Origin of the sequence: Aporhodopirellula rubra (genome assembly GCF_014192335.1) — a bacterium.
GTDB lineage: Bacteria > Planctomycetota > Planctomycetia > Pirellulales > Pirellulaceae > Rhodopirellula > Rhodopirellula rubra.
The window spans coordinates 1-57,671 of the sequence record NZ_JACHXU010000036.1 but is presented as its reverse complement, the minus strand read 5'-3'; the positions used below and the strand labels follow the sequence as shown (position 1 = coordinate 57,671).

General features: G+C 55.4%; 46 protein-coding genes (1 of these 46 running past the window's edge). 26 read left to right on the top strand and 20 right to left on the bottom strand.

Features of this window, described 5'->3' with window-relative positions; all coding sequences use genetic code 11:
• Window positions 1–662 carry the 3' portion of a Gfo/Idh/MocA family oxidoreductase gene (locus FHS27_RS29080; protein ID WP_184309658.1) on the top strand. The gene continues 769 nt to the left of window position 1, outside the view, so 662 of the gene's 1,431 nt are visible here — the last part of the coding sequence; the start codon falls outside the window, past its left edge; the stop codon is at window positions 660–662.
• 95 nt (window positions 663–757) lie between these two features.
• Complete coding sequence (locus tag FHS27_RS29075; RefSeq protein WP_184309656.1) at window positions 758–1,678, top strand: sugar phosphate isomerase/epimerase family protein; 921 nt, start codon at window positions 758–760, stop codon at window positions 1,676–1,678.
• Between the two features lie 158 nt (window positions 1,679–1,836).
• Here the strand turns inward: FHS27_RS29075 and FHS27_RS29070 are convergent, their stop codons facing one another.
• From FHS27_RS29070 to FHS27_RS29060, 3 genes are read right to left on the bottom strand one after another with little or no spacing between them, the layout of a single operon-like run.
• Entirely contained in the window at window positions 1,837–2,901 is a 1,065-nt protein-coding gene (locus tag FHS27_RS29070) for an L-rhamnose/proton symporter RhaT (protein ID WP_184309654.1), read from the bottom strand.
• Window positions 2,894–3,349 carry a MaoC family dehydratase gene (locus FHS27_RS29065; RefSeq protein WP_184309652.1) on the bottom strand — a complete coding sequence of 152 codons (456 nt, stop codon included), beginning with the start codon at window positions 3,347–3,349 and terminating at the stop codon, window positions 2,894–2,896. The genes FHS27_RS29070 and FHS27_RS29065 overlap by 8 nt, the downstream gene beginning before the upstream one ends.
• A 1-nt stretch (window position 3,350) precedes the next feature.
• A complete protein-coding gene (locus FHS27_RS29060; protein WP_184309650.1) occupies window positions 3,351–4,151 on the bottom strand; it encodes an IclR family transcriptional regulator in 801 nt (266 codons plus the stop codon).
• Between the two features lie 114 nt (window positions 4,152–4,265).
• Between FHS27_RS29060 and FHS27_RS29055 the strand changes: the two genes are divergently transcribed.
• The 6 genes from FHS27_RS29055 to FHS27_RS29030 are packed head-to-tail and all read left to right on the top strand — an operon-like array spanning window position 4,266 to window position 11,653.
• Window positions 4,266–5,444 (top strand): extracellular solute-binding protein, encoded by a 1,179-nt coding sequence (locus tag FHS27_RS29055; protein WP_184309648.1) that lies wholly within the window; start codon window positions 4,266–4,268, stop codon window positions 5,442–5,444.
• On the top strand, window positions 5,441–6,592 hold the full coding sequence (locus tag FHS27_RS29050) for a CaiB/BaiF CoA transferase family protein (RefSeq protein ID WP_184309646.1): 1,152 nt from the start codon (window positions 5,441–5,443) through the stop codon (window positions 6,590–6,592). The genes FHS27_RS29055 and FHS27_RS29050 overlap by 4 nt, the downstream gene beginning before the upstream one ends.
• 9 nt (window positions 6,593–6,601) lie before the next feature.
• Entirely contained in the window at window positions 6,602–8,140 is a 1,539-nt protein-coding gene (locus FHS27_RS29045; RefSeq protein ID WP_184309644.1) for an alpha-L-fucosidase, read from the top strand.
• Window positions 8,140–9,285 (top strand): CaiB/BaiF CoA transferase family protein, encoded by a 1,146-nt coding sequence (locus FHS27_RS29040; protein WP_184309641.1) that lies wholly within the window; start codon window positions 8,140–8,142, stop codon window positions 9,283–9,285. The genes FHS27_RS29045 and FHS27_RS29040 overlap by 1 nt, the downstream gene beginning before the upstream one ends.
• A gap of 38 nt (window positions 9,286–9,323) precedes the next feature.
• Window positions 9,324–10,562: an extracellular solute-binding protein gene (locus FHS27_RS29035; protein WP_184309639.1), complete on the top strand. Its 1,239-nt coding sequence runs from the start codon at window positions 9,324–9,326 to the stop codon at window positions 10,560–10,562.
• A gap of 11 nt (window positions 10,563–10,573) precedes the next feature.
• Entirely contained in the window at window positions 10,574–11,653 is a 1,080-nt protein-coding gene (locus FHS27_RS29030) for a Gfo/Idh/MocA family protein (protein WP_184309637.1), read from the top strand.
• A gap of 216 nt (window positions 11,654–11,869) precedes the next feature.
• Here the strand turns inward: FHS27_RS29030 and FHS27_RS29025 are convergent, their stop codons facing one another.
• Entirely contained in the window at window positions 11,870–13,582 is a 1,713-nt protein-coding gene (locus tag FHS27_RS29025; protein WP_246421238.1) for a sulfatase family protein, read from the bottom strand.
• 542 nt (window positions 13,583–14,124) lie between these two features.
• On the opposite strand from FHS27_RS29025, the gene FHS27_RS29020 reads away from it, so the two are divergent.
• Complete coding sequence (locus FHS27_RS29020) at window positions 14,125–15,519, top strand: PAS domain-containing protein (RefSeq protein ID WP_184309634.1); 1,395 nt, start codon at window positions 14,125–14,127, stop codon at window positions 15,517–15,519.
• Window positions 15,520–15,694: 175 nt separating this feature from the next.
• Here FHS27_RS29020 and FHS27_RS29015 read toward each other — a convergent pair whose 3' ends face one another.
• From FHS27_RS29015 to FHS27_RS28990, 7 genes are all read right to left on the bottom strand, one after another.
• Window positions 15,695–17,665, bottom strand: a complete 1,971-nt coding sequence (locus FHS27_RS29015; protein ID WP_184309632.1) for a protein kinase domain-containing protein — start codon at window positions 17,663–17,665, stop codon at window positions 15,695–15,697.
• Window positions 17,666–17,800: 135 nt separating this feature from the next.
• Window positions 17,801–17,926: a hypothetical protein gene (locus FHS27_RS31480; protein WP_261363980.1), complete on the bottom strand. Its 126-nt coding sequence runs from the start codon at window positions 17,924–17,926 to the stop codon at window positions 17,801–17,803.
• Window positions 17,927–18,108: 182 nt separating this feature from the next.
• A complete protein-coding gene (locus FHS27_RS29010; protein WP_184309630.1) occupies window positions 18,109–18,633 on the bottom strand; it encodes an AAA family ATPase in 525 nt (174 codons plus the stop codon).
• A gap of 69 nt (window positions 18,634–18,702) precedes the next feature.
• A complete protein-coding gene (locus FHS27_RS29005) occupies window positions 18,703–19,611 on the bottom strand; it encodes a phosphate acyltransferase (protein ID WP_184309628.1) in 909 nt (302 codons plus the stop codon).
• 3 nt (window positions 19,612–19,614) lie between these two features.
• A complete protein-coding gene (locus FHS27_RS29000) occupies window positions 19,615–20,457 on the bottom strand; it encodes an enoyl-CoA hydratase (RefSeq protein WP_246421229.1) in 843 nt (280 codons plus the stop codon).
• A 109-nt stretch (window positions 20,458–20,566) separates the two neighbouring features.
• On the bottom strand, window positions 20,567–21,154 hold the full coding sequence (locus FHS27_RS28995; protein WP_246421227.1) for a peroxiredoxin family protein: 588 nt from the start codon (window positions 21,152–21,154) through the stop codon (window positions 20,567–20,569).
• A gap of 462 nt (window positions 21,155–21,616) precedes the next feature.
• The gene (locus tag FHS27_RS28990; protein WP_184309624.1) at window positions 21,617–22,132 is read right to left on the bottom strand and encodes a hypothetical protein; all 516 of its coding nucleotides are present in this window, start codon (window positions 22,130–22,132) and stop codon (window positions 21,617–21,619) included.
• Between the two features lie 324 nt (window positions 22,133–22,456).
• Between FHS27_RS28990 and FHS27_RS28985 the strand changes: the two genes are divergently transcribed.
• The 10 genes from FHS27_RS28985 (at window position 22,457) to FHS27_RS28940 (ending at window position 32,292) form a co-directional block, all read left to right on the top strand.
• The gene (locus FHS27_RS28985) at window positions 22,457–22,945 is read left to right on the top strand and encodes a hypothetical protein (RefSeq protein WP_246421226.1); all 489 of its coding nucleotides are present in this window, start codon (window positions 22,457–22,459) and stop codon (window positions 22,943–22,945) included.
• 462 nt (window positions 22,946–23,407) lie between these two features.
• The gene (locus FHS27_RS28980) at window positions 23,408–24,496 is read left to right on the top strand and encodes a CHAD domain-containing protein (protein WP_184309622.1); all 1,089 of its coding nucleotides are present in this window, start codon (window positions 23,408–23,410) and stop codon (window positions 24,494–24,496) included.
• A 257-nt stretch (window positions 24,497–24,753) separates the two neighbouring features.
• Window positions 24,754–25,239 carry an NUDIX domain-containing protein gene (locus tag FHS27_RS28975; RefSeq protein ID WP_144058592.1) on the top strand — a complete coding sequence of 162 codons (486 nt, stop codon included), beginning with the start codon at window positions 24,754–24,756 and terminating at the stop codon, window positions 25,237–25,239.
• A 5-nt stretch (window positions 25,240–25,244) separates the two neighbouring features.
• Window positions 25,245–26,867, top strand: a complete 1,623-nt coding sequence (locus FHS27_RS28970; RefSeq protein WP_184309620.1) for a phosphotransferase — start codon at window positions 25,245–25,247, stop codon at window positions 26,865–26,867.
• Entirely contained in the window at window positions 26,864–27,766 is a 903-nt protein-coding gene (locus FHS27_RS28965) for a GAK system ATP-grasp enzyme (RefSeq protein ID WP_184309618.1), read from the top strand. Before FHS27_RS28970 ends, FHS27_RS28965 begins: the two co-directional genes overlap by 4 nt.
• A complete protein-coding gene (locus tag FHS27_RS28960; protein ID WP_184309616.1) occupies window positions 27,751–28,905 on the top strand; it encodes an HprK-related kinase B in 1,155 nt (384 codons plus the stop codon). The genes FHS27_RS28965 and FHS27_RS28960 overlap by 16 nt, the downstream gene beginning before the upstream one ends.
• Entirely contained in the window at window positions 28,887–29,954 is a 1,068-nt protein-coding gene (locus FHS27_RS28955; protein ID WP_184309614.1) for an NUDIX hydrolase, read from the top strand. Before FHS27_RS28960 ends, FHS27_RS28955 begins: the two co-directional genes overlap by 19 nt.
• On the top strand, window positions 29,947–30,630 hold the full coding sequence (locus FHS27_RS28950) for a histidine phosphatase family protein (protein WP_184309613.1): 684 nt from the start codon (window positions 29,947–29,949) through the stop codon (window positions 30,628–30,630). The genes FHS27_RS28955 and FHS27_RS28950 overlap by 8 nt, the downstream gene beginning before the upstream one ends.
• Window positions 30,631–30,640: 10 nt before the next feature.
• Window positions 30,641–32,026 (top strand): metallophosphoesterase family protein, encoded by a 1,386-nt coding sequence (locus tag FHS27_RS28945; RefSeq protein WP_184309610.1) that lies wholly within the window; start codon window positions 30,641–30,643, stop codon window positions 32,024–32,026.
• Window positions 32,023–32,292 carry an amphi-Trp domain-containing protein gene (locus tag FHS27_RS28940; RefSeq protein WP_009093360.1) on the top strand — a complete coding sequence of 90 codons (270 nt, stop codon included), beginning with the start codon at window positions 32,023–32,025 and terminating at the stop codon, window positions 32,290–32,292. Before FHS27_RS28945 ends, FHS27_RS28940 begins: the two co-directional genes overlap by 4 nt.
• A gap of 3 nt (window positions 32,293–32,295) precedes the next feature.
• Here FHS27_RS28940 and FHS27_RS28935 read toward each other — a convergent pair whose 3' ends face one another.
• From FHS27_RS28935 to FHS27_RS28910, 6 genes are all read right to left on the bottom strand, one after another.
• Window positions 32,296–33,828 carry a glycosyl hydrolase family 28 protein gene (locus FHS27_RS28935; RefSeq protein ID WP_184309608.1) on the bottom strand — a complete coding sequence of 511 codons (1,533 nt, stop codon included), beginning with the start codon at window positions 33,826–33,828 and terminating at the stop codon, window positions 32,296–32,298.
• Between the two features lie 172 nt (window positions 33,829–34,000).
• Window positions 34,001–35,248 (bottom strand): L-lactate MFS transporter, encoded by a 1,248-nt coding sequence (locus FHS27_RS28930; protein WP_184309606.1) that lies wholly within the window; start codon window positions 35,246–35,248, stop codon window positions 34,001–34,003.
• 174 nt (window positions 35,249–35,422) lie between these two features.
• The gene (locus FHS27_RS28925; protein ID WP_184309603.1) at window positions 35,423–36,103 is read right to left on the bottom strand and encodes a methyltransferase; all 681 of its coding nucleotides are present in this window, start codon (window positions 36,101–36,103) and stop codon (window positions 35,423–35,425) included.
• 9 nt (window positions 36,104–36,112) lie between these two features.
• Complete coding sequence (locus tag FHS27_RS28920) at window positions 36,113–37,141, bottom strand: NAD-dependent epimerase/dehydratase family protein (protein ID WP_184309601.1); 1,029 nt, start codon at window positions 37,139–37,141, stop codon at window positions 36,113–36,115.
• A 474-nt stretch (window positions 37,142–37,615) separates the two neighbouring features.
• Window positions 37,616–39,565: a BBP7 family outer membrane beta-barrel protein gene (locus tag FHS27_RS28915; RefSeq protein ID WP_246421224.1), complete on the bottom strand. Its 1,950-nt coding sequence runs from the start codon at window positions 39,563–39,565 to the stop codon at window positions 37,616–37,618.
• Between the two features lie 168 nt (window positions 39,566–39,733).
• Complete coding sequence (locus FHS27_RS28910) at window positions 39,734–39,961, bottom strand: FmdB family zinc ribbon protein (RefSeq protein ID WP_184309599.1); 228 nt, start codon at window positions 39,959–39,961, stop codon at window positions 39,734–39,736.
• Window positions 39,962–40,366: 405 nt separating this feature from the next.
• On the opposite strand from FHS27_RS28910, the gene FHS27_RS28905 reads away from it, so the two are divergent.
• From FHS27_RS28905 to FHS27_RS28880, 6 genes are all read left to right on the top strand, one after another.
• Window positions 40,367–41,149 (top strand): methylamine utilization protein, encoded by a 783-nt coding sequence (locus FHS27_RS28905; RefSeq protein WP_184309674.1) that lies wholly within the window; start codon window positions 40,367–40,369, stop codon window positions 41,147–41,149.
• Window positions 41,150–41,492: 343 nt separating this feature from the next.
• A complete protein-coding gene (locus FHS27_RS28900) occupies window positions 41,493–44,090 on the top strand; it encodes a DUF1592 domain-containing protein (protein WP_184309597.1) in 2,598 nt (865 codons plus the stop codon).
• On the top strand, window positions 44,087–45,565 hold the full coding sequence (locus FHS27_RS28895; RefSeq protein ID WP_246421220.1) for a DUF1552 domain-containing protein: 1,479 nt from the start codon (window positions 44,087–44,089) through the stop codon (window positions 45,563–45,565). Before FHS27_RS28900 ends, FHS27_RS28895 begins: the two co-directional genes overlap by 4 nt.
• A 95-nt stretch (window positions 45,566–45,660) precedes the next feature.
• The gene (locus FHS27_RS28890; RefSeq protein ID WP_184309595.1) at window positions 45,661–46,254 is read left to right on the top strand and encodes a flavin reductase family protein; all 594 of its coding nucleotides are present in this window, start codon (window positions 45,661–45,663) and stop codon (window positions 46,252–46,254) included.
• 355 nt (window positions 46,255–46,609) lie between these two features.
• Window positions 46,610–48,064, top strand: coding sequence for a glucose-6-phosphate dehydrogenase (zwf, locus tag FHS27_RS28885; RefSeq protein WP_184309593.1), 1,455 nt, complete (start codon window positions 46,610–46,612; stop codon window positions 48,062–48,064).
• Window positions 48,065–48,154: 90 nt separating this feature from the next.
• Window positions 48,155–48,556, top strand: coding sequence for a cupin domain-containing protein (locus FHS27_RS28880; RefSeq protein ID WP_184309591.1), 402 nt, complete (start codon window positions 48,155–48,157; stop codon window positions 48,554–48,556).
• A 1,242-nt stretch (window positions 48,557–49,798) separates the two neighbouring features.
• Here the strand turns inward: FHS27_RS28880 and FHS27_RS28875 are convergent.
• The 3 genes from FHS27_RS28875 to FHS27_RS28865 all read right to left on the bottom strand — a co-directional run bounded on the left by FHS27_RS28875 (window position 49,799) and on the right by FHS27_RS28865 (window position 55,230).
• Window positions 49,799–51,046 carry a Gfo/Idh/MocA family protein gene (locus FHS27_RS28875; RefSeq protein ID WP_184309590.1) on the bottom strand — a complete coding sequence of 416 codons (1,248 nt, stop codon included), beginning with the start codon at window positions 51,044–51,046 and terminating at the stop codon, window positions 49,799–49,801.
• Window positions 51,047–52,149: 1,103 nt separating this feature from the next.
• Window positions 52,150–53,544 (bottom strand): Gfo/Idh/MocA family protein, encoded by a 1,395-nt coding sequence (locus tag FHS27_RS28870; RefSeq protein ID WP_184309588.1) that lies wholly within the window; start codon window positions 53,542–53,544, stop codon window positions 52,150–52,152.
• Window positions 53,545–54,009: 465 nt separating this feature from the next.
• The gene (locus FHS27_RS28865) at window positions 54,010–55,230 is read right to left on the bottom strand and encodes a serine hydrolase domain-containing protein (RefSeq protein ID WP_184309586.1); all 1,221 of its coding nucleotides are present in this window, start codon (window positions 55,228–55,230) and stop codon (window positions 54,010–54,012) included.
• Window positions 55,231–55,804: 574 nt separating this feature from the next.
• Between FHS27_RS28865 and fbaA the strand changes: the two genes are divergently transcribed.
• Complete coding sequence (gene fbaA / locus FHS27_RS28860; protein ID WP_184309584.1) at window positions 55,805–56,887, top strand: class II fructose-bisphosphate aldolase; 1,083 nt, start codon at window positions 55,805–55,807, stop codon at window positions 56,885–56,887.
• Window positions 56,888–57,671: the final 784 nt, after the last annotated feature.

Genomic DNA, 57,671 nt, shown 5'->3' with positions numbered 1-57,671 from the left:
GAATGGGGATGCTGGGTGACTGGGGCGCCCACATCATCGACTATCCACATGACAAGTTGCAGATGGGATTGCCGACAAAGATCAGTGCGCTGCGGATGGACGACCACAATCAGATTTATTTCCCTCTCAGTTCGCACCTTTCGATGCACTTTCCGGCGCGTGGAGAAAATCGTCCGGCAATTGATATGGTTTGGAAAGACGGTGCCGATTGTCGACCTGAGATCCCTGCTCGGTTTTTCACGACTGGGGACAATGGTCAGCTGCTGAAGCCGCGGGCCAAGGGGGCTGGATCTTTGCTGTATGGGGAAGACGACGAGTTTGCAATTCTACGTGGCAATCACGGCGATGCGCCTTACCTGATTGGAAATTCATCTCAAAGCGAGTTCGAAGAACGCTTGAAAAAGGAACCGCTTCCCAGAGGCGGCAAGGATCACTTTACGAGTTTCGTTAGTGCCTGCATGGGGGAAGGAAAAACGAATTCACCATTTAGCGTCGGTGCCAAACTGACCCAAGTCATGGCATTGGGCACGATCGCGCAGTATCTCAATACAGAGCTGACCTTTGCTCCGGAATCCAAGCAGTTCGTCGGCAATGACGAGGCCAACGTTCTCCTGAGCCCACCAGCCCGCAAGGAATGGGAAGAGTTCTACCGGCTTGCTTAGTCCGGAGAGCGTGATCGTAGAGTCGAGAGAGGCCGGCGGCGCGATCCGGGGCTTCTCTCAGTTCGTTCCATAGCAAGTGTAGGCACGGCGATAATATGAAGCTTGGGTTTGTTTCGGCGATCCTTCCTGAATTGCCCCTGGAGGAGTTGTTCAAGGTTGCATCCGACGTCGGGTACGACTGTATTGAAGTGATGTGCTGGCCTCCGGGCAACGCAAAGCGACGCTATGCGGGGGTCACGCATCTCGACGTGAGTAACTTGTCTGCCCCTTTGATTGAACAAGTCCATGGGCTGACGGCGAAGTACGGAATCGAAATCAGTAGTCTGGGGTATTACCCCAATCCACTGACGCCTGATTCTTCTCAGCGTGAGTTGGCGGTGCGACAAATTGGAAAGTTGATTTCCGCAGCACAGCAACTCGGGATTGGGGTCGTGACCACGTTTGCTGGCCGCGATTGGACCAAAACTGTCGAACAGAATTGGCCCGCTTTCTTGGAAACATGGATTCCGCTTGCCGCTCTTGCTGAAGAGCACGAGGTGCGAATCGGTATCGAAAACTGCCCCATGTTGTTCACTCAAGATGAGTGGCCAGGGGGATGCAATCTTTTCACGACCCCTGCGACTTGGAGAAAAGCGTTTGAGGACATCCCGGGTAATTCTCTCGGGCTCAATTATGATCCATCTCATTTTGTCTGGCAGCGGATGGACTACCTGAAGGCGATCCGAGAGTTCGGGAATCGATTCTACCATGTGCATGCCAAAGACGTCCGAATCGATCAGAATCGGTTGGACGAGGTTGGCATCATGGGATGCCCCACTGACTACCACACCCCAAAGCTGCCAGGGATGGGCGATGTCCATTGGGGGAAGTTCTTCAGCCTATTGACTGATGCCGGGTACGACGGCGCCGTATGCGTGGAGGTCGAGGATCGTGCGTTCGAAGGAAGTCTCGAATCGCGAATCCAGGCATTGAAGACCAGTCATAATTTCCTCAGGCAATACGTGCCGAAGACATGAGCTGACACGCGTGCTGTGGCGGATCGAATGCGGTGCGATCGAATTGGCCCTTTTCCCCAGGGCTCCGGGGCGACCGAGCGTTTCTTCGTACGAGCCTTTGGCGAGTTTCAGATCGATGCGGTTTGCATCCGGTACTTTGTGTGGAATGGTGGACGCCTTTAACTCTGCTCGCCGAGATAGTTGCCGTAGGTGATGATCAGTGTTGAGGCCACAATGATCAGCATGCCGACATGGAGGATACGCTTGGGCAATTTGTCGGCACCTTCCCATTCGCGAAAAACGGTGCCAAAGATATTGCTGAAGAGAATCAGCATTGCCATGTGCAGTCCCCAGCTCGTGAAACCGTACGATTCACCCATGTTGGCATGCCCCATGCCATAGAAGAAAAACTGAAAGTACCAGAACGTGCCGCTGAGTAACGCCATCAAGTAGTAGAAGGCGAGTGTCCCGGTTCCTTTCGCAGGCAGCCGGACCAACTGCGATCCTGTTCGATTGCGTCGCATCAAAAAGACGCACCAAACCAAGTTCACAAGGAATGCACCACCATTGGAGAACGGGTAGATCGCATTCATTTTCAACAGGTCGCTCGCACCAGCATCTAATGCAGCCTGTTCCAGCGGTTGACCGGCGAGGAGTGCGAAGTTGAACACCGCCGATAGAGTCCCCGCGACGATTGCCAGGGGCACCCCGGTTTTAAAGGTGAACTTCGAGGGGCCATCGCCTTGCGTTTTCTCACGCAGCGCCCCCGCCCAACCGCAGAACACGATTCCGACGAGCGAAAGGGAAATCCCAGTCAAGACGATCATACCCGGCCCAGTCGAAAATTTCTCATCAAGCAACCAGACGAACCCGTCGTTCGGGTTCCAAATCAGAGGAAAAATCGTTCCCAGCCCGGCGGAGATTCCAACCGCAATCGCGTAGTTGAGTGAGAACCCGATGTAACGAATCCCTAACCCAAAGGTCAGCCCGCCGACGCCATAGATCGCGCCCAAGGCAAGCGTCCGCAGCATCGCATCCTTGGGACAACTCGCCAACACATTCGTGTAATTGGGGATCGTAAAAAACGCACCCAAGATCGGCAGAACGAGCCAAGCAAAGGAGGCTTGGGAGATCCAATAAACTTCCCATGACCACAGCGTGGTCTTTTTCTGAGGCGTGTAACAGCTCGAGGAAGAAAGGGCTCCGGCGCTATGCAGCGCGGCACCGAGAATCGGGTCAGCCATGGCTGGTTGCTTTCTTATCAACGATCAGGAGATGGTCACAAACCAAGACCGTGTCGCCGTTTTGATTCTTGACGTCTAAGTGCTCGGTTACGATGCCGACATTCTGACGTTTTTTGTGATCATTCTTTTCCGAAATGGTGACCACTGTATGCAGCGTGTCGCCAATGAACACCGGCTTGATGAATCTCAGTCGGTCGTAGCCATAGCTCATGCCGCGCGGATTGACGACGACGGCCGTCAAGCCGACACCGACCGAAAAGGTCAACGTGCCATGCACGATGCGTTGCTTGAAATCCTGGGTCTTGCACCATTGAGCGTCCATGTGGTGCGGAAAGAAATCGCCGGTCTGTCCCGCGTGCAATACGATGTCAGCCTCAGTGATCGTTCGGCCAAGCGTCGTTCGCGTGTCGCCAATGCGATAGTCGTCGTAATAGATTTCTTGAAACACTTTATGCCTCCTTTAGCGCAGCAACGATATGCTCAGCGGCTGCCTCAATCGTTGGCAGCAGATTTGTTTTTTGTTCGCTCTTGCTGTACTTCTGAATGCACGGGACCGCCAACACGGCGTGATCTCCCAACCATGCGTTCTCGAGCAGGAGGTCAACGTCGAGCACGCCCGGCGTGACTTGACTCGGGACGGCTGTGATTTTCTTCAGCCCGAGTTCTTCCAGGTCAGCGCGTAGCGTCTCTTGTTCGCGACTAGAGTATTCACGGAATTCCGGGAGGCTTTCGAGCAAGCGTTCACGTCGGTCGCTCGGCAGATGCGCGAGCAGCAACTTCCCCGCCGTCGTGCGTACCAGTGAATAGGTGGCGTTCTCGCTGACATTGAGCGAGTGCATGTGGGGGCTGGGTTGGTTGTAGACGACACGCAGTTGGTTCCCTTCGCGAATCGACAGATGGCAGGATTCACCAACCTTCCGCGCGAGGTCCTGCATTGGCGCCATCGCCAAGTCGCGAAACCGCTGATGAGCGGGGCATGCTTGCGCGAGTTGGTACAAACGCATCGTGGGGCCGTAGTTGCCCGTGTCCACGTCACGCTGCACGTAACGCCGTTGTTCGAGGCAGTTCAGTAATCGGAAGACTGAACTGATTGGACGGCCCGTTTGATTAGCGATCGCAGTTTGTGACAACGAGACGGGGGACGCCAGCAGTAACTCCAACAGATCGAGTCCATGCTCGAACGCGGGCACGCTGTACTTCACCGTGGTGGCTTTTTTAGCTCGAACGCGTGCGGCATTTTCGACAGTCACGTGAATTTTCTCCGGTGGAAAGAGTTTTCACAATATAAAACCCGCTGTTGACACTTGTCAATCTAGGGATTTAGCATAGGGAAAGAAACTTTCACATGCAAAAGCGGGTTCGTCATGCCTGAGCTTCCGATTCGATTGCGAGGAATCACCTGGAACCACACCCGCGGCTTCGTTCCGCTGGTTGCGGCGGCCCAGCGATTTGAGGAATTGAGCCAAGCGGCAGGGATTCCGGTTTCGATCGCGTGGGAGAAGCGTTCCCTGCAGGAGTTTGCCGACCAGCCGTTGCAGCCGTTGGCGGAAAGCTTTGATCTGCTCGTAATCGATCATCCTTGGGCCGGATTCGCCGCCCGGCATGGCGTGTTGAATCCACTGGAGAGAATCCTGCCGGGTGATTTCTTGGCTGACCAGAAGGCAAACTCGGTCGGTGTTTCCCACGCGAGTTATCGATTTGAAGGTCAGCAATGGGCGTTGGCGATCGATGCAGCGACACCGGTCGCGTCCTGGCGACCTGACTTGATGCGGCAAAAGGACCTAGCGATTCCTAATACATGGGAAGACGTGATGGCTCTGGCTAAACTCGGCTTGGTTGCAATGCCGGGTATCCCGCAGGACACGTTGATGAACTTCTACATGCTGTGCTGCGTCCCGGACTCGGATCTGTTCGTGTCGGAGGACTGCGTCGTCAACGATGAGTTGGGGATGCAGGCGTTGGAGCAACTCCGCGAGCTCGCGTCCTATCAGTCGTCCGAGATTTTTGAATGGAATCCCATTCAGGTCTATGAAGCGATGAGCCGCCGTGACGACATCGCTTACTGTCCGTTTGCGTACGGTTACTCGAACTATTCTCGTCGTGGCTATGCTCCAAATTTGTTGTACTTTGGAGACGTTGTTTCGAAGGACGGTTATCCGCTCCGCACAACGCTTGGCGGAACGGGGCTGGCAATCTCCAGCCACTGCAAGCATCCGGAGGTTGCAGCACAGTTCGCACAGATGGTGGCTGGACGCGATTACCAACAAACCCAGTTCGCCGAAAACGGCGGACAACCCGGGCACCGCGCGGCATGGGAAGACGAAGAGAACAATCGCCGCACTAAAAACTATTTCGCCAATACACTGCCGTGTTTAGATCGCGCCTATTTACGACCTCGGTACTCCGGCTCTCTTCAGTTTCAAGACCGTGACGGCGGAGGGGCTCCCATTCGCGATTACATGATGCATGGGGGCGATCCCAAGCAAGTGATGCAAACATTGAATCAGATGTATCGTGACAGCCGAAAGGATGGGGCAGAATGAGTCGACCGCTCGAAGGCCTCGTCGTGCTGGAGTTTTGCCAGTACCTTGCCGGGCCCTGGGCCGGACTTCGTTTGGCCGACATGGGGGCTCGCGTGATCAAGATCGAGCGTCCAGGCACGGGCGAAGCGTGTCGCGGTTTGGCAACCAAAAACATGACCGTCGACGGTGATAGCCTTGTGTTCCACACAATCAATCGTTGCAAGCAATCGTTCACGGCAAATTTGAAAAATCCTTCGGACCTAGTCGCTGTGAAGGAACTAGTCAAGCGTGCTGACGTGATGACTCATAACTTTCGTCCGGGCATCATGGAGAGGTTGGGGATGAACTATGACGTGGTGCGTCAATTGAATCCTCGGCTGGTCTACGGCGAGGTGTCCGGCTATGGCAAAGCAGGCCCGTGGCGAAACAAGCCCGGCCAGGATTTGTTGGCACAGTCCATGACAGGTTTGATGTTCCTCACCGGGCGCCGCGACAGTCCACCGGTTCCTATTGGCGTTGCCGCCGCCGACGCGATCTGCGGCATTCATTTTGCGCAAGGGTTGCTCGCGGCGCTGGTCCGCCGGGGCAAGACAAATCAGGGTGCGTTGGTGGAGGTCAGTCTTGTCGAGTCAACGGTCGACTTGCAATTTGAGGCGTTGACGACCTATCTCAACGATGGAAATCGAATGCCAAACCGCAGTCGTGGATTTGCCGCGCATCCTTACCAGGGGGCTCCTTACGGCGTTTATCCAACGGCAGACGGCCACTTGGCATTGGCGATGGGGTCGCTGACCAAACTAGGCGAACTACTCGGCATCGAAAATCTCGATCAGTTCACTGATGTGAAAGCGAAATTCCAACACTCCGATGACATTCGCGATTTGATCGCGGCCAAACTGGCGTGTCATCCAACGGTTCATTGGCTTGAGCGGTTGGAGGCGGCCGACGTGTGGTGCGCCGAAGTATTGAGCTATGAAGAACTACGCAAACGCGACGGTTATCGCGTGCTCGAAATGGAGCAAGAAGTCCGTCGCTTCGATTCGTCCGTGCGAACGTTGCGTAGCCCCGTGCGAATCGATGGCGAGCGATTGTTTTGCCATGACGCCGCTCCTCGAGTTGGCAACGACACCGAAGAGATCCTGAAAGAACTGCAACGCCCCACTACCTAGGTTAGAAAGATGAAGACATCGTCGGCTGTATGCGTCGTTTTGATTTTTGCGTTCACGATTGGGACGCTGCTGACATCGCCATCGGTGTGTGCACAGGCCCCTGTTGATGGACCGTTTGAGCCGCAATGGAAATCACTGGAGCAATACGAATGCCCGGATTGGTTTCGCGATGCCAAATTCGGCATCTACGCACACTGGGGTGTTTATTCCGCATCGAAAGGAAGCCGCAACGCGGATTGGTATGGTCGCAACATGTACGTGAAGGGACATGTCAATCACACCGACCATCTTGCCAACTATGGCGATCCGTCTGAGTTCGGCTACAAAGACTTGGTTCCGTTGCTTAAGGCCGAACGGTTCGATGCGGATGAGTGGGTCGAAACCTATGTTCAGGCGGGGGCCAAGTTTGCCGGTCCCGTTGGCGAGCACTCCGACGGTTTCTCAATGTGGGGCTCAAAAGTGAATCCGTGGAACGCGGTTGAGATGGGCCCCAAGCGTGACGTGGTTGGCGAGATGAAGGAGGCGATTGAAAAGCGAGATCTCAAATTCTTGGTCAGCATGCACCATGCGTGGCACTGGGGGTGGTTCCCGACTTGGGACCCGAATGCGGATGCATCGAATCCTGAGTACCAAGGGTTGTATGGTCCAATCTTGCCCTCGGCAGAAGCGCAGAGCGGTCTGTTGGCCAATGGACGACACACCAACATGTATTCCTACCCGATGCCAACAGATGAGTTCGAAAAAGTTTGGCTCGAAAAAATCAACGAGGTCGTGACGGGGTACTCACCCGATTTGCTGTGGTTTGACAATCGTATGCAGATCCTTTCGGAATCGGTGCGAATGCAGATGGCTGCAAACTATTACAACCACGCAAAGGCAAACGGCCAGCAACCCGTTTTGACGTACAAACGCCCCGACATGGCGATCCGAACGGGAACGGTTGATCTCGAACGAAGTCGCATGCCCGACATCTATCCCGACCCTTGGTTAACGGACACCTCCATCTCGCCGTCAACTTGGTCATACGCGTCTGATATCGATTACTACTCAGCGGACCGTTTGATCGACGACCTAGTCGATATCGTCAGCAAAAACGGCTGCATGCTTTTGAACATCGCACCGGCGCCTGACGGAACCATTCCCAAAGAACAGAAAGAGATTCTGAAGGGGATTGGCGATTGGCTGCGAGTGAACGGCGAGGCGATCTACGGATCACGTCCTTGGCTGATGTTCGGTGAAGGCCCGACGGCAACACCGGTTGGGCACCTGTCCGATACCAAATTCAACGGATTCACAGGTGAGGATGTTCGCTTCACCACCAACAACGGAAACCTCTATGCGATCGCGTTGGGACGCCCCAAAGACGGAAAGTCGTTGCGAATCTATTGGCTCTCGTCGGCGACCTACCGCGACGAAATTGTTGATGTTTCCTTGGTGGGGCACGACGGAGCGATTACCTGGGAACGAAATCAACACGGGCTGTTTATCGACGTTCCGGAAGACACAGATTGCCAACATGCCTTTGTCTTCAAGATCGAAAGAGAATAATGAGACCACTCGAAGACATACTTGTTGTGGATTTGAGCCAGTTCCTGTCCGGGCCATCCGCCAGTTTGCGGTTGGCGGACTTGGGTGCACGTGTCATCAAAGTTGAGCGTCCCGAAACGGGTGACATCTGCCGGCACCTGTATGTTTCGGACTATGAAATTGATGGCGAGTCAACGATTTTTCACGCGATCAATCGCAATAAAGAAGGCTATGTCGCTGACCTTAAGAACGACGACGACCTAGCTAAGGTTAAACGGCTCATCGCAAAAGCCGATGTCGTTCTTCACAACTTTCGCCCCGGTGTGATCGATCGCCTCGGATTGGACTACCAAACTGTCAAAGCGATGAATCCGGGGATCGTGTACGGCGAAATCAGCGGCTATGGAAAAGAAGGTCCATGGAAAGGCAAACCGGGTCAAGACTTGCTCGCCCAAGCGTTGTCAGGCATGACGTGGCTCAGCGGCAATGCAAATGACGGTCCTGTCCCGGTTGGCGTTGCCGTTGCGGACATCTGGGCAGGCGCACTTTTGGTTACCGGGATTCTCGCGTGCTTGGTGCGACGTTCCCTGAACGGGAAAGGTGGGCTGGTCGAGATCAACATGCTCGAAGCAATGCTGGATTTCCAATTCGAACCGCTAACGGTTCACTTGCAGGATGGCACGCAACCCGAACGTACGGCGACCAACAACGCACATGCACTTCTGGGTGCTCCCTACGGAGTTTATCAAACCGCCGACGGCTACTTGGCACTCGCGATGGGACGCGTCGTGCAACTCGGCGAATTACTGGATTGCCCCGCATTGGCTCAGTACACAGATCCCCAATCCTGGTACGACCAACGCGACTCGATCAAACAAGTTTTAGTCGAGCGATTAGCAACGCGTTGTACCGCCGATTGGCTGGCGATTCTGGAACCCGCCGACATCTGGTGCGCCGAAGTCCTCAATTGGGAACGCATGATGCAGGCCGAAGGCTTTCAGGTGTTGGACATGATCCAGCAAGTGACCCGCGGCAACGGAACAAATTACCAAACAACGTGCTGTCCGATCCGCATTGACGGACAGCGTCTAATGGCGCCGCGAGGATCATGCGACCTCGGTGAGCATACTGAGGCGATTGATCACGAACTATTGGCATCCATCTAGCTGAATTCAGATTCCCCTATTTTGGCGAGGCTTCACAGGTGACATCAAACCGGCAAGACCGACTGCGAGTCGCGGTGCGTCAATTCGAGCCTTTTGAACGTTCGATCGCCGAGATGTGGTCCGCGTTCTGCGAACACACTGATTGTCAACTGAAGATGGAAGCGGTGCCGATGGATTTGCATCCGCTCTATGAGGCGACACTCGGCAGCGACGGGCTAAAGCATGGTGACTGGGACATCGCCCAAATGACGACCGACTGGATCGCCGAGGCGCACGCGTCGAATGCGTTAGTTGATTTGAAAGCGATGATCGAGCGAGCCCCGCCGGAGGACTTTCCTGATGGCTGGTCCCCTTCGATGCTCGGGTTTCAAGACTTTGGTGATGCAATCGTCGGTTTGCCGTTTCACGATGGCCCGGAATGTTTGATCTACCGAAAAGATCTTTTCGCGGACGATGCCCATCGAAGTGCGTTTGCCGAACTCACGGGGCGAGAGTTGTCGGTACCGCAGACTTGGCAGGAATTCCATGAAATCGCACGGTTCTTCACCGACCCGCATCAGAATCGCTACGGAACGGTCGTCGCTGCGTTCCCCGACGGACACAACACCGTATTTGATTTTGCGTTGCATGTCTGGACCCGTGGCGGCGAACTGCTCGCCCCATCGTCCGACCGTATCATCGTCGATTCACCCGCTGCGCACGAGGCGCTTCGTTTCTATCGTGAACTCCTGCAAGACCCAACGGCGATTCATCCAGATTGCGGTGAGATCGACTCGGTTAAAGCGGGACTCGCGTTTGCTCGTGGGGAAGTCGTGATGATGGTGAACTGGTTCGGTTTCGCGTCGATGAGCGAAGTGGTCGACGAAAGTGTGGTGAAGGGAAAAGTCGACTTGGCTCCGATCCCGCATGGGGAAGGCTGCTCGTCGGCGTCGCTGAATTGTTATTGGCTGCACACGATCGGTGCAGGGTCGCCACATGCGATGATCGCTTACGACTTCATTCGCTTCATGAGCAATCGAGAAAACGACAAGCGTTTGACACTCAACGGTGGAACGGGATGCCGAAAAAGCACCTGGACGGATGCGGATGTCAATCGTGAAGTACCGTATTACCACCGTTTGGAATCGTTGCATGAACACGCCCGTACGTTACCTCGGTTGGCAAATTGGTCGCAAATGGCTGAAGTCATTGATGGCCTCGTCATGCAAACAATGAATTCCCAAACGCCGGTGCAGCAGCTCACCGCGGCCGCTCAAGCTCGTATCGACCAAAGCTAGGATCCCCACAAATGGACATTCAGTACCAACCCGAACTGCCCGAACAGAGTGTCCCCATCGTCATCTTAGGCGCGGGCGGCATCGTCAAAGACGCTCACTTGCCAGCCTACAAACAGGCCGGTTTCGCAGTACACGGAATCTATAACCGTACGGTCCAGAAAGCACAGCGGCTCGCCGATCAGTACAACATCCCCAATGTTTATGGATCGGTAGAGCAAGCCGTTGCGGACGCGCCCACATCAATGGTTTGGGACCTCGCCATGATGCCGCCTCAATTTGTCGAGGTGTTGGAGGCGTTACCCGACCGATCGCATGTTTTGATTCAAAAACCGATGGGCGACTCGTGGGAACAGACGCAAGCGATTCGAGAAGTGTGTCAGCGGAAACGCCATCACGCTGCCATCAATTGCCAGTTGCGATTCGCCCCCTTTGTCATGGCAACACGTTGGCTCCAACAACAAGGACTCCTCGGTGATTTGCACCACATGGAAGTTCATGTTGAGGTCTACACGCCCTGGCATCTGTTTCCCCACATTCACCCTCTGCCTCGTGTTGAGATTCAACAGCACAGCATCCACTATATCGATCTGATTCGCTCGTTCTTCGGTGATCCGGAGAAGGTTTACGCTCGAACCGTCAAGCATCCCAAGCAAGCCGAACTCGCATCGACTCGAAGCACCATCATGATGGATTATGGCGACGAGATCCAAGCGACGATCCTGACGAACCACGGTCATGACTTCGGCCCCCACAATCAACAGAGCTATATCAAGTGGGAAGGCACGCGTGGTGCGGTGAAAGCGAAAATGGGACTGTTAATGAATTATCCTGAAGGTGTGGCAGACGAATTTGAAGTCTGCTTGCTCAATAGCAATCAAACGCCGCGGTGGGAGACGATCCCCTTGGAAGGTTCGTGGTTTCCAGAAGCATTCGTTGGCACAATGGCATCCGTCCAACGGCACCTCGAAGGATCTGAGGAATCGATCCCCACACGCATCGACGATGTGATGCGAACAATGGCGTGTGTTGAAGCCGCCTATGCATCGAACGAAAACGGCGGGTGCGTTGTCAATTACGAGACGCCCGAATAGCCGCGGAAAACGATGTTAAACAAATCTGCCAAGGGCGACTTGATACGATGAATATCCTGAATCTGCCATGGGGAAAAATAGCAAATCCGCGGCGAGTATGCTCGTCGTCGCGGATGCTCGATTTAGCGGCGTGAGTTGCCTGTGTTGTCCAATGCAGGCTGGCAGCCTGCGTTACGGCTTCCAGGCGACTGCATTGTTTTTGAAAATGCTCTCACCTCACGGTTTGCGGCCATTCGCGGCGTCTTGTTCGTCGGCGACGTAGTAGGGATTGTCCTTCACGGCTTGCAGTGCTTTTGCTGAGATCGCCTTGGCTTTCTCCCGTGATTCAGGCGTGTCGTCCCAGAACTCATCGACGACACGGTTGATGTCCCTGATTGCAGCTTGGACGGCAGGGTCACTCACTTGCTCCGGTCTGGCGGCGCCGGCTTGCTCACGGAGTGCAGCGAGTTGGTCTTTCAGCTTCGCGAGCACTTCCGCGTATTCGGGATTGTCGACCAAGTTGTTCATTTCGTTGGGATCATTTTGCAAGTCATAAAGTTCCCAGGCTGGCGGAGTCGCGATCTCGCCGAAAAGATTCTGTCGTGCGTCATAAGGAATCGGTGTGCCGGGAAAAAACAGCAGTTTGTGTCGCTTGGTGCGGATGCCGAAGTGCGAAGGGACCTCGTGGTGGATCATGTGCATCCAGTACTGATAGTACGCGGCCTGTTTCCAACCTTCAGGTTCGTTGCCCGATTCCAGCAGTGAAAGAAAACTCTTGCCTTGCATGATTTTTGGCGGTGCTCCGCCAGCGAAATCGATTAGCGTTGGAGCGAAGTCGATGTTTTCGACAATCGCATTTGTCGTGGTCCCCGCCGGAACGGATTGAGGATAGCGGACGATGAAAGGCATTTTTAGCGATTCTTCGTATCCCCAACGTTTATCCATGTAGTCGTGTTCACCGAGCCAAAAGCCTTGATCTCCCGTGTAGACGATCAGCGTGTTGTCGATCTGGCCGCTGTCCTCGAGATATTTGATCACGCGAGCCAAGTTATCGTCCACGCCTTTGACGCAGCGCAGGTACTTCTTCAGGTAGTACTGGTAACCGCGGCTGATCGCTTCTTTTTGCGAAAGCGTTTCGTCAAAGCCACCGTAACGAAGATAATTTCGGCGAAGATTACGTCCGCTGACCGACGTTCCGATGTAGGGAGTCAACTCATCGGATGCCCCACGCGTCGCAATCGAACCGTGATTGCCTGGGTTGTAAAGGCTATCCGGTTCGGGAATGAACGTGTCTTTCAAATAGTCTTCGTAGCGTGGTGCATACTCAAACATGTCGTGCGGTGCTTTGTAATGCAGCATGAGAAAGAACGGCTTTTCATTCTTTCGTTCCTCGAGCCAATTCAATGCGGTGTCCGTGATGACGTCGCTGGAATGTCCCTCGGTGTAAACCGGCTTTTCTTGGCCGCGTACGCGGAATCTCGGATTGAAATACTCACCCTGACTGATCAAGACTTGGTAATGGTCAAACGCCTCGGGGCGGTCATGCAAATGCCATTTACCGATGATTGCGGTCTGGTAGCCGGCGTCCTTCATCGCGTGAGCCAAGTACTGGCGTTCCACCGGCAATCCACCCGTCAGCGTGTGACAACCGACCATGTGCGGATATTGCCCGGTCATGATGCTCGCACGGCTGGGCACGCAAATCGAATTAGTGCAAACAGCGTTTTCAAATCGCATTCCTTCCGCCGCCAAGCGATCGATTGTCGGCGTCGGATTTAGCACAGCCAGCCGACTGCCATAGGCTCCGATGGCCTGCGTCGTGTGATCGTCCGACATAACGAACAAGACGTTTGGTTTGCGCCCCTCTGCCGCATCGGAATCTGCGTGAGCGGCAGTCACTACGACTGTCACCAAGCAAATCGTCATCAAGAGACTGGAAGGTACATTCATGGTCGTATTCAGTTGTTTCATTGCATTGCTGTGGGGAAAGGTCCATGCGTCGAGTTCGTCAATTGTACTCCGACGATGCCTCCGTCATCTATCGTACTAACCGTGTCGATCGTTGCCTTCAAACCGAAACGAATGTCTTTCAAGGTTTTGCTCTAACACGCAAGACAAGCATATAGATTTTGGTGTGAAGATTAGCGTGACATTTTTTTCAAATCATCGCGCCGACGATTGCAACTGACCGGGCGGCATGAACGAGAAAGTCAATCGCCATGGTCGCCTCTTGTTTTGCGTTTCCTCAATAGACCGAATTCCATCGAGTATTTCGTCGGTATGTAGAACAGGTATCGCAGATTGGTATCGAACGTTTTCTAAGGCCTCCATTCGAGTGCGGTGAGTCCCCATACCGGAATTACCTGCCCATTCGACTCAACGGACTGCGGCAAATTTGTTTTACCAGGGGCAGTTGATTGACCGCATCGATAGTCACGGCACCTTTAAATATGCACAGCCAAGTGCACTTTCAATAAAGGAACACCAATTTGATGACTACCGCAACGCCGGTGTGCCTGGATCGCGAAAGCGTATTCAAGGTGAACGAACTCTTCTTTTCGACAACCGATCAACGTGGCGTCATCCGTTACGGCAATGGGGTCTTTACGCGAGTCTCGGGATATGAGTCCGAGGAGCTCATCGGAAAAGCACACAGTATTGTGCGGCATCCCGACATGCCCCGATCTGTCTTTCGATTGTTCTGGAATACGCTCGGTGAGGGCGAAACGATTGCCGCATATGTCAAAAACCGCTCCAAGGATGGCAGTTATTACTGGGTCATGGCTGTCGCTGCACCAATTTCCGGCGGCTATCTCTCGGTTCGATTGAAACCTACGAGTGGGTTGCTAGACACCGTTGCCGGTGTGTATTCGGGCGTGCTCGCAGACGAACGGGCGGCGTCCGAGAACGGCATGTCCAAGGACGAGGTCGCCGAAATTGGCCTGCTCAGCTTGATGGCTGAGATCAATCGCCTTGGTTTCGCAGACTACCCGTCATTCATGCGCCACGCATTGTCGTCAGAGATGGTATCGCGTCATAACATTGTCAAATCGAAGCAAGGCAAAGCTCGATCGAGTCGCACGTATCGGTCGACGGGGATGTTCAGTTCGGTTGATGACCTCGCCGAGTCAAACTTTCGCTGCGATGAAATTCTTGGAAAGATGCTCCAACAGCTCTCGTCGCTCCGGGCCAGCAATCAATCGTTTGTCGCGATTAATCGAGCGACAATGGCGTTGTCACGAACGATCGGTACATCGGCGCTGAATGCGCGCATCAATGCGGATACGCCAACGACGAGAGCGATTTCTCAGGCCCTTGCCGAGACGGAGCTCGAGAACCGGAAAGCCATCATCGCAATGAACGAAGCGGTCACGACGCTTTCGCTATCGTTCGAACAGCTAGCGTTCGACGTATCCGTGGCCGCACTCCAAGGTGAAATCGCATCCCAATTCCTTCGCGAAGTTCAGCTGGCCGGAGACGACGCAGATTTAGAGTCGATTGAATACGTGCTTCTCTTGCTGTCTGAATCCCGACTTCGCTACCAGATCCTGTTCGATCGCATGAACCAAACGGGTGAGTGGTTTGGCAGTCTTGATGGCATCACGGAGAAACTTCACCGGAATGCAAAAACGATACGCTTTGTCCGAATTGCCGGAATCAAAGAGTCAGCCCATCTAAGCGCGGAGCATCCCTTTCGTGAGATCTTCAATGAAATCAATTCTCTGATTGTCGAAACAAACAACCACTGCAACGAGCTGCGACATCAAGTGAGTCAAGCCAAGCAATCCATCGCCGCGGTCAGTCAAGCCAAGATGCTGCTAGGCAGCGAAGCGGAACGGCAAAGTGCAGTGAGTTATCAGTTGCAATTGGAGACGTCCGGCAACTGAGGCACCGCTAATGCAACCGAGGATTTCGAGTATGCCCATCCTCGCCCATCCTCACGCCGGCGGTTCGCAACATGTGTTTTCGTTGGCGAGGTTATGGTGGTAGCGATCTCGGAATGCCTGATGTGGTGGATGCAGAAACGGGGTTGCAGTGTGATCTCCGACGATCAGTTTGGAATTAGGTGAACGATTCCATTTGCGGTTTCGCGGGGGGCTGATCGGCCTGCAATCGGCTGGCCGTTGAGAAGATGGCTCGCTCTAACAGTCGGCTGTCCATCGCGTTTTTGGAAACGAATTCCATTGCCCCTGCTCGGATGCATCGCTGCCGAATCTCAGGTGACTCGTTGCCTGAGACCGCGATCACGCCCACGTAGTCGCCCGACAACAGAGGCAGTGAATTGAGGGTTTCACCGACGGGTGAATCGGGCAATTGCAGATCGAGCAAAACCACCATCGGGCATCGTTCGCGTGGAGGATGATTCGCGAGAACTTGCAAGGCCCGAGCAAAGGTAGGTGCGTGCATCAAGTCAACCGAATGATTCGTGCGCTTCAATACACGCTGTGTCACGGCCAGATCGGTTGGGTCGTCTTCAACAACCAATACCACGATTCGACAATCATCTTGCTGCTGCGGGTGATCGTTTAAGATCTGCCGCAGCATCTCCAGCACCTCGGCGTCGCTCTGAGGGCGGTCATCGGGCTCATACTGCAACAAGTGCTCGAGCAGTTTGGTGACCCACGGTGAAAATGCGAAATCATTCAAATTTCGATGGCGACGTTCTACTAACAGCGTGTGCAATCGCTCTCGCAACGATCCTCCTTCCAAATAACATTCGCCCGTTAACAAGAAAAACAACAGGCTGCCGAGGCTAAAGTAATCGGATCGATAGTCGACTTTGCCCTCTCGATCGAGTTGTTCGGGGGCTGCGTATCCGATCGTTCCGTAGGTACTGGAATCGCCGAGATCGAAAGAGTCGAATTCGCAGAGAGCGCCGGATGGGCGACAGATGCCGACGTCCATCAATTTGAACCGTCCCGAATCTAATTTCATCACGTTGCTGGGTTTGATATCGCGATGAACCACGCCGCGTTCATGCATGTGCATCATCGCCCGAGCGACTTGATGGACCGCCTCCAACGCTTGCGCTTCCTCGAACGGTCCGTCTCGCTTCACGATTCGGAACAGATTATCGCCTTTGAGTAGTTCCATCGCGATATAGTGGTAGCCGTCCGAATCACCAACTTCGTATGCCGTAATCAGATTTGGATGTGCCAGTTCCTGAAGGACCGACATCTCGCGGCGGATGAAAAGAAGATGCCGCCCGAGATTTAGAAATAGTTTTAACGCAACATTTTCGTTGCGTTCCCGGTCGAACGCGCGGTAAACCGTTCCCATCCCTCCGCGACCGAGTTCGCTGAGCAGGGTGTAGTGGCCGACACGCAAACGCCGCTCGGCATTTTCGGCGATGCAATCCGCTTGAAAGCCAGTAAGTTTGCCATACAGCACGCAACGTTTGAGTCCAGTTTCGAGATCCGGTGCGTCTTCCAGGATCGACGCGATGACCTCGCATTCATTTCTTGAGAAGACTCCCGTGTCAATCAATCGCAACAGGATGGAAGTGCGGTGCGGTCGCCCCGTCACGGGACCAACTTCGCCATTGTTTGGAAAGTTTGACGTGTCCCCGATGTTTAGTTTTGCAAACCCGGTTGAATGGTGATCGTATACCGACGACGTCATTTGGTCCGAATCCTCGTCGCCCTCGGCATGCGAATTCGAGACCGCAATCAGGGCGTCATTGCGACCGGGGACATTCGATGGCATTGCAGCGGTCGCTGCCACATCGCCACGTTCTCTCAGTCGATTCCATAGCCAGAAACAAATGAGTGCGACCAACAGACGCCACCACGGAACAGTGTCCGTTGCATTCCATTGCAACAAACAGTCAACACCCAGTCCGAGCACACCGATGACAGCGAGCGTTTGCAAATTCCGGCCATGATAGAACCCACCGAGCAGCACGAGGAGAATGCCGTTCGTCGCCAGAAGCGGAAGGCCATAGATCAGATCCAATGCGATCAACGCGCCGATCGCCGCGTACCCGGTCCACCGAGGAGGAGGAGTCTCGCCGTAAATGATTCTCCGCAACATCCAGGTAGCGCCCTCGAAACCCCAAAACCAAATAACGTCGTCAAATAAAATGCATCGTTGACAGACGAACAGCATACCCTCCGTGTGGGTGGTTGGGCTATGCTCAAAATTGTCGCTGGAGCAACTTTTCCTTTCTCATGAGAAGCGACTCTCGATCACGTAGCCATCATGATGATCGCAAATTTCAACGTATTGGTTGGCATCGACACCGTCGTTCGCTCGCGTGCGCAGTAAAACAGCCGTGTCGTGCTTCTGCGACATGGTTCGGGGCCTTGGGTAATCTAGACGTTTCGCTGTCCGCTCGGTTTTAGCGGGATTTGCCAACGTTACGGTCTTCCGAAGTCCGGCAGCATCGGCGACAGCATGTTTAGAAAATGCTTTTGCTGGTCAGTTCAACGTCAAGGAGCAATGGCCGAATCGCTCGAGTTCCATCAAGCGAATGATCACATTCCGGTACCCGTGCTGGTGCCGGTATCGATCCGCATGACGTCAAACACGGGCTCCGCGACCGGAGCATCGGCGATGTGACGACTCCAGTCTCGCAGTTTTGCCGCGTCTCTCGGATTGCCTCGACGTTCAATCCGCTGACGCCGCAGTTCGTCGTCGCAAGTGAGGTACCAGACCGTCGGCTCGACGCCGAAGCGGCTTCGGAGCTGGTCCGGCCAATTCGCGTCACCGAGTTCCCTCGTGAATGGCCCAACGATCACCACGCTCACGTGAGGCAGGTTGTCCGCGGCGGTGTTAAACAAACATTCATAGACCGCATCGCGAAAGAGACGCTTGTACTCGGCGCTATCACGATCCGTAGGCTCCATTCCAGCGGCCGACAATCCGGCGCGGACAACCGGCTCGGTGACGGTGTCGCTGTCGAGCAGAATGGCGGCGCGATTGGTCGCTAAGTTTTTTCCAAACGTGCTTTTGCCGACTCCGGCAGCACCGGTAACGATGTGAAGCTGGTTCATGTTCATGGGGATCTCAATGTTTCCCTCGAAAGGGGCTGTGTCGCATCGCATCGTGACGTTTTGACTCGCCGAGCATCACGCAACCGCTTGACGCGTTGATGCTTGGCTGATCGCGAGTGCCAAGGACCGTATTCTCGTTTCCGTATCGTCGGCGCGTGACATGAAGACGATCGGGCAAGCCGCACCGGCAAGCAGGCCGCCGAACCGACAATCCGCCGTGTACATGATCGCTTTGACGGTCAGATTCGCGGCCAGGAGACTCGGGAAAACCATCGCGTCGGCCGCGCCAATTGCATCACCGCTGAGCTTTTTCTTTTCGCCCGCAACTCTGGAATATGCGAGGTCGAATGACAGCGGGCCTTGGATTTGTAATGGAAGAGATTCAGGAAGGGCGGCGCGAATGCGTTCGGCCAAACGTGTTTCTGGCATCGCATCGGTCACCTTCTCGCTCGCCGCCATGATGGCAATCCGAGGCGTTGTGCACCCGAGCGATCTTGCCAGGGCAGCGGTCGATTCAACAATCTGCAACACTTGATCCACAGACGGCTCGATCGTGATCCCCGTGTCGGCGAGCAGGAAGTGCCGACGATCTTTCGGAACCTCCATCATCACGATCTGGCAGATTGTTCGCCCGGTTCTTAAGCCTGTGTCTGACTTCAGTACCGCTCGCATCAAATCCGGCGTCGCGATCTGGCCCTTCATCAACAAACTCGCTTCGCCGCGACGCACCAACTCCACGGCTGACACCGCGGGCTGGTCCGAATCAACCACTTTGAAATTTGCTAACGATACGTTCTCTGTCCGTGCCATGTCTTCGATCCGATCCGCCGGCCCGCACAGAATTGGCCGCGTCCAGTGCCGGCGTGTCGTTTCGGCGAGAGCATGCAACACTGTGGAATCATCACCGCCAGCGACCGCCACGGACATCGCCGCCATTTCGGAATCGGCTCGATCAAAGAGCTGGTCAAACGTGAGCAAACTCATTCGTTAGCGTTCCCAGACCGGGGCTCGTTTTTCAAGGAAGGCACGGATGCCTTCTTGAGCGTCGTGGCGCAACGCATTGTCGGTCATCACGTCAACCGCGTGAGCGTACGCATCGGATTGTGACAGCGATGCCTGTTGGTAGAATGCGGCCTTGCCGATCGCAACCGTCTCGCGACTCGCCACGGCGATCTTTCCGGCCATCTCACGCGTCACTTCGTCGAGTTCTTCGGCGGGAACGACCCGGTTGACCAACCCCAGTTCATAGGCCCGTTGTGCCGAAAGAGGGTCACCCGTTAACAACATTTCCATCGCGACCTTAGGCGGAATTGATCGCGTCAGTGGCACCATCGGTGTCGTGCAAAACAGGCCGATCTTTACGCCCGGCGTCGCAAACCAGGATTGCTCGCTCGCCACGGCGAGATCACACGAGGCGACCAGTTGGCATCCTGCGGCGGTTGCTAAACCCTGTACCTGAGCGATCACCGGTTGCGGGATCGATCGTAGTCTCTGCATCGTTGTCGCGCACTGCGAGAAGAGAGCGGCGTATTCCTCCTCTGACCGGGCAATCATTTGTTTTAGATCGTGTCCCGATGAGAAAACCGGCCCCGCTGACCGCAGGATCACCACACGCACATCGCGATCCGTTTCGAACTCAACTAACCGCGTATCAAGTTCGATGAGCAATTCCAACGACAATGCGTTGCGTTTCGCCGCTCGATTGAGGGTCACAGTCGCGATGCTGTTCGATTTCTCGATCAGCAATTCGCTTTCATACGCCAGGGGGTCTCGGGGCGGGCGAGGATGAGGCGACTCCATGGCGGCGTGCTTCTCTACTATCAGATACATGGGATTGGCGATGACGGCATTATGTCCGCCGCTCACCTCACCGACCAGGGGAACCTAATCGGTGCATCAACCATGTCATGTCGGCTGGCCCGCAAAGCGGTGACTGTCCTTACAGTGCCGACAATATTTCGGCCGACTTCACGCGACCACCGTGTGTGTTACTGATCTTAACAAACGTGATTTTCCCAGACTCATCAACGACGATCGTCGAAGGGTACGCCGTTTCTCGAGGGGCATTCCAACGCAGCCCGTATGCGTTGGTGAACTGATATCCGGGATCGAGCAACATGGTCAACGGGGCGGGCAGCTTCGTGCCATGCAAGAAATCATCCGCGTGCATGCCCAGTTGTGACGCATCACCAGGATAGACGAGCAATAGACGAGCGTTCTTGGCCGCGAATTTGTCGGCATTCTTGATCAGGTCACCAACTTGGGCGGTGCACGCCGGGCACTGTTTTGTTGGGTAACCACGCAGCACAACGACGACGACCGGACCATCGGCATTCACATCGCTCAACCGCACATCACCTGAAAGTTCTCCGGCAACGGCGTGCAACTGGAAGTCTTTCGCCTGCGTGCCTTTTGCCAGTTGTTCGGTTGCGGCGTGTACAGGACTCGGTGACTCCGCCAACACGGTCGCCACAGGTGCCAGCAAAAGGGCAAAGCTACAGCACAGGATTTGTCGAATTTTCATCATCAGGTTCAATCTTCGATTCAGTGGGAAGTGAAAACGGATCGGCAGCCGGCCAGATACCGTTGTGCTCCTGTTAATCGCTAACGCACCTGAACGTCCGCCAAATGAATTCGCATCTTTTCTTACCGGTCCGTCATGAATCAGGTGACGCGCCGTCCGCTAATCAAAGGAACCGGCGGGTATTGAGAGCGATGCTTTGCAATCACGAAATGTTGCGCATATCGGGGCGCAGGTCTTCGCCGGACCTTCACTTCCTCAGTTTCGTTTCTTCAATAGCAAAGATGCTCGTCAGCATGAACGGTAACACTCGAGTCCGACGCGATGTGCTAGCAAATTAAGCGAACGTAGCCAGGTTTTCACAAACCACGAACGGTGCTTCGGAAGAGAGGGGCGGAGTTGGCGGCAGCTAACAACGGGGTAACCGAGGGCCGCTGGGTTTAGGTTTCGCGAATGTCTCTGGCCCCATCACTTCGGTGAAATGGCTTCGCGTGTATTGTCGTCGCCGGTTTGATTAACGCGTGTTTGATCGATGCGTTTCTGCAGTTCTGCAACCAAGGTAGGCATTTCGCCGAACGAGGATAACCGACTAGGAAACCACGTCAGCGTCTCGCCCCATCGACTCGGAACAATCAATGTCATCACGATGTACGGAGGGTTGTTGTATCTCGACAATTTCAGTGAGCGAATGTCAGCCAGACGGATTCGGTCAATCTCTTCTCGGCGCTCCATAATCAATTTGTCGCCATCAAGCCAAACAGTGCTGACCGGATTTTTGAAACGCATCTCGTACGCATGGAACAGCAGGACGGCAAAGCCCATCATCGGCAGGGCGAAGCAGATGAATCCGGTGAAGATCAACGGAACGAGGACCACACCTGCCACGGCCGCAATGACCCAATTGTTCGTTGTCGCGAGATAGCCACGGACGCCCTTTTGAATTGATTGTGAAGGGATAATCGAGTTGGAGCTGATCCGATCCATTGATTCGCCAAGATGTCGTGAGAAGCATTTGCGTGACAGACAAAGAGTACACAATACATCACCGCATTGAGCAATCACAGAAATCGGTGACGAAATGATAGCGACCGGTAATCGCATTTGGCCAATCGTTTTGCTGGCCCGCGAGGCGGCACGATGACGCATGATGTGGTCGTTCTGCGCACCTCTATCTGTCGTCGCTCAGGCCGTTTCGGGCTCCGTGAAATCTTGCATCGCGTGTAACAAAGACGCCGCGATCACGCTTCGGATTTCGTGAGGCTGGTTGGTTCAGCCCACGCAGAAAACTTCCAATCTGAGGGGAAAAAGATGTTTCGAAAATTGATGGTTAAATTCGTCGCGCCCATCGCCTGTCTCGCCTTGTTGACGGTGACTGCCAACGCGGCCAGCCCGAGCAGTCTTGCCGATGACACAGATCAATACAACGCGTACACGTACAGCTACGTCGCGATGGTCTTTGCCGACGGAATCGCGGATACTATTGGGGACGACGGACTCGAAGGCGAAGTCGCAATCATGATTTCCGAATTTTGCGACGACGGGTTCTTCCACTGCTTCGATGCACTCGTGCTGGACGACCATCAATTATGGCAAGACGCTGTCGATGATCTGAAACTCGCACGGATGTGGTGTGACACGCTGATCGTATTTGTGGAGGACTCACAGCCGTCGAGCGTTAGCGGTCAAATCAGCTCGCTGATGTGGTATCTCGACATCGCGATCGATGGTGCCGAGGCATCCGTGCCGATCAGTAAGTCGGTCAAAATCGGTTTCCCGAAGAAGTGGGGCAAACGGTAGTCCACCGCGAGATCATCTCAATCCAAACAACGAAGACACGGTCGTCCGGGCGACCGTGTCTTCTGCGTTTGATCGCATCGCATTCATCGATGCGAGCCGTTTGGATGATTTGGGGCGATCGATCGCCTATCATAATCAACGCCGCTCCTTCATTACCTGCTCATACACGCTTGATCTATTGTGGCTAAACTGAGTGAGTGAGCGCCGCCGCGTTCGCGACCGGAGCCTGTATCGAGGCGGACGATGTTTGCGTGTGCTCACCGCAGAATGGCGTTACGTCACGTCGGTGTGAGGCGGCTGCTGAATTGTTAAGAATTCCAAGAACACCGTAATTCGTCTTGTCATCGCATTTTCACTACGTAAGCTTAACATCAAATTCACATTCCTCGGCATAGGGCAATTCTGGCCGCGAACTCGCACGACCCCAACGCGGGAGATCGCAAGAGCAAGTCAAGTAACAAGATGACAAAGGCAAAGAAATCCGCTCCGCAGTTTAAGTCGACCGTCCCGGTCACGATCGCTGCAAAAGCGAGTCTTGAAGATCGGTTGAAAGCGGTTTGGCAGCGTGCGCCCAAGGCTGCCAAGAAAGCAACGGAAGATGTTGAGAATGTGCATCAACTGCGCGTTAGTGTTCGCCGCGCCAGCGCCGCAATGGAACTGTATGCTCCCTTGCTGCCAACCAAACGAACACGAGTCCTCAAGAAGCAACTGCGGGCGTTACGTAAAGCGGCTGGGCCGGCGCGTGACTTGGACATTCTCAAAGAACGAGTGGAAAAGCATTCTGCGGAATCGACTGAACCGGCGTTCGCGGCACTGCTCGAATTTGTTCGGGCACGTCGCGCCGCGGCCCAGCGTCCTGTCAAACGTGCCTACGTCAAAGCCAAACGACAAGATTTTCGCAGCAATGCAAAGTCGCTCGCCAAAAGTGCGAAGTGGCGCGGCGATGGTGCTGAGCCCGATTTCGGGACGTTCGCACGTGCCCAATTCGAACCGATGACTGACCGGTTCTTTGCTGCTGCCAGAGTCGACATGAGCGACATTGAGGCGCTGCACCAGTTGCGGATCGAAGGCAAAACGGTTCGTTATGCAATCGATCTTTTGTCGTCCGCCTTAGGTGGAAAGTTCGCTAAGCGAAACTCGACGGTGTTTGCAAAATTGCAAAACAAACTGGGTGACATTAACGACCATGCATCCGCCGTCGACTTCTATGAAGGGCTATTGAAAGCCAAGGGAATACGAGGCTGCAAGCCAGCGATTCGCGAAATGATCGAGTTCGAAAAGACTCAACTGGAATCATCCCGCGAGGACTTTTCAAAGTGGTGGTCGATTGAACGCGTCTCCGAAATGCAGCAGCAATTCGCGGATGCCATTTCGTTAGATGACGCTGGCACGATCGATCAGGAACAACGTCCCGACGCACACCCAAGTGAAGAACCCGACGCGGAGGCAAGTTCCGTTGCTGGCGATCGCCAACGCGATACGACCGAGAACGATTCGGAGGCCACGCCGGAGGAGGATACCGAACTTCACGCGAACTCGAGTAAGGCCTGATTGGCACGCCTGACGAATCCTGGGCAGATACATTTCAAGCCGACCCCACGTCACTTCATGGAGGTTGCCGCTCTTTGCTCGGAAGTTTCTTTGATGGAGCTTCGGATGCACGCACCAACAATCACGCACGCACATCGATCCATCCGTGCCACTTGTTTTCGTCCTGACGGATCTGACGCCTTAACAAACGACTTGCTTAACTGAGAGAACGGAACGGACACGAGGACGTGACTTAGATGCTTAGAATGAACCATGCCATGAGCATGAACGAGAAAACAACCGTTTTTACTCCCGCGGTTCGCAATGCGGTTCGGGCGGTCATCCTGCGCGAGGGGAGGCTGTTGGTGCAACGCAAAGTCTACGAGAATGGAGACGTGCGTTTCACGCTTCCGGGAGGCGGTTCGGAGGTTGGTGAGACTCTCGAGGAAGGATTGCGACGAGAGTGCGTCGAAGAGATCGGAGTCGCCGTCGATGTTCAAGACTTAATGCACGTCGCGGACTACTACAAACCCCGTGACACAACGCCGCCGACGATGCGACATCAAATCGAATTCATCTTTCGCTGCGATATCCCAGACGACTATGTTGCCGCAAACGGTCGCAATCCAGACAAGCATCAACAGGACGTGCTTTGGTTGGATCTCGCGAGTGAATCGGCGACGCTGCTTTGGCCCGAGTCTTTGCAGCAGATTCTGAAAAATGACTTTGACGAGTCTCCCACTTATCTCGGCTTGATTGACTGAACTCGATGCGACTCCCTCAAACCATCCGTGACAACCTGCAGTTCATGCTCGCTGAAACCAGCACGCAGTTGAGCAATTTGGTCACGTTGTTAGACACACCTTCGGCCGAACTGACCCAGCGGATTCTCGATCGTCGCGGGTACTCGTACAACCTCAAAATGCGAATCCATGATGCATGCGTGACTGCGGTCCGAGCATCCGATTCTGCGGAAAAGCTGGAAACGCACTCGCTCCGCGCCGCCGAATCGATCGCAACTCAGCTCGATCGGTTGACCGGACTCATTCACGATTGCGCCCGGCAACTCGACGGTCGCAAACGGCGTGGAATCTTGAAGTCACTCTCGTCGACCGGGCTCGTCGAAGATGTGCTCAAGGGGATCGAGCTGATCCGATCGGGTATCGAGGAGGAGGGCACAAAAACGGCCATGAAGGTTAGCGATCTCGCGGTCGCGATGTCGTCCAAACATGAAACGTTTTTTGAAGACCAAACTCGTGAACTGCAGAGCATCGAACACCCGGACCGTGTGCTGACCGCGTTCTTCATCGCCACGCAACTCAACGAAATGAGCGCGGTGTTGCGTGACGTCAGCGAGTCGATGGTCGGTGCCCGTTTAGGACGGCCGATGCAACGCGACCGTTTTCGACTATTGAAAACCGCGTTCGATGATCTCGGCATCGATCAGGCCACGGTGGCGAAGGTTGCCGAGACCAACTCGGGAACCAATATCTCGCGAATCAGTCGCGACGCGGCCCACGGTTTTGCGGCGATCGTAAAAGACGGCGAAAAACGAAAACTGAAAGAGGAACGCAAGAGCGTCGAGAATTGGCACGAAATCTTCCCAGGCATCGCGCCGCAGATCTTGTCGTATCGCAAACGCGGCGAAAACGCGTCGTTGATGATCGAACATCTTCCGGGGTATACGTTCGACAAAGTCCTATTGTCGGGTACCGATGACCAACTCAAATCGGCACAGCAACATCTCGCAAAAACAGTCAAAGCGGTTTGGCGGGAAACGAAGTCGGACAAACCCGTCCGTTCCAATCATATGGCGCAGTTGCGCAAACGACTCGACACCGTCGTGGACGTTCATCCCGAGTTCGCTCGTGGAAAGGGACGCATTTGCCGATCCCGCACGCAATCGCTGAGCGATTTGATCGCTGTTGCTGAAGAGAGAGAGTCATCCGTCATGCCGCCGTTTTCGGTGTACATTCACGGCGATTTTAATCTCGACAACATCATCATTGATACCGCCGAAGAACGGGTCAACTTCATCGACTTGCACCGTTCGTGCTACGCCGATTACACGCAAGACGTCTCGGTCTTCATGGTTTCGAACTACCGTTTGCAGACACTCGATAAGCGGACTCGTTGTCGCATCGCAAGCGTCGCCGAACAAATGCACGCGACGGCGAGCAAGTTCGCACGCCAACAGAGCGACAAGAATTTCGAACTGCGGCTGGCATACGGACTGGCAAGGTCCTTCATCACCTCGACACGTTTCATCCTGGACAAATCGCTCGCCAAGTCGATGTACCTGCGTGGGTTTTACATTTTGGAACGTGCGATCGAGCAACCGACCGAATCGGCATCCGACTTCCGACTGCCGATCCGGGAACTGTTTTCATGAGTGCACTACGAATCGGGGTCATCGGGATACCGGGGAAGTGGTCGACTGAAGTCCTGGCGGATTCTCTCGAAGCACGCACCGGATTTCGGCTCGTGGTCGACATGGAAGACGTGTGCGCGGAATTGACGTCCGGGAAACTGGTGGCCAACGGCGTCAACCTTTGCGAGCTCGACGGATTGATCGTCAAGAAGATTAGCCAGCAGTATTCGCCGGCGACACTCGATCGGATCGAATTGTTACGACTGGCCGAGCACGCGGGCGTCCGAGTGTTCTCGCGGACCGAAACGATCATTCGAATGATTGACCGTTTGGGTTGTACGATGACACTTCGAAACGGCGGCATCCCCATGCCTGAAACCGTTGTCACTGAGAGCCGTAACCAAGCGGTTCGGACGATTCGGGAATTCGGAGCGGCTGTCCTCAAACCCCTGTATTCCACCAAGGCACGAGGGATGGAGTTGGTGGACGGATCTCTTGATGAAGCAACGTTGTTCAGCATCATCGACCGGTTCCGCGCGGGCAACCCGATGATGTACATTCAAAAGAAGATCAACCTTCCCGGCCAAGACCTCGGAATGGTTTTTCTTGGTGGCGAATACGTCGGAACTTATGCACGCGTCAACCAAGGCGAGGCATGGAATACCACGATTCAAAGCGGTGGGCGTTACGCGTCGCACACACCACCGCAATCCACCATCGATCTCGCCACGCGAGCCCAAGCGTTGTTTGGGATGGATTTCACCACTGTTGATGTCGCCGATACCGATGACGGACCGATCGTGTTTGAAGTCTCCGCGTTCGGTGGGTTTCGCGGCGTCCAGGATGGAATGGGAATGGACGCGTCCGCGATGTACGCCGATTACGTATTGAAAGAGCTCAGCCAGTGCACGACTCATTGAAGATCACCTCCTTGAATGTCGCTCAGACATTGATGGCTGACACCGAGTTGGTGACCGATTCCGTCGTCTTGCAACTCGACGACTATCGCATTGGCATTCGTTCGAACTCCACCGCTCTTCTCGATCGACTTCGGGCTTATTTTGCCTACACGGTTAGCGCGGATGATGGGGATGGTTTGGACTCCTGTGATTGCACCGTCTATGCAATCGATGCCCAGCCGACTGACCTCGACTTGTCCTTCACCGATTGGCGGCGAGAACCCGGGAAAACGGGACGGAAGGACGCCTATTTCGATTTGATCGACGACGGCCGGTGTGACGGACGGTTGGTTCGCAAAGTACGAACCGGGGTGTTGTTCCTGCAGAGTGAAATGCATCGAATCGCACACGGACCGTGCGTCGCCAACGACAACCAAGTCATTAATTATATTAATTGCCAATACATGAATCGGCTGCAGCATCGCGGAGCGGTGATCTGTCACGCTTCGGGGATCGTCATCGATAATCGAGCCATGGCCATTGCGGGGTTCTCCGGCGGTGGAAAGTCGTCGTTGATGTTAAGAATGCTCGAATCGCCGGGCAGCGCATTCCTCACCAATGACAGACTCTTTATCGAATCGTCAGGTCCCCTCGAAGTACGTGCGATCGGCATTCCGAAACTCCCGCGAGTCAATCCCGGTACCATCGTCAGTCTACCGTCGCTCCGCCCGATGTTAGATCAACAGCAGCTTCAGGAATTCGAAGCAATGCCGACTGCAGATCTCTGGGAACTTGAGAAAAAATTCGATGTTGATGTCGCTGACGTGTACGGCGACAATCGTATCGTCCCGCAGTCGACACTCACCGATTTGTTGATTCTGAACTGGAAGCGAACGTCCGATTGCGATTGCCAATTCCGAAAGGTCAACCTTCGCCAACGTCCCGAGTTATTAAACGCCGTAACGAAAAGCCCAGGGCCATTCTACGCGGACGAGGCCGGTAAGTTTCAAACCGATACCGCCAAAGAGGATCACGAACCTTATTTGGATTACCTCGACCGAGTCGATGTCTGGGAAGCGACCGGGAAAATCGACTTCGAGCTAGCCTCGGAAACCTGTCAATCAATCTTGAGGACGCAACCGTGCTTAAGGACCTCCTGATTTTCAGCCACCCCGAACGTTCGGCCGCCTCATCTCTCACGGACTTGCCGTCAGACGTGCAGGCGGCAGAATCGGAATCACTTGGCAGTTCATATGATGCCGACTTGACCGATGCGTGCAAACGCAACGCCCAGCGAGTCGGCGTTTGGTTCGCGAGAGAGAATCTGGTGCCCGACGAGGTGCGGTGCGTGCCAACGCTCGCGTCGAGGACAGCCGCTCAAAAATCTTGCAAAGCGGCGGGCCTCAACGAAGACATCGTGCAAGACGACGACCAACTCAGTCGCTTCGACGAATCTCTGTTTTCCAATCTGGCCGCTGATCTTCACGCCGAAACCGCGTGTCTGCTGATTGCGGTGGGGGCCTCGGTTGCTCAACGGTTATGTCAAAATGTCACCGGGATGCGTGGTGACGCGGAGAGAGACGAAGCGGAACTCGGCGCGTTGCATGAGATGGATCGCGTGCTCCACATCAAAATAGCGGGCAACGGGCCTGGGGCCGATTCTCAAACAACCACGGGCGCATGCGGACGTTTGGTGCAAGCAATCGATCCTTCGGCACTACCCAAGCGTTTTCCTTTTCCCGATATCAACGGATCTGAGCGACGTCGTCGCCCCGCGTACTATTACCGTCAATCGGCGGTGATTCCGTATCGAATCCGCGATCACAAGCTAGAAATTCTGGTCATTTCAACAAGCAAACGGAAACGTTGGGGTGTCCCCAAGGGCATTCACGATCCTGGCAAGACCGCTCAAGCGTCCGCCGCGAACGAGGCAATGGAAGAAGCCGGAGTGCTCGGGAAGGTGATGGACGCCGAAGTCGGAAGATACAGCTACGCCAAGTGGGGCGCCACATGCACGGTTCATGTCTATCCGATGGAGGTGAGCGCGGTATTGCCACCAGACCGATGGCCCGAGAGTCATCGGGGGCGTGAATGGTTGAGCGCCACGGCGGCCGCCGACCGAGTTCATCAAGACGAACTGAAGCACATGATCCGGCTTCTTCAAGAAAAGATCACCGAGCAGCATCGGGACGGTCGTCTCGATGTCTGAGCGAATTTGCATTCTCGTGCGGCACGGCGACTATCACCAACTCGCCGACACCCCCAGCGCGCATCAACCATTTGGGTTGACTGCCTTGGGTCGGCAACAGGCTGCCGAGGCATCAATCGCGATCCGACAACTCATTGATACCCATGGATGGAGTCTGCACACGGACGTGCATTCTTCTTCTCTTTTGCGTGCATGGGAAACGGCGTCTCTTGCATCGGAAAGATTGCCCGAATGCAAACGCGTGGTCACGACCGACCGTCTCACCGAACGATGCGTCGGCAGCGGCGCGAACCTCACACGTCAACAGATCACCGAGGCCGTCGCGGCGGACCCGCGTCTCGAACCGTTGCCCGATGACTGGAAATCGAACAGCCACTTTCGGCTGCCTTTTATCGGTGCCGAATCGTTGATGGAATCGGGAGCACGCGTTGCGGGATATCTGACCGAAACGATGAACCACATCGACGCCCCCGGACAGGCCGTTCTCGTCTTCGGCCATGGTGCATCGCTGCGTCATGCGGCACATCATCTCGGCGTCCTTCCGTTTGACCAGATCGCAAAACTGAGCATGTTCCACGCACGACCGGTAGCGCTCTCGGTTTCCTCCACCGGGGTTTGGCGACACGTGGCAGGCGAATGGAAAAATCGGCTCCTCGAATCGAAGCAATTGGACTGAGATTCAAATCATGAGCAACAAAACCAAACACGCTGCCGATCGATCCGAAGCGATCAAGCCTCGGTACTACGGACGCAAATGGATTTCTGTCAATCTTCCCGACGCAACGTGCGATTGGACACACGGTGGCGAAAAATCGATCGTCACCGAGGACGGTAATCTCAGTGATCTCATCGACGTCCTTCGCGAACTCAACGATCGCGAACATTGGCAGTGGCCGCAACGAAAACACTACTTCATCTCGGATCTGCACGCCGATCCGGATGCCTTTGCCGCCTCGCTCGTCGCATCGGGCGGCGTCAAACATCTCGGGCCCTCCCCCCGCGATTTTGAATTGACGAAAGCGGGCCGCAAAGCAACGTTCGTCATCGGCGGTGATTGTTTTGACAAAGGACCGAACAACCTCGAATTACTGCGTGGTGTTCGACACTTGAAGGATCAAGGCGTCCGGCTTCGTGTCTTGGCGGGCAACCATGACATCCGCTTGCTCTTTGGCATGCGTGTCGTTGGCGAGAAGAAAGACGTTCGCAACGAACACTTTTTCGTTCGCGCCGGGCAGAAGATTATCCCACTGATCAAAGAGGTCTGGGAATCGTACCTTTCTAAGAAAGCGATGAAGTCCATTCCTGATACGGCGACGTGCCGTAGGAGGCTGTTTCCTCGCGAGTCGTGGTCCGAGGAGTTTCCGAAGATTCGTGGCGGTGACATCGTTCCGGCACAAATGGATCGTGAACTGAATCGTATCACTAAGAAGGTCGATAACTTCGAAAGCCTTTGTGGCGAACAAGGGCTCGATCTGCGACAGGTCTACGCCGCAACGCAGCAGTGGAAGAAACTATTCCTGAAAAAGGACGGCGAGTTTCAATGGTTCTACCGAAGTTTGCGGCTTTGCTACCGCAACGGGTCGTTCCTTTTCGTGCACGCCGGCGTGGACGACAACGTGACGAAAATGCTGCTCAAACATGGTGTTCGGCATATCAACAACGCGTTTCAAACGGCGATGCGTGAAGCCCCGTTTGATTTCTACTACGGGTCGCTCTGCAACACCATTCGCACCAAGTACCGTGACGTTGATCGCCCGTTCACTCGCAAAGGGTCGCGCAACGTTCGCAGCGCCGGGATTGCGGCGATTTTGCATGGACACCGCAACCTGCATCATGGCCAACGCCTGTCGCTTCGTAAGTCGCAAATTAATTTCGAATGCGACACGAGTCTCGATCGACACACTCGTCGTCTTGAAAACGTCAACGGCCGCGGAGCCTCGGTGACGATCATAGAGCCAACCGGACGCATCTTGGGCGTCAGTTCGGACTTCCCCAAAATCAAAGTCTTTGAACCGCAGCGAACACTCGACGCGTTGCTCGCGGCAAAGAAACAAGAAGGAAACAAACGATGAAACAGAGCACGCGTTTTCGACACGAATCACTGCAGGATTCCGAGTCCGTTCAGACTCTACTTAATGCCGTCGTGGAAGGAATTTCCAGAGGGAAGATTGTATTGGAAGATGAAGACGGAACCATGGTGATGAAGCCGAAAGGTCTCGCCAACCTGAAAATTTCCGCCTCCCAGGACGAGAAGAAAAACCGGCTCTACGTCCGGTTGACGTGGTACGAAAGTACCGATCCTGTTCGAGAGAAAGAGCTCAAGATCTCGACGAAATAATCGCTACGGTTTGACGATGAGGTTTTCAACAAATTCGCTCGCGTCGATATGCGGTCTCCGCAAGTGCTCACGATTGAGCAGCACATCTTGAAACAAGACGTTCTCGATGTTGTGCTCTTCATCTTGGCAAACCAACTCAATCGTCAGCGGCGTTCCCGCGGCGTGAATACCTTTGAAGATCACGTTCTCGATGCGACCGTACTGCGAGTCGTCGCTCCACATTGATTTGCCGATCCACAGCGAGGCCAACTTCCTCGACTCTTCGATGCGAATATCCTCAAAGCGGACGTCGCTGACCTTTGCCGCGTCGCTGTGAAAGATTCGTAGTGTCCACTCTCGCCCTCGATCATGGATCACATCACAGTCCGTAAATAGGATGTCGGAGATGTCTTCCCTGATTTCGGCACCCACACTCAGTGCATGGGCCACTTGGTTCCATAACACACATCGCTGAACGAGAACGCGATTGGCGACACCCTGTCCTCGGTCGGTCTTCACCACGACTAAGTCATCGAGTGTGCGAATGAAACAATCCTCGATCGTCACGTTGCGACTGTTGCAGACATCCACACCGTCGGAGTTCGCGCGGTAGCCGATGATTTTGACGTCGTGAACCCGAACGCGGTCTGAACGGCGGATTGGCATGTTCCATGTGCTCGCATCTCGCAGTATCACACCCGAAACCGTGATGTCGGATCCGTCGACTAACACGAGATTCCGAGCGTGTGTCATGCAAGCACTTGCGTCGATGATGCCTCGACCGCTCAACCTGATGTTGTTGCCACGCAGTTCAATCGTCGGTGCATAGTTGCGAAGCCCTGTCGTCGCGTTGACCGTGAATGGTTCGTCGGGTGAAACAACCGCTCGTATGATCGCACCACCCGCGACATAGAGTGTTTGATTATCGTGAACGATTAAATGGCTCAGCTTGTGAATCCCGGGACCGAAGAAAATCACATTGGGGTCATTCGGGTCAGGAACGTTTTTCTCAACCGGATTTACGAACAGATGGAGCGACCGGACCGTTTCGCCATTGATTTCGATTGTCAGATTGGCTGGGGCAGTAACCGGAAAGGTCACGGTTTTTCCGAGAACGTTGGGGGTGATGCCCGCGGAGGTTGGCAGAATCATTGCCGACAACACCTCCTCTTGCGCCGATACCGTCACCGTCACGGCGTCATGCCAGTCGAAAGAGGCAAACGCGGCCGTGTCGAAGTAATCGGCCGAGTTTCTTTTGTCGTCCATCGCCTTCCAACGCTTTTCCGCGTCGGCGGGGGCAACTTTCGCTCGGTACACCGGAACGTCGTGCCCATCCACGGTCACCTGAAAGTCAGCACTCAGTTCTTCGTCGGCCGGGACGGAGTAGATCGTCGCGTTGCCAACACGTTTCGCACCACTCGCTCCTTCATTGGCGAAATCATCCGAAACACTAGTCCCGCCATTTAAAACGACAAGCAATGCGGCAAAAACACAGTGACATGGCACGCGAAAGATCGACGCTTCACCCTCTTGCGTTGACCTGGAATGCATCATCATTTGACTCGATTAGTTGACGTACGAACGATCGTCATCCGAGTATACATGGAAGATTCCACGCGGCGGCCATACGCGATCGTTTGATCCTTCGATCGCGAGCCACTCCCGGTGCTACCGCCCTTTTACGGCGATTCGCTGACAGCGAAACCGGGGGCCTGTCTGAAAACGATTTCTACGCCGGTTGAACGGCAGGGACGATTCGTCGAATTTCAACTTGGATCCAGATTGAAACCGCGAGCGCGACGCAGAATAGTCCGGCAAAGATATACAGTGTTCCGACATAGCTGTCCGTCATTTCTCGGACCGACGACGCGAGCGTTGGGCCCACGACTCCGGCCGCTGCCCATGCAGTGAGCAGGTAACCGTGGATGGCCGCGAGTTGTCGGGTGCCGAACAGGTCGCTGATGTAAGCGGGAACCGCGGCAAATCCTCCGCCATAACAAGTCAAGATTAGGAAGATGAGGATCTGAAAGAGAGTCGCATTGGAAACGACCGGCAGAGCAATGAACGCAGCGATTTGAAGAACGAAAAACGCGACATAAGTATTCGGACGTCCAAAGTAATCTGAGAACGACGCCCACCCGATCCGGCCGAGTCCGTTGAACAATCCCATCAGTCCCACCATGGTAGCGGCGGAGGCTGCGGACATCCCTGCGATTTCTTGTGCCATCGGTGACGCGACGGAGATTACCGCGATTCCACAGCACACGTTGATGAACAGCATGATCCACAGGTAATAGAAATGCGTTGTTTTCACGGCTTCGTTGGCCATCTTTTGAGACAATTCCAATCCGCGGCGGGCGTTCGGTTTCACTTGTTGGCCGGCGGCAGCGACCGGTTGCCAGTCTTTGGGCGGCGGTGCGAGGTAGAGCGACGAACACACCATTACAAGGAAATAGGCGGCGCCTAAGCCATAGAACGTGTTACTGATCCCAATGTTTGCGATTCCAGCATTGATCAAGGGACCCGCGATCAGGGCACCAAACCCAAACCCCATGATCGCCAATCCCGTCGCAAGACCTCGGCGATCCGGAAACCATTTCACCAACGTCGAAACCGGCGAAATGTAGCCAACACCCAATCCGATCCCCGTGATCGCACCATAGAACAGGTAGTACAACCATTTTGATTCCATGTCGATCGCGAAGCCCGCGCCGATCATCCCGAGACCAAAGAAACAGGCGGCGAGCAGGCCGCCTTTTCGCGGCCCATGTTTCTCAACAAAGTGGCCGAGAAACGCGGCTGAAAAACCTAGGAAGAGGATGGCGATGCTAAAGGCCCACCCCACTTCGGTCCGCGACCAACCAAGTGTTTCTTGGATTGGATTTTTCCACACGCTGTACGCGTAAATGGAACCGATCGAAATGTGGATACCAACAGCAGAGAGTGCTATGAGCCAGCGGTTCTTGGATCTAATCATCTTGATTCCTTGTTTTGAGGAATCAGTAGACAAAAGTACTGGAAGAAAAGATACCGCATTCCGCTGCGGCAGTTTGACCCTGCCCGCTCACGAAATCACGCCGTCTCAACGCATGCCAATCCAGCGCACGCGGGACGCTCTGGCATGCAAACGACGCAACGGTCTCGCCAACGATTAAGGCAACCGGTGAAACGTGAACACGTGGTTGTTCATGTTGAAATGCAGGTACGGCAGTGCGTGCAGACGATTGCCGATGGATCGATTGTGATGCGGCACCGCAGACTCAAATTCGAGTCCATACTTTTCGCTCAGATCGACCGGAGAGACGCGGAACTTCTTAGGTAGAAGGACAACGAGTTTGCCCTCGGATTCCAAGTGATCGGATGCGCCGCGAAATAGCTCTTCAACAAAATGTGACGACGTGCACCATTGCCGATCATCTGATTTGAAAGAACCTTCAAACAGTGGTGGGTAACTCACAATGTAGTCAAATCGCTCGCCGTCGACCTCACGGTACATGTCGCTCTGTTTGATCGTGACGTTCTCGATGTTGTGAGCCAGGCAATTTTGCCGAGTATTTTCGATCGCTTGCGGACTGATGTCGATCGCCGTCACGTGTTCGCTCTTTAAACCTGCGAAGACCGTGATCACACCTGAACCGCAACCGACGTCCAAAACCCGTTTTCCTTCTGCGATAAAATCGACAACGTGGTGTTCACTATCGAGCGGTTTGTACACGCCGGGCAAAACACGCAACTTGCGACCGTCGAGCGTAATGTTGGGCAACATCCGACTGACTAAACCGCAGTACGGATAATACATCGCGAAGAGAGTTTTCTGGACCACAGGTAACATCGGACTTACCTAACCGGCCTTTCTATCCGAGGCCGGTGCGATCAGATTTTCGCTCGCCGCCCAATCGAGTGCCGTCTTGATGCCGTCGCGGAAATCTGTTTTCGGTTGGTAGCCGAGTTTCTCCTGTGCCTTTGCGATCGAGAAATCGAGATTTAATGCGAGGAATTTGATCCGAGCGTTCGTCAGCAACGGTGCCTCTGTCGCACCTCGCAATTTGGCAAACCCTTCGATGAAGCCGACGGCACTGCGGGCTAACCATTCGGGCACCTTCTTCGGCATCGGCAAGCCCATGTAGTCGGCGATCGCACCGACGAATTCTTCACGCGACACCAGGCGTGCGTCCCGGATGTTGAACGTTTCGCCCACCGCGGCTTCCTTGTCGAGGGCGAGCATGATGGCATCGACGAGATTGTCCGCGTAGGTGTTGTTGAGCATCTTCTTGCCGTCGCCGATCAATTTCATTTGACCGGCCGCCAACCGTTCGATGATGCGAGGCACCACGTGGCGATCACCAGGGCCGTAGATAAATCCAGGTCGAATGATTGTGGCGGGGAAGTTGTCGGCCTTGATCGTTTGATTCAGCAGCACTTCCGCTTCGGCTTTCGTCGCCGTGTATCCGTCCAACCCGCCGAGGTCAGGCGGGGTCGTTTCGTCCGTGCCGTAGTGGTGTGTCGCGGAGTACACACCGAGCGAACTGATCTGCACCCATCGTTTCAATTGAGCCTGCTGGCGTGCGGCGATCAACATCGTTTCGAGAGCGACAACGTTAATTGCACGGAACTTTTCCGCTGGCCCCCAGTCGCCGACATGGGCAGCCGTATTGACGACGTAATCAACGCCCTCGAGTGCCGCCGGCAATGACTCAGGATCCGCCAAATCGGCTTCGAATTGCTCGACGTCTAGTCCTTCGAAAGCAGCCCGATTGCTGGTCGGACGCACCATCGCGCGGACGGTGTATCCTTCTTCGAGGACGCGGGCCATCAGCAAACTGCCGACCATCCCTGTCGCACCCGTGATCAGTAGTCTCCCTTGAGGCATTCTCGTCTTCCAATCTGATGAACTGGCGTTTTGAAGTCGTTTGGCGGACGCCTACTGTAATAGGAGAGGTGCGAAGGAAAAATAGACCAACCGGTTTTCCGACTCGGTTTTAGCCTCAAACGCCCTGGAAAGAGTTGCGAAGGGAGCTCAGAAGAGTATTCCGGCGGCCAAATCTCGCATCGCGAAAAAGCAAGAAGTGCGGATTCCCCCCGCAATCGGGCCGGCTGGGCGTCTGTTACACACCGTTTCGCTCATCCGGCTCAGCAAGCAGCTAGACGGCATCTCGGTTTCGAGATCGACGTCGAAAAGCCGCGTAACGAAGCAGCATGCCATCGGCGAACTGCCGCGAGCTTCCTGCACGGACTCGCGAGCATGTCCGTGCCCGATCAATGCGTTTGGGGCCCTGGATTGTTCGCCTCAATCGCGGATCGAGGCCGGGATGTGAAACCTCGGCCGTTCGCGGAGTACCGACTGTTAATAGACGTGCCGGATACCGAAGTGGATTCCTTGCAGCACGAACGTTTCATCAACCAACGTCGTGCGTGGCGTGTCGGTCGTGTTGACTGGATCCATCACGCCGGACAAACGGACCGCGTCGGTCATCGCGATGATGTTGTAACCGAACGTCACGTCGAAACGCGGGTACTTGTGCCATCCGATCGACAGGTCGAATTCAGGCGCCCATCCAAACGTGTTGTTCTCAAACGATCCGCTGTTGACGTCATTGACGAGCAATCCCGTATCGCTCACTGCAGCGGGAGGAGTGTCGGTCGTCACGACGGAACTGCCACGCCGTTCGGCCGAGCGGCGAACCTGCCCGAAACCGATTTTGCCGAGCCAATCGAAGCTCCAGCAACCTTCGCGGTAGCGACCGGCCATCCCGAGCTGTCCGCCGTGAAATTCGTTTTTGGCATCGAACATGTCAGTCGTCGTCAAGTTCGAACCGATCGCATCTGGAAACGGGTCTTGAGTTTTTGTGCTCGACGTTGAAAGACGCAGGTCTTCCTGCAATCGCATGTATTGATAACCGTAGAACACGTCGAACGTTGTTCCGAGTCCGCCGGTCCAAAACTGACGCACGGAAATGTCACCGCCGAACACGTTGCTGCTCGCCGACGCACTCACCGAACCGAAACGTCCGAAGTTTTCAGCCGAGTCGGGAAACGCGATCAACGCCGCGTCAGCCACTCCGGCCGTCGTGGTTGGAACCGCTAAGATGCCACCACTGTTGATCGCTTCACGAGAACTGAACGAATCACTTTGTTCGGTCGCTGTCCAACCTCGAAACACGAGACTGCGATACTGGCAATTGTCCAACCAGGTTCCCAACGTCAAGCGACCACCCGCGGTCATCTCGTTGAAGAAGTTTTCGCCGCCGAACAGTGTCGTCGCACCCGGCAATTGTCCCGCAACGTCTCCCGCCGTTCCCGCTGGGCTGGTCGTGATGAGGGAGGGGATCAAATCGCCTTCGCGGAACAGCAACAGCAATTCAAACGACGCGAACCACTGACACGGATCAAAACACAGCGATGCGTTGGGGTGTCCGACGTAGTGGCCACAGCTATCGCAGCCATCGTCACAGTAGCCGTCGCAACCGCCATACATCCCGTCGCAACTGTTGCATCCCATCCCGTCGCAGTTGTTGCAACCGCCGATGAAGTTTCCGCCGTAACTATCTCCGGTCCAGCTCGTGGCACCGGAACCGACGACATCTCCCTCAATCCATTCACCATCGCCGATCGGATGCTGAATCAGGGTTTCGCCGCGTGCCGGGGTTGGGCTCGATTGATAGCCCGAAGGGTTGAGTTGACGACCGATCACGCGGCGACGCTGCGGTGCGTGCATGGGCTGTGCGGATGATCCGCCGCGGTACGGTGCTTCGAAGGATGCGGGTTGAACCAGCGGTCCGCCGACGCGTCCGTCGGTAGCCGATCCGGCATCACTCGATTCGATCTGGCTCAATTGGACCGCTCGTGGATTTCTGACTTCACGCAGGGTCGGGACGGGCGTGGAATCGCCACGTCGCGAATCTTGGTTTGATGTCGAGTAGACGCGTGCCTTTCCTCGAGGTGCCAGCGAAGGCAACGGCTTCAGTACGACCGGTTCGATCAACTCGCCGGTTCGACTGGCCTCGCGATCCATTTCGTACGAGTCATCGGTAACGGCCGGATAATGAGTCGAGGATGCGGCGGCCGACGGACGGATTTGAACCGGGGGCGGCGTGGACGGACCTCCGCTGGGATTGTATGTGCCTCGATCGGGCGCCTTCGTTCGCACCTGAGCGGTCGCCGCGTTTGGAACCAGGATCACACCGGCCAGCAAAAGTCCGAGAACGAGACCGCCCCGAACATGGATGTCGGTGACCGATTCGCCGTTCGAGCCAGAAACGCAGCACGCGAGCATTCGATCGGATTGATGGTTCATCACAGAGTTCATTCAACCAGGGTCCATTCCATTGCACTTCGGCATGCCTCGACCGGGCAGGCCTGAAACGTTCGCGCAAAGCAAACGCCCAATACGTGTATCGGGCGTGAGGGTCAGGACGGTTAAGCAAATCTGGTAAACTTTGCCGGTTAAGCCATCTCTACCGGGTCAGATCTGGCATCCACCCCCGCAACAACGTGGTTGAGCGCAGCTCTCGGGCATCCCGCCGCCGCTCACAGGCAACGATCGGCCCATTGATGGGGCCGCCGGAACGCTCAGCAATCGCTGGATTTTTTCACTGCCACAATCCGGGCAGGCCGCCTTTTCATCCGGGGTTCGTACAAGGATTTCCTTGGTTTCGTGGCAATGATCGCATTCATATTCATACAGGGGCATCGCATAACCTCGGGAAAAGGGGAGTCAATAGAACCGGATTGGACATTCTATTACAAACGTCTACAATGACCAGCGTTGTGCCTGGAAGACGGCATGAACTCCCACCCCATTGGGGCGTCAACGTGGATGATTAAACCGCTCACGGGCGAGTTTGTTTGTTCCTCACCCGCCCTCCCCCCTGTTAAGATGGATGTAACGAGCCGTTTTTTGGTAAACGACCCCATCTTGCCTCGCCAGAGAGTCGCTCTCGAACGAGCTTCGATTCCGTCCCGACCGACCATCTCGAACCTGTTTCGTATTCTCAGTCGCCTTCGCTAGCACCTTCAACGGCGAGCCGAACGTGACGTCCGATTCGAAACACCCTTTACAACTGGAGAAATAACCTTGGCGTTCAACTTATCCCCAATGCGACTGCCTCGCCTCGTCGCGACCGCTTGTTGCCTTTCCGCGATCATCGGCGGAGCCACCATCGCTTCGGCCCAAGACGCGACTTTGAAAATGCGATTCGTCTACGACGGCACGCCACCCTCGGTCGACAACATCGATCCCAACAAAGATCGCGAGTTCTGTGGCAAGCACACGATCCCGAACGAAAAATTGGTGATCAATCCCGCCAATAAAGGGATCAAGAACGTCATCGTGCACGTGTACACCCGTTCGAGCGGCGACGATTTGCCAAAAACCGCACCTGCGGCGAAAACCCACGTCCTGGCTAATGACGAGTGCCGTTTCGAGCCTCATGTCGTCATCGCCCAAGCCGGTGACACTCTGAAGATCACCAACCCCGATCCCGTTGGCCACAACGCAAACTTGAACTTCATCAAGAACACCGCGCAAAACCTGATGATCCCATCGGGGCAGGAAAAAGAGATCGCCCTCAAAGAAGAAGAGCCTGCACCGATTCCGGTCGATTGCAACATCCACCCTTGGATGCGTGCCTACGTCGTGGTCCTCGAGCACCCGTTCGCCGATGTCAGTGACGATGACGGCAATATCGTGATCGAAGGTTTGCCTGCCGGAAAAGAGATCACGTTCGCGGTCCGCTTCGAAGGTGGCAAGCTCGACGAAGTCAAAGTCGGCGGCAAAGAAACCGATTGGAAACGTCAACGATTTGAAGTCGACTTGAAAGCCGGCGATAATGACCTGGGCGAAATCCTCGTCCCCGCTGACGCCGTATCGGCTGACTGATTCGCCGATTGCGATCGACGAACTCGTTTCAAAGAGTGACTCTCGTTGAACATCAACGAGAATCGAGATAGAGAAATGTCAACTGATCGCCACGCGATTCCGTGGCTGCCAGACCTGACCCAGCACTCCGCTCGTTCTTCCCGATGGGAAGGGCGAGCGAGTTTCGAATGAAGAATACATCGGACCGAACGTGGCCCCCGGCCGTCGTTCCCCACCGCGTCCGCAAACGAACCTTCCGCCACCACGCGGATTTCCCGCCTCGCCGTTGGTATCTCTTTTGATATCCTCGATCGGCATCCTCCCGCCTTCCCATTGAATCCGGATTTTCCCGGATGACCTGCCTATGCCAGCCTCCGCGCCAACGCGTCGCGACGCGCATGTCTTAGGATCGCATCGAACGATATTGCGATTCGGGACGGTCGTCGCCATTTGCGTCGCTCTGACCGGCGACTTCGCTACCGGTGCCGACGCACCGGCGCAAACGCAGGCACAGATCGCGGCTTCCCAGTGGGTCAGCAAAGGATGGCCTCTTCTGGAAACCTATTGCATCGATTGCCACAGTTCCGACTATGCCGAAGCGGAAGTCGACCTGAGTGATTTCAAAACGCTCGATGGTGTTCAACGGCACAGCGAGCTGGCTGTTCACGTGATCAGCATGATCCGATTCGCTGCGATGCCACCCGAAGACGCGGAGCTTCCTGAAACAGCCGAACGCCGCGAACTCGCCGATCTGCTCGATGCCTTGGTCTTCCACGCCACCTGCGATCTGCGTCCGCGTCCTGGTCGCACGACCGCCCGCCGTCTCAATCGAGCCGAATACAACAACGCGATCCGCGACCTTTTCGGTGTCGACGTCCGGCCCGCTGACACGTTCCCCTCCGACGAAGTGGGCGGCGGATTCGACAACAATGCCGACGTATTGTCGCTGTCGACAATGTTGATGGACAAATATTTGACCGCGGCTGAAGACGTCACGGCGCAATTGATCATCGATCCCAGCACACTCGTTCAAATCGACAAAACGTTCGCCGGCGAGACGCTGTATGTGGTCGGCGACACTCGCATGGGCACGTTCGGCCAACGATACGTTGCCCCCGATGAATTCGCTTGGTTTGACGTCGAAGTACCCGTCCGCGGTGAATATACCATCGAAGTCCACGGGTCATCGCGGATCCCTTCGCATGGCCCCGCTCTCGTCGCAATGCATACCGCCGACGGAACGCTGGGAGCGATCTTTAAACTCGAACACCGTGGTGGCCTAGGCGACGAAGATTTTGACTCCGCCCGGATCACGCTCGATGCCGGCACGCATCGGCTTTTCTTTCAGCGGTCCGCCGTCCCCGCAAGTCAATTGGACAAACTCAAAGAGACCGACGATTGGAAAATCGGTACATCGGTATCGCCACGTTTCGCCGAACTCAACGACGAATCTCTCAACGAAAGCCGATCCGTCGACGCGGAAGAGCTTAAACCTGACCACGATATCAACGAAGACAATTTCCCCGTACGGTATCGAGGCATTGTCGTCAAAGGCCCGCGAGCGTCCACACGCAGCGACCTGCCACCGGGGCAAAAACAATTGCTCGGACGATTACCCGAACGTCGACACGATCGCTACGCCGATGTCGAAAAGGCGGCCCGCAATTGTTTGCGTCCGCTGATGCGTCGCGCGTTTCGAGGCGAGGTCAACGATGACGACATCACGCCGTACGTCAACGTGGTCAAAGAGATCACCGACCGCGGTGATTCTTATTACGAAGCGATCCGAGTAGCGATTTCAGCCGTGTTGGTCTCACCACGTTTTCTGTTTCGAATCGAAGTCCCCGAGAGCGATGAACAGCGAGAGCAAGCCCGCGCCGGCGAAGCGATCCCGTTGACATCGAACCAGCTCGCCAGCCGCTTGTCGTTCTTTTTGTGGAGCAGCCTGCCGGACGATTCGCTGCTCGATGCCGCCAAACGGGATGAACTGACGAATCGCGAGAAAATGCTCCGCCACGTGCGCCGCATGCTGGCCAATCCAAAGTCCGATTCGCTCGGTAGCCAGTTCGCACGCCAATGGTTCGCGTTGGGCAATCTGCAAAACCGCGACCTGAGCGATTTCGCCAATGTTCACTCATCGGGCAGTGCCGACGACACGGGAGATGAACTCGCGATCACGCCTGCGATGTTGTCGTCCGAAACCGAACAATTGTTCCTGCACCTTTTGCGAGAGAACCGCCCCGTCGCCGAGCTGCTGACTAGCGAACGAACCTTCGTCTCCCGTCCGCTCGCTCAGTGGTACGGTGTTGATTTTCCGGCCGATGTCGAGGACCGAGAAATCGCTGCGGTCGATATTAGTGCCGTGGGGCGCCGCGGGATTCTCGGGCACGCCGGTGTGTTGCTGCTGACCAGCTACCCGACACGGAACTCTCCCGTCCAGCGTGGCAAATGGATTCTCGAGAACGTTCTCGGCACGCCGCCCCCGGAAGCTCCCGCGGGCGTCCCGAGTCTCGAGGATACCGATACGGCGTCCGCCGATGCAACTCTCCGCGAACAACTCGAACTGCACCGCGCCGATCCGGGCTGTGCTTCATGCCACCGCGTCATGGATGCACTCGGTTTCGGGTTGGAAGATTATGATCATTTCGGCCGACTTCGCCCCGAAGACGATCCCGCACGGGGTGACGCATCGGGCGAATTGCCCGGCGGGCGAGCTTTCGAAGGCGCCGCCCAACTCGCCCGATTGCTCGCCGAGACCGAAGAACGGGCACTCGCCGACACCACCGTCCGCCGGATGCTCGCGTTCGCGATCGGGCGTGAATTGCGGCCGAGCGATCGATGCTTTGTTGAAGCGATTCTCGAAGAAACCCAAGACCAACGTTATCGTGTTGGTGATCTGCTCGAGCAGGTCATCCTGAGTCCTCCGTTCCTGAACCATCAAGCCGAGGTGCCGTCGCTATGAAAGCCAACCAGACCGCGAGTTCTGCTCGCCGCCCCAACGCTGCTGCAGGATCCCCGGCATGCCCTCGTGGCGGGCACCGATTGGCACGACGGACGATCCTCCGCGCCGCGGGAATGTCCCTGGGACTGCCGCTGCTCGAATCAATGACTCCCGCAGCAATGAGCGCCTTCGCATCTGCCGGGCCGACCGGGGAGGACGCAGCTGCCCCCGTTCGGATGGCGTGCGTGTTCGTTCCCAACGGAGTCATCCAACCACAATGGCGACCAATCATCGATGGCCATGAACGGACCAGACGTGGCGACATCGTCACCGATGACGGTTCGGCATGCTTGACGTTCAAAGATTGGCAACTCGGGACCACGCTCAGCCCGCTCGAATCGGTCAAAGCCAAAATCAACTTGCTCGAAAACCTCGCCTTGGACAACGGACGCGGCAAGGCCGATGGTGCCGGTGACCACGCCCGTGGCGGCTCGACTTTCCTGACTGCCGCACGCCCGGTGAAAACCAGCAGCAACATTCGGTTGGGCATTTCGGTCGACCAAGTCGCTGCGACGGCACTTGCTGGTCAGACGACGCTGCCCTCGATCGAACTCGGCCTCCAAGGCAGCCGCAACGCGGGAAGCTGCGACTCCGGATACAGTTGCGCGTACTCGTCGAACATCTCGTGGAAAAACGAGACGCAGCCGATGCCGAAGGAAACCATCCCGCGACTCGCTTTCGAACGCATGTTCGGCAGCGGCAACGCGACTGTCCAACGTGAACAACGCCAAACCCGACGCAGCATCCTCGACATCGTCCGCAACGACGCCGAGAAGTTGATGAAGCAAGTGGGGGAAACCGACAAGCGAAAACTCGATGAATACTTCACCAGCGTCCGCGAGATTGAAAAACGCATCGAACACACCGAAGCCGAAGACTTGGCGGCCATGCCGGATTTGCACGTTCCCGTCGGCCGCATCGAAGCTTTCCGGGAACACGCCCGATTGATGTTCGACCTGATGGTCGTCGGGTTCCAAACCGACACGACCCGTGTCGCCACGCTGATGCTCGACACCGCCGGAGGCAATCGGACGTACCGCGAGATCGGCGTCAATGACGCCCACCATGGGCTCAGCCACCACCAGAACCGTGAGGACAACGTTTCGAAACTACAAAAGATCGACCATTATCTCGTCGAGCAGTTTGCGTATTTTGTCGAGAAACTTGATTCGGTCAGCGACGCCCACGGGACGCTACTCGACCAATGCATGGTGCTCTATGGCAGCGGACTGGGCGATGGCAACCGTCACACCCACCACGACCTGCCGATTATCTTGGCCGGTGGCGGTGGGGGTAGGCTTGAGACGGGGCGGGTGATGCGTTATCAAACCGAGCAGCCCATGGCGAACCTGTATCTATCGATGCTCGAGTGCATGGGCACACCGGCCGAGGCGATGGGTGACAGCACCGGTCTACTCGCCGGTTTACTGAGCTAGCGAATCGAGACGAAGCATCCGGTGTTTGCGAACCGAGATCAGCGTTCACGCTAGAGCCTCCTTCCACCTCACACCGGACACTTCGAGAGCACGCCATGGATATCCTGCCGAGCGATCTATCGGTGCGGCGGCTCTACGAAGCCATGACCGCGATCATCACGCCCCGCCCGATCGCCTGGGTTTCGACAGTCGATCATGAGGGTGTCTGCAATCTCGCCCCCTTCAGTTTCTTCAATGGGGTCGGCGCGAATCCTCCGACACTGATGTTTTGTCCGGCGAACCGAGCCGACGGGACCGCGAAAGACACGCTCGCGAACATCCGGGCCAATGGACAATTCGTCGTCAATATCGTCACCGAAGAGATTTTTGGTGAGATGAAACACTCCGCACTCGAAATTCCTTCGGAGGAAGACGAGTTCACTCTGACCGGCACGCAAAAAACGCCTTCCGCCGTCGTCGCACCGCCGCGTGTCAGCAACGTGGCTGCGGCAATGGAGTGTGAACTGCTCACGTCCATGCAGCTCGGTGTCGGCCCAGGGGGCGCCAACCTGGTCGTTGGACGCATCGTTTCGATTTACCTCCACGACGACACCCTCGACGCCGACGGCCGGGTCGATCCCGAAAAGATCGCCACGATCGGCCGAATGGGCGGCCCCCGCTACACCAAAACCCACGAACGCTTCGAATAGCCCGTCTTGCTAGCAGCCCACCACGTTAGTGGCCCGTTGAACGCGATGGCGGACGTCGGGGGCGGTGCATCAACGGCTCGCCTCACGCGTTTTCATGCTCCCGCCCCATCACGCAACGCCGACGCGTGCCGATGCCGGGCGTTGGAACGTCCGCACATTTCGAGCGTCTGCACAGAGCACACGGAGCCAGCTCATGTCCGGCCTCGTCGTCCGGTCCCGCTGATCCAGCCCTCTTACTGCAAAACAATAATCCGGCGTCGCTCGGGCGTTGGGGGGTCTCGTCCTAAACTCGAATCAAACTTAGAGTAGACGCCTACTCTCATTCGCAACCGACAATAACTCCCGGCTCGTTTTTATGTCCAATACGATCGTGATCTTTGGTGCCAGCGGCGATTTGACCAGCCGCAAGCTGATTCCCGCGCTCTACCAACTTCATGCCAAGGGTCGCCTGCCCAAAAACACACGCATCGTCGGCGTGTCACGCAGTCCGTTCGAGCACGACGAGTGGCGGACCAGCCTCCGAGAAACCACGTCGAAATTCGCCGGTAAATCGTTCTCGTCGGAAAAATGGGACACTTTCGCCCCCAACGTCTACTACCAAAGTGGCGACATCAAGGACGCCGCCTCCTTCAAAACACTCGCTGAGTTTTTGAACGAAATTGAAGAAGGCAAATCCACCGGACGGGTCTACTACCTCTCCACGATGCCGCAACTCTACGCCACCGCGGTCGATCAACTCGGCGCCGCCGGACTCGCGTGCGAAGACAACGGCACCCGACGCGTCATCATCGAGAAACCCTTCGGCACCGACCTCGCGACCGCCCAAGCCCTCAACGCGTCGATCCACAACGTCTTCGGCGAAGAACAGATCTATCGGATCGATCACTACCTCGGCAAAGAAACCGTCCAGAATATCTTCGCCCTGCGGTTCGCCAACTCTATCTTCGAACCGTTGTGGAACCGCAACTACGTCGACCATATCCAAATCACCGTGGCCGAAGAAGTCGTCATCGGACGCCGCGCCGGCTATTACGACACCAGCGGCATTCTTCGCGACATGTTCCAAAATCACATCCTGCAATTGATGATGATTACCGCCATGGAACCACCGGCCCGCTACGACGGAACGATGGTCCGCGATGAAAAAGTCAAAGTCCTGCACGCGATGCGCAAGATGACCGGCGGCGACTTCGCTTCCCAAACCGTCCGCGGTCAGTACAAAGGCTATCTCGACGAAGAAGGCGTGCCACCGGGCAGCCAAACGGCGACCTACGCTGCCCTCAAACTTTACTGTGATAACTGGCGTTGGCGGGGCGTGCCGTTCTATCTCCGCAGCGGCAAGGGGATGTCCTGCCGCACGACCCAGATCGTGATCCAGTTCAAAAACGTGCCACACATGATGTTTGGCGACAAATCACGCGTCCCGATGGGCAACCGATTGGTGATGCAGGTCCAACCGGCCGAAGGCATTCAACTGCACTTCGAAACCAAAGTCCCCGACGCCGGAATGAAAACCCGGACCAGTCACCTGGACTTCAACTTCCAAGATTCCATCGGCGGTGACTCGCTGCCCGACGCCTACCAACGCTTGCTCCTCGACGCCGTCCAAGGCGACGCGAGTTTGTTCGCACGCGGCGACGAAGTCGAACTCGCCTGGGGAATCATCGACCCGATCATCGAAGCCTGGAACAGCCCCGCGGCACCACCGCTGCTGCAATACGAGACTGGCCTCTGGGGCCCACCCGAAGCCAGCCAGTGGATGTTCGACCAAAACCGAGAATGGTTCGACGTCTGCCCAGTCATTCGATGAGCTATTAGCTACTACCTGTCACCTTTCGCGTCCCGCACGCGGAAGCCCCCAAAAAGCTAGTAGGTAAGAACTAATCGCTAACAACTCCCCATGGAACACTACGACTTCGAAGAACTCGATCCGCAAGGCCGCCAACCGAAGCTTGTTCCTCGATCGCAATGGGGATCGCGCACCGATCTTTGGGCGGGAGCCCTCGAAGGCAAAACGCTCGGAACCGGCGTCACTGTTCTCTTCTACGCCACTGAGGAGATCGGTGAAGGCCCACGTTGGCACGTCCACCCGTACGACGAAGTCTTCATCGTCCGAACGGGCCGTGCCTTGTTCACGATCGGCGATCAAAAGATCGAAGCCGACACCGGCGACGTGCTCATGGGGCCCGCCAACATCCCACACAAATACCACAACCTCGGCCCCGGCAAACTTGAAACCACCGACATCCACGTCTCCGACCGCTGGATCCAAACCAACCTCAAAGACCCCGAACTCGAATAGCAGCAATCCCTGGCTAATCAACCATTCGCCATCGTCGCCCATTTGCTCCGCAAATGGTCTCCAACCAAGCATCCATTTGCCTGGGAGAATTCTAGGGGGGCAGAGAATTCTAGGGGGTCAGGCCTCATTGAAGCAACAAACTAAGAATATGCTCCGTTTTCACGTCGCCATGTGAGGTTTGAAAGAACTGAGACATGGCCAGCACGGAACTCGACGGTTTGATCGGACGCATGCCATTCGCTTTGGAATCCTTCGTTGGGTTTATGTCGCACAGAAACGGAAAGACACGGCCAACAAAGGTTCGGAAAACTCAAAAGCATATGCACGAAGAAGTACTTTCGTGTCGTTCGCGTTTTTCGTGGTCAAAAACTATCCGGAAGTGAGGCGGGGCGGATACCGAATTGGGCCGCCTTCGTTCGACCAGCATTCGTGTCGCTTGGTAGTAGGGAGAGTTGACCACGAAAGGTACGAAACACACGAAAGGGGGTGCACTAAGAAGTGCTTTCGTATCGTTCGTCTTTTTCGTGGTAAAAAGCTATCCGGAAGTGAGGCGGGGCGGATACCGAATTGGGCCGCCATCGCTCGACCAGCATTCGTGTCGCTTGGTAGTAGGGAGAGTTGACCACGAAAGGTACGAAATACACGAAAGAGAGTGCACGAAGAAGTGCTTTGGGATCGTTCGCGTTTTTCGTGGTCAAAAACTATCCGGAAGTGAGGTGGGGCGGATACCGAATTGGGCCGCCATCGCTCGACCTGCATTCGTGTCGGGGAGAGCTGGCCACGAAAGATACGAAATACACGAAAGAGAGCGCACGAAGAAGTGCTTTCGTATCGTTCGTCTTTTTCGTGGTCAAAAGCTATCCGGGGTGAGGCGGGGCAGATGCTGAATTGGGCCGCCATCGCTCGACCTGCATTCGTGTCGTTTCGTGTTGGGGAGAGTTGACCACGAAAGATATAGAACACACGAAAGGGGGGGGGCACTAAGAAGTACTTACGTTTCGTTCGTCTTTTTCGTGGTCAAAAATAATTCGGAACTGGACCGGTGTGATACTCAACCGAGCGAGTAGGCCGGACCGAGCGGAGCGTTGTTCCGGTATTGATCAATTTTCGTGTTCTCGTCGAAGAGGTAAACGTGCCGTCACTCATTTGGGGACGCCGTTGCCGGATCTGCGTTGCGTGGCTCCTTGATCCGGCCTGCTTTTTTTCGTATCCGATGCTGGCAAGAACAGCACGCACCGATCCTCACAATTCTCTCAACTGAGACACGACGCCTTGGTCGTCGAAATCTAGAGCGATCGCTTTGCCGCCTGTGTCGAGACTTCGCCGACCCGCTTCGAGAATGGCCGTGCAAAGGAGTGTGTCGCTCGCCGTGGCCAGTTTGCCATTGAAATCATCTGGTTTGGCTCGCCCTTGACGAACCTCCTCCGCCGCACGGAGAAAGGCTTCGATGCTGCGATATCCGTAACCACTTTGCCCCGAGAAATATCCATCCGCGTCGGGCGTGAACTTCATGAACAACGGGTTGGGTGAACTGAATCCATCCTCATCCGTCGCGAGTGAATATCCTCGATGAGCTTGATCAATGGTGACCTCTCCACCGTGGGCCATCAAGAAAAATCGTTGCTGTGAATGGACATCTGACTTGGGGGCAATCCATGAAGACGTGTAGATCGCGGTTGCCTTGTTTCCGCTTTCGATGTTCTCCCAATCGACCGTCAGCGTGATGGTGTCTTCGGTGGGGATGTCCATCGCGTGGGCCACTCCGGTTGCCGCGGATGCTCGAACGACGGTCGGACGGGCACGGTGGCCGACTGCCCAGAGATTGAAATCGATGTGGTGGGCGTTCAAGTAATAACTGATGTCGCTCGACTTTCCGGCCCACGCTCGAAACGTGTCGAGTTGTGACTTCGGCTGACTCATGTACGACTGAAAGAAACTGAAATCCCCGAGATCACGGATACGATCTCGCGCATCGGTGTAAAGTGGATCCCACCGTTTATGAACTTCCATCGCAACGACGACGCCCCTTTCGTTTGCCTTTTGCATCAACGCCAGATGCTCCTCAACCGTTTTGACAATCGGCTTTGCAATCAAGACGTGCAAACCCTGTTCGACCGCTTCCATTGCGATCTGGAAATGCGTGTCGTCGGGTGTGAAGACGATGACACAATCACCGGGTTGCATCGTGTCGAGGCCCAGTCGGTACGCGTTGCCATCGCGAGGCACATCGTCACCCGGATAGCTGTCGAATTGCACGTCCATGTCGCGATAGGACTTTGAGAGAGCCCTGTCGAGATGTTTCCGGATCCGGGGGAATTTCGTTCCGTTGGTACCTGCCATCAGCAATCGATCGACGAGGCCGCGACGACGTAGATCGAAGAGCGTTGTGCCGACGATTCCCGCCTTCTTGTCGGATGCCACTTCGGCTCCCGGTACGAATCCGGTCGTGTACTCGCCGGTACCGACCATCATGACACTCATCTTTTTCATGCAATTCACTCCTGCCGCGAGTCGGATTTAATATGGGGGGGCGTTGGTGAAAAACGTCAGTCGCCGATGCTCGATTCCAGCCGGTGCCCGACGTATTTCTTACGATTCGGTTACAAACAATGCCGCGAACCACTGAGGTTTCTCGGCATCGTGATCATGATGCTCAAGATGATAGCAGTGTCATGGTGGCCTTTGCGACGGTTCTGCCACGAAACCGTCACCGACAAACGGGCAGATCTGGATAGCGGGATGCCGTCGGTTTTGTTGCGAAGTCGCGTGAGTGGCTCAGTGGTACGCCGTAGAAAGCGAGGGCAATCCGGAATGCGCACGGCCGCAAAGAAAATGCAAAAAAGGACCAGGCAACAATTGTGAGTGCGGCGAGAAGAGAAAAGGCGTTCTGGCCCGTGTGCGATGCCATCACCAACCTCGGAAACGAGACCAGCATGCTGCACCGCACGACGGGCACAGAACTCGCCAAATCAGATGCCAGTGTCTGCCTCTGAGATGCCCCACATTCGAAACAAGTGAATCTCTGAAGCACTGCCAGGATTTGCCTATCAAGAGTATCGCACACAAACGCAGTGAGACTTGACCGCACGCTCAAGAAGCAACCCGATCCAATGCTCTCAACACGCGATGGCGTGCGAATCGAAGCAAATTTGCGACGATTGAGCGGGTGCGTGAAGGCGTTAACTGCATATGAAAAGAACGTTTGATAAACCAAACAAATGCCCAACGCGTCCTTTACTTGTCTTTTGTGCAGGATGTTAGGTCGGGCAGCCTACATTTTCGCTCGTTTGCCCTGCCGATGGATGCTGCAGCATTCTTTGTCTGCCAGAACGACAATTGAGCCCGAGTCGATTCCGAGATCGAGAAGCGGACAAAAATAAATTGGGAATGCGTTGATAGACGCATCGTGCATCCGTCTCGTTCAAACCGAGCGGGTGCGTTCGCATTTCCACTGCAGGCGACCGTGCACAAATTACGGTTGTCCCTTCCGGAACTCGCTGGGCAATGCGAACGCACTGGAATTGCGTGCGATACCGTGACCGTTGGCCGCCAGTTCGTTCGGTTTGCGGTTGATGCGAACGTGCGGCAAAATCCTACAGCTTGTAGAACTCTTCCCAGCCCTTGCGTGGTGGCGGGCCGACCAGCAATTCGTTGGCGACTTTGTTGTTAGTGATCTGTTTGGTCTCGCGATCAAAGACGAGTTCACCGCCAAGACGCTGGGCGATCACACCGATGCAGAACATCTGGCTGAGCGGGCCGGAAATGTCGAACGAAGACCGGGTTTGTTCTTCACCTTTGACGGCGCGGACAAAGTTCAAATGGTGATTGGAGCCTGTCTCGTATCTCGGCAAGTCGCTCGCGAGGTCGTTGGCTTTTTCTCCTGGGAGAACACGCAGGGGCGATCCATGAGAGGCGCCTTTGAACGTGATGCCGTCGCCGTAAATTGTCTTGCCGTTGGTTTCCATCTTGCGGCCGTCTTCGAGATCCGCGGGGCGTGGCGGCTGGTTCTTCACGCCGTCGTACCAAGTCACCTTACAGGCAGGTTCATCGCCGCGTTCGGGGAAATCAAACTGGATCGTCGAGGCCATCGGGAAAATCAGCTCGCGTCGTCCGTCGAGCACGACTGCGGTGACGCGTTCGGGAAGTCCGAGATCGAGGAAGCGATGGACGGTGTCGAGCAAGTGTGGCCCCCAGTCGCCAAAGGCTCCATTGCCGTATTCAAACCAGCTTCGCCAGTTGCCCGGATGCAACTTGTTACTGTAAGGATGTTTGGCAGCGGTGCCTGCCCATGTGTCCCAATCAATTCCGTCTGGCATCGTCTCGCCCGTTTGCCATTCATCGAACGTCCATGGGTGCCAACGCCGGCCGGCATTCATGTTGGCGGTAACCTCACGAATGTTCTCGATCACGCCCGCTTCCTTCCACGCTTTGAATTGATGGAAGTTGGCACCGGAGTGACCTTGGTTACCCATCTGGCAAGCGACGCCGTATTTCTTTTCGGCCGCCATCAACAGTTCGATTTCTTGGAACGTGTGAGCCAATGGTTTTTCGACGTACACGCCTTTTCCCAATGACATCGCAAGGATCGCGATTGGGAAGTGAGAGTGATCGGGGACACCGACGGTACACGCATCGATTTGGTTTGACATCTTGTCAAACATCACGCGAAAGTTCTTAAAACGTGGTACGTCAGGGAACTTCTCTTCGATCGCGGCGGTATGCTTAGTTCCCATGGCAACATCACATAGAGCTACGACATTGACCATCTTCGTGTTGAAGATGCTCTTAGCGTCGCTGCCGCCCATCCCGCCGCAACCAATGATCGCGACGTTCACCTTTTCGTTGGCACCATAGACACGTTGCGCCGATGCGGCGGAAACGTTCGCGTGAGGAAACGCGCCGAATGCGGCTGTGGATGCAGCAATTTGAGTAAAACGGCGACGCGAAAACGTGCGTGTCGAAATTGGCGTGGAGCGAGGATGCGACATCAATTGGCTCTTGGGGGAATCGGAGGTTGGAGAGGGCGGGTAGAGAGGAGATTAAGCCTCAAATTATAGTTGTCTCAACGTGACAATCCAACATGCCAATACCGCCGCCCGCGACGCCGTCGGGCGTGGGAAAACCAACGGGTGAACGAACCGAATATTCAATCGAGATGTGCAAGGGGACAACGACACTTTATTTCGCAGTAGCTCGCGATGAGGGCTCGCGGCCCGATCGTGTCGAGGGGGTGCAGCGGCCGTGGTTCGTCGCGCCGAGTGGTTTGGGAATGCGGCTGCCATCGCTGATGTCGGTGTGGACGCATCGTTGCCGGGATGACGCCAGACTTCGGGGGCTTCCGTTCTTACGAAAGCCGGTGCAGTAAACGGTCATGTCATCATCTGAAATGCTGTCGGCATTCTTTACGTCCCTGCATTCCCACTCGCGGATCCCTTGGCAAAATGCTGTCGTCCCTACCGAGGCATGGTGCGTGGAGATGACTCGCTGTCGACTCGGCCTGCGGCACATTGATTGATGCGTTTTTCCAACTCGATGCGGAACTGCTTCACGTTTCCGCTGGTCTGAGTCAGCGTGACCGCGACGAGGTCCTCTTTGAAATTGACCCAGCAGTTTGTTCCGGAAGAGCCCGTGTGTCCGACGACAGTGGCTTTGCCATCTGAACTCTTCTTTCGAATAAAGAAGCCGCACCGGCTATTCGAACTATTCGGAACCCGTGTGAGCATTTCCTCGACGGTCTCTGTTTCCAGGTACCGTTCGTCGTCGTGCATCCCATTGTTGCGGAACATCAACAGCCAATTCGCAAGATCTGCAGCCGTAGAAATGACCGAACCACCTGACGAACTGTAGTCGTTGACCAGGGGAACAGGATATTTCCGCCGCAACACAAGCGTGCCGTCATCACGTCGCTGATACCGAGTCGGCATCGGGCCGACGAGTTTGACGCTATCAGTATCCCGGTAGAACGTGTGATTCATCCCTAGCGGTTTGGCGACTTGGGTGACGAGCATGTTTTGGCGTGACGTATTCGCCACCACCTCGAGCACGCGAGCCGCCACATCAATACCGATACCGCTGTAGGCGTACCGCTTTCCGGGGCGAGTCTTCAATGGATAGTCTCGAGCATATCGCTTCACGACATCTTCCAAGGTTATCCCTTTCGTCCATGACGCGAACCACGGGCGACCGCCTGGACCCTCGGCCCGCATTCCCGAGGTATGGCCAAAGAGTTCGATCATGGACGGAGCGCGACCAACTGGCGATCCCGATTCGAGCAACGCGTTCGCAAACTCGGGCAAATAAATCGAGATGGGGGCTGAAAGGTTGACGCCCCCGTGCTCGGCAATTCGAAATGCTGCGGTTCCCAGCAGCGGTTTGCTGATCGACGCGATCACAACCGGGGTTTCCAGCCGGAAAGGCGTCTGCGATTCGAGGTCAGCGAATCCGAATCCCTCGCCAAAAGCGACTTCGCCACGGTGCAGTATCAAGACGCATCCGCCCGCGACCTTCCCTTCGTTGACTGCGTCATCAAGAAGTCGTTGAACGGGCGAGAAGTCTTGGGCAGCGGCGTTGCCTCCGACGAGCACAGCAAAGACAAATAACAACCGCGTGATTGCATTGGTGGTGTTGCACTGGCACTTCTGGCACTGGCACTTCTGGAGCTGGCACTTCGACATGTTCAATCCCCTGAGAACGCTCGAACCCACCGGCCAATGAGATCTCGAACAGGCACCGCTTCACGATTGAAGGCGTCTACTCGTGGACGGCGCGGCACCTAGAAAATACCCGAAGTATCCATTTCATTGCGGCGATTTGGGCTCGAGCCACGCTCATCTCTACCGGGACTTGTTGAGCGTACACAGTGCGCGACAGACGCGTGGTGAGATCGGAAGGCCAGGAAAGTCGGCACGATCCATTCCCGGTAGCGTTAACCCCCGGTGGTTGCGACAACTTGACAGACCCAGGCCGTGTTCGCTCCGGGGACAGAATGCGTCCGCAAAATGCAGTTGATGCCAATGTGGTAGTATCGTGCCGAACGCGAGCCGAAGGGGGCGGATTCGGACAAACACGGCTGTTCTCCGTCCATCGCAGCCTCGATTTCCCGCGACTTATTCCCCCCGTCGGACTCGGGTTGCCGCCCGTTGAAAAATTTTGCAAACAAAACGACAATGCCCGCCTGGAAATTGGTTTTTCCAGAAGTCGCAACTTTTCCTTGCACCGTTTTTTAGCCATCAACCAGAATTCAATCTCATGAGCGATTCAGAAATCAAGCCGGGTGTTGTGTCCGGGAAAGCCCTCGATCGTTTGCTGCGTCACGCAAACGAGAACAACTACGCCCTGCCTGCCGTCAACGTCGTCGGGACTGATTCCGTCAACGCGGTGCTAGAGGCGGCGGCAGCAGTGAACTCGCCCGTCATGGTGCAGTTCTCCAACGGTGGCGGTGTTTTCTACGCCGGTAAGAGCCTTTCCAACGAAAACCAAAAAGCCGCGATCGCGGGTTGTGTTTCGGGTGCCCAGCACGTCCACGCAATGGCGGAAGACTACGGCGTGCCAGTTGTCTTGCACACCGATCACTGTGCCAAGAAGTTGCTGCCTTGGATCGATGGACTTCTCGACGCCGGTGAAAAACACTACGCGGCGACCGGCAAGCCACTCTACAGCTCTCACATGCTGGATCTCTCCGAAGAGCCATTGGAAGAGAACGTCGAAATCAGCAAGAAGTATTTTGAACGCATGAACAAGATGGACATGCTGATCGAAGTCGAGCTGGGGATCACCGGTGGTGAAGAAGACGGCGTTGACAACTCGGACGTCGACAGCAGCAAACTCTACACGCAACCTTCCGAAGTTGCCTATGTCTACGAAGAGCTGAGCAAGGTTTCACCTCGTTTCACGATCGCGGCTGCGTTCGGTAACGTTCACGGTGTTTACAAACCAGGTAACGTGAGCCTGCAGCCGATCATCTTGAAGAACTCGCAAGATTTCATCATCGAGAAATTCAGTACCGGCGAATTGCCCGTCAACTTCGTCTTCCACGGTGGATCCGGTTCGTCGCGTGAAGAAATTCGCGAAGCGATCCAGTACGGTGCTATCAAGATGAACTTGGACACCGACATGCAATGGGCAACCTGGAAAGGTGTTTTGGACTTCTATAAGAAGAACGAAGCGTACCTGCAAACGCAGCTCGGTAACCCAGAGGGCGAAGACAAGCCGAACAAGAAGTACTACGACCCTCGCGTTTGGTTGCGAAGTGGCGAAGTCTCGTTCGTCGATCGCCTCAAGTTGGCTTTCGAAGACCTGAACTGCATGAATCGCTGCGAAGGCTTGGTCTAGAGCCGTTCTGCAAACGACGTCGGTTTTCAATAGTAGCTGCGTTCTCGAGAACGTCGGTCACAACCGAAATGGAGATGCTTTCAATGCGTCTCCGACGCTTCATCGAAGTCACAGCCAAAACGGCCAACGTTCTAAAAACGTTGGCCGTTTTTTTATGGGTGTTTAGGTTGTACGGATCGCTATGCGGCTGAGTAACTTGATTGGGTGTGTTGGCGGTGGTTATTGTGGCACAACGGCACAGGGCCTGTGCCTACATCCACCGACATCCCACTCGCGGACGATCGGAACACGCATTACCAGATCGCGGAGACGCGCCCGTTCGATCGGGTTTGTTCTTCGACCTTTTTTCTGAACGGCACAGGCCCTGTGCCGTTTACGTTTTGGTGTCGAGAATATCTTGCGGACGGATGGGTAACGCGAGAGACATTGCCAGATAATTTCGCTAGTCAGATTCGATCTGCTTTCAGGCACGTTGATGTAGTAGGCACAGGGCCTGTGCCTACATCCACCGACATCCCACTCACGGACGATCGGAACACGCATTACCAGATCGCGGAGACGCGTTCGTTCGATCGGGTTTGTTCTTCGACCTTTTTTCTGAACGGCACAGGGCCTGTGCCGTTTAGTGCGCCTGCAAAGGCGATTGAATAGTCAGGTGCAAGTCCTGATCGGGGAGATCGTTACCGCCCCGTAGCTGATGGTAACTGCGTTTTCAACAGAAAGGGTGGAGAGCAACCAAAAGCGAATGAGCAGTCCGTAACTGTATTGTGAACTCGATTCGGCC

What these genes read in the sequence shown, in the direction of transcription:
- FHS27_RS28990 (WP_184309624.1), bottom strand. Translation starts at nt 22,132, where the DNA reads ATGGATCGGATCAGCTCCAACTCGATTATCCCTTCACAATCAATTCAA.
- FHS27_RS29025 (WP_246421238.1), bottom strand. Translation starts at nt 13,582, where the DNA reads ATGAATGTACCTTCCAGTCTCTTGATGACGATTTGCTTGGTGACAGTC.
- FHS27_RS28985 (WP_246421226.1), top strand. Translation starts at nt 22,457, where the DNA reads ATGTTTCGAAAATTGATGGTTAAATTCGTCGCGCCCATCGCCTGTCTC.
- FHS27_RS28920 (WP_184309601.1), bottom strand. Translation starts at nt 37,141, where the DNA reads ATGCCTCAAGGGAGACTACTGATCACGGGTGCGACAGGGATGGTCGGC.
- FHS27_RS28940 (WP_009093360.1), top strand. Translation starts at nt 32,023, where the DNA reads ATGAAACAGAGCACGCGTTTTCGACACGAATCACTGCAGGATTCCGAG.
- FHS27_RS29075 (WP_184309656.1), top strand. Translation starts at nt 758, where the DNA reads ATGAAGCTTGGGTTTGTTTCGGCGATCCTTCCTGAATTGCCCCTGGAG.
- FHS27_RS29040 (WP_184309641.1), top strand. Translation starts at nt 8,140, where the DNA reads ATGAGACCACTCGAAGACATACTTGTTGTGGATTTGAGCCAGTTCCTG.
- FHS27_RS29030 (WP_184309637.1), top strand. Translation starts at nt 10,574, where the DNA reads ATGGACATTCAGTACCAACCCGAACTGCCCGAACAGAGTGTCCCCATC.
- FHS27_RS29070 (WP_184309654.1), bottom strand. Translation starts at nt 2,901, where the DNA reads ATGGCTGACCCGATTCTCGGTGCCGCGCTGCATAGCGCCGGAGCCCTT.
- FHS27_RS28865 (WP_184309586.1), bottom strand. Translation starts at nt 55,230, where the DNA reads ATGTCGAAGTGCCAGCTCCAGAAGTGCCAGTGCCAGAAGTGCCAGTGC.
- FHS27_RS28935 (WP_184309608.1), bottom strand. Translation starts at nt 33,828, where the DNA reads ATGATGATGCATTCCAGGTCAACGCAAGAGGGTGAAGCGTCGATCTTT.
- FHS27_RS29005 (WP_184309628.1), bottom strand. Translation starts at nt 19,611, where the DNA reads ATGAGTTTGCTCACGTTTGACCAGCTCTTTGATCGAGCCGATTCCGAA.
- FHS27_RS28950 (WP_184309613.1), top strand. Translation starts at nt 29,947, where the DNA reads ATGTCTGAGCGAATTTGCATTCTCGTGCGGCACGGCGACTATCACCAA.
- FHS27_RS29015 (WP_184309632.1), bottom strand. Translation starts at nt 17,665, where the DNA reads ATGTTGCGGAGAATCATTTACGGCGAGACTCCTCCTCCTCGGTGGACC.
- FHS27_RS28965 (WP_184309618.1), top strand. Translation starts at nt 26,864, where the DNA reads ATGAGTGCACTACGAATCGGGGTCATCGGGATACCGGGGAAGTGGTCG.
- FHS27_RS28905 (WP_184309674.1), top strand. Translation starts at nt 40,367, where the DNA reads ATGCGACTGCCTCGCCTCGTCGCGACCGCTTGTTGCCTTTCCGCGATC.
- FHS27_RS28880 (WP_184309591.1), top strand. Translation starts at nt 48,155, where the DNA reads ATGGAACACTACGACTTCGAAGAACTCGATCCGCAAGGCCGCCAACCG.
- fbaA (WP_184309584.1), top strand. Translation starts at nt 55,805, where the DNA reads ATGAGCGATTCAGAAATCAAGCCGGGTGTTGTGTCCGGGAAAGCCCTC.
- FHS27_RS28870 (WP_184309588.1), bottom strand. Translation starts at nt 53,544, where the DNA reads ATGTCGCATCCTCGCTCCACGCCAATTTCGACACGCACGTTTTCGCGT.
- FHS27_RS28930 (WP_184309606.1), bottom strand. Translation starts at nt 35,248, where the DNA reads ATGATTAGATCCAAGAACCGCTGGCTCATAGCACTCTCTGCTGTTGGT.
- FHS27_RS28895 (WP_246421220.1), top strand. Translation starts at nt 44,087, where the DNA reads ATGAAAGCCAACCAGACCGCGAGTTCTGCTCGCCGCCCCAACGCTGCT.
- FHS27_RS28995 (WP_246421227.1), bottom strand. Translation starts at nt 21,154, where the DNA reads ATGATGAAAATTCGACAAATCCTGTGCTGTAGCTTTGCCCTTTTGCTG.
- FHS27_RS31480 (WP_261363980.1), bottom strand. Translation starts at nt 17,926, where the DNA reads ATGTCGCAGAAGCACGACACGGCTGTTTTACTGCGCACGCGAGCGAAC.
- FHS27_RS29000 (WP_246421229.1), bottom strand. Translation starts at nt 20,457, where the DNA reads ATGTATCTGATAGTAGAGAAGCACGCCGCCATGGAGTCGCCTCATCCT.
- FHS27_RS28975 (WP_144058592.1), top strand. Translation starts at nt 24,754, where the DNA reads ATGAGCATGAACGAGAAAACAACCGTTTTTACTCCCGCGGTTCGCAAT.
- FHS27_RS28875 (WP_184309590.1), bottom strand. Translation starts at nt 51,046, where the DNA reads ATGAAAAAGATGAGTGTCATGATGGTCGGTACCGGCGAGTACACGACC.
- FHS27_RS29010 (WP_184309630.1), bottom strand. Translation starts at nt 18,633, where the DNA reads ATGAACATGAACCAGCTTCACATCGTTACCGGTGCTGCCGGAGTCGGC.
- FHS27_RS28915 (WP_246421224.1), bottom strand. Translation starts at nt 39,565, where the DNA reads ATGAACCATCAATCCGATCGAATGCTCGCGTGCTGCGTTTCTGGCTCG.
- FHS27_RS28900 (WP_184309597.1), top strand. Translation starts at nt 41,493, where the DNA reads ATGCCAGCCTCCGCGCCAACGCGTCGCGACGCGCATGTCTTAGGATCG.
- FHS27_RS29020 (WP_184309634.1), top strand. Translation starts at nt 14,125, where the DNA reads ATGACTACCGCAACGCCGGTGTGCCTGGATCGCGAAAGCGTATTCAAG.
- FHS27_RS28925 (WP_184309603.1), bottom strand. Translation starts at nt 36,103, where the DNA reads ATGTTACCTGTGGTCCAGAAAACTCTCTTCGCGATGTATTATCCGTAC.
- FHS27_RS29045 (WP_184309644.1), top strand. Translation starts at nt 6,602, where the DNA reads ATGAAGACATCGTCGGCTGTATGCGTCGTTTTGATTTTTGCGTTCACG.
- FHS27_RS28980 (WP_184309622.1), top strand. Translation starts at nt 23,408, where the DNA reads ATGACAAAGGCAAAGAAATCCGCTCCGCAGTTTAAGTCGACCGTCCCG.
- FHS27_RS29050 (WP_184309646.1), top strand. Translation starts at nt 5,441, where the DNA reads ATGAGTCGACCGCTCGAAGGCCTCGTCGTGCTGGAGTTTTGCCAGTAC.
- FHS27_RS28970 (WP_184309620.1), top strand. Translation starts at nt 25,245, where the DNA reads ATGCGACTCCCTCAAACCATCCGTGACAACCTGCAGTTCATGCTCGCT.
- FHS27_RS28890 (WP_184309595.1), top strand. Translation starts at nt 45,661, where the DNA reads ATGGATATCCTGCCGAGCGATCTATCGGTGCGGCGGCTCTACGAAGCC.
- FHS27_RS28945 (WP_184309610.1), top strand. Translation starts at nt 30,641, where the DNA reads ATGAGCAACAAAACCAAACACGCTGCCGATCGATCCGAAGCGATCAAG.
- FHS27_RS28910 (WP_184309599.1), bottom strand. Translation starts at nt 39,961, where the DNA reads ATGCCCCTGTATGAATATGAATGCGATCATTGCCACGAAACCAAGGAA.
- FHS27_RS29055 (WP_184309648.1), top strand. Translation starts at nt 4,266, where the DNA reads ATGCCTGAGCTTCCGATTCGATTGCGAGGAATCACCTGGAACCACACC.
- zwf (WP_184309593.1), top strand. Translation starts at nt 46,610, where the DNA reads ATGTCCAATACGATCGTGATCTTTGGTGCCAGCGGCGATTTGACCAGC.